Genomic DNA, 57,671 nt, shown 5'->3' on the forward strand with positions numbered 1-57,671 from the left:
TTTGCGGCAGAAACTCCTTGATGGCAGTGGCTGCATTATTAAGGGAGAATGAATTGTTATGTTTTGTGGGTAAGAGGACAACATCGGCAGCATAAACAGCCAGCCGGCTAGTAAATCGCCAATTGGGAGCTGCATCTATAAAAATGTAATCATATTCATATCTAGCTAAGTCTAATTTTCTATGGAGAGTGGATATTGTCATTTTAGCATTATACTCCAATTCCACATACCCTGCTATTTTAGGATCAGCAGGAACAACATCGAAGGTAATTTGTCCTTTTGGATTCTTAAAAATATAGGGAATAATCACTGATTTTAGATCAATATTGCGATCAGTTAAAGCCTTTTCTAGTAGTCCATCTTGTGGTTTTATATTTAGGAGAGAGCTAGTTAAATCTCGTTGATTAAAATCAAAGTCTAAAACTAAAACTTTTTTACCTAAAAGGGCAAGGAAAGCTGCAAGATTTACGGTTGTGGTGGTTTTGCCTATACCGCCTTTATTGTTGTAAACAGTAACCGTTAGTGCTTTGGGAGTGTTGTCAATTTTTGTCTTGATCAGAGCTATAGTATCATCAATGTTCTCAGGAGTTAGCTCTATGCAAGTAGTGGCAGGAAAAATGGTTTTACCATGTTTTCTAAATAACTGGATGTGTGAACTATTATTGATAATTCCCCATTGGGCTGCTTGACAGTTATTCCCTAATAACTGACGCTTTAACTGATTGACAGTTGCCTTATAACTTGGACTATTTTCAGTTAGGTTAATATCTCTACCCTTTAACTCTATCAGCAGAAAAGGATTACTCTTTGTCTGCAAAAAAATATCGTTTGCTAGGTTTCTCCGAGTGGCAAAGTCGGTAATCCCACCGCCTCCCGTGTCGTACTGTGGGATTATCTCCGTGGTTGAAAATCCTAAATATGATATCAGGTAACGTGCAAAGTTGGTGCTAACGATCGCTTCCGACGCATCTTGAGGCAAATGCTGAAGATAAGATTTGAGACTTTTTACTTTGGGGGTGTTATCTTTCATTTGAGTTCACAAACTATAGACTAAAGTTAATGAATTGCTGTTTTTTTGAGTATAACACCCCATTTCCTCAACCCCTAAACTATTATGGAAAAATTAACTAATCTCGATCGCATTGCTGAAGAAATTTTAGGTTTAATTCCAACAGAAACGGTTATCATTGCCGAATTTGACGGTGATAGTATTTATTATCGGGCGGGTGCGGGTAAAAACACCGGGGCAATTGTGGGCAAAAGGGGTGATATTGCCACGTCGGGATTGTGTACGGTGGTTTACCAGGGTAGTTGTCCGGTGGTGGTAGGACAAACCCTAGGAGATAATCGCATCCGTCAGGATATAGCGGTCGCTTTGGGGATAAAAACGGCTTTAGCTGTGCCAATTAGGGTTAATAATCGGTTATTTGGTGCAGTAATGCTTTTAAATCGTCTCGATGGTCAGGAATTGACCGATCGAGATAGTTTATTAGTGGAGGAATATCTGAACTCGCTATTCAGAAATGAGGGATAGAAGCGGTTGGGTAATCCAGTTGAATGCTACGGCGATTTGATGGTTAAGGGTGGGCAGACGGTAGAGATAGACTAAGCGACGGGTAAGATGGGCAAGGGGACCGGCTAATTCTAGTCCTAAACCGCTAATCGTAGCTTCATCGATGCCGAGGGTCAACATTTCGCCTAAAGGTTGATAACGGAAGGGTAAAGCCGGTTTATCGTGGAAACTCGCCCAAATATTCCAAGCGCAGTAGTCGGACTGTTGAAGGGCCACTTGGGCCGTGGCAGCGTATGGTTTATCCTCTTGGTCGCGACTATCGGCCGCATCACCGATCGCGTAGATGCTGGGGTTTTCGACAGTTTGTAAATATTGATTAACTTTTAGTAATTTGCGCTCACTATGTGCTATGGGCAAATTAGCGATCAGTGGGGAGGCGATCGGGCTAACGGTCCAGAGAATTAGATCAACGGGGATATTGTCGATCTGTCCTTTGTAGTCAAGGGAGAGGCGATCCGCTTGGATATCGGCGACGGTGGTTTCTAGGTCTAACCAAACCAGACGTTTTTCTAGGGCTTTTTTGGCGGTGTCGCGGTTAAATTGGGTTGAAGGGCCAAGTATATCGCTATTTCTTTCGATCAGACGAATTCTTCCCCTTTCTCCGAGACGATCGGCCAGCTTACAGGCTAATTCTACGCCGCTATAACCGCCCCCGATAATGGCGACCCGAATTTTATCGCGATCGGATTGTTCTAGGGTTTTGAGTCGATCCCGAAGACGATAGGCATCCTCTAGACTACGAAAGGGGATAGCGTGGGTTCTGGCCCCGGGTAGGAATTCAAGGGAGGATTGACCACCGAGGGCGATTACGAGGCGGTCATAGCATATATCGTTTTTATTGTCAAGGGTTATTTTATGATTATTAACATCGATCGCCGTGACGGTTCCCTGTTGGAAGTCAACGGGGGTATTAGCGAGCAATTCGCTGAAAGGGGGAGCAATTTCCCAGGATTGCAGTTCTGAGGTGACTAATTCGTAGAGAAGGGGAGAAAATAAAAAGTGATCGCTTTTATCAATTAAGGTAATTTGGGGGGGGTGTTGATCGGGCCAAGGCAATTGACTCAAACGTAAAGCAGTATAGAGTCCACCAAAACCACCACCGAGAATACAAATTTTTGGGTTTGAGTCAGTCATAAGTAGTCGTGCAAAATAAATTTCCTAGTGAAGATAGGCAAGAGGCAATAGGCAAGAGGCAAAAGCTTTATCGAAATGTGTAATTAATTTTGCTTAGGTACTTATCGATCGCTGAGGGTTTTGTTTCTTATTTTGACACTCCCTGCCATAAAATGGACGGGGAAACTTAAACCCAAATTTTCGGTAAACCAGGAAAGAAAAATAGTTTTTATTTATCTACCCAGCCAAATCGTCAGCAAAGCCAAAATTGTAGCCAGAAAAAGGATATGATTCATCCAATCATCGAAAGACCAATTTTTAAACATAATTTAGTTCCTTAAAATCGAGGCTTACTGCTCAACAGCTTACCTTAATTTCTAATAGAAGTGCTATCGGGTGCAGCCGGTTGACCCGGGCAATCTATTAAGATTAGTTAAGGGCAGTAAAGGAATCGTTAAATCAATCATAAATTGTCATAGTCCATTTCCTCCAGAGCCTAGCATAGAGGGGAAGCCTCCTTTATACCCAGGTAATTGCATGAATGGACTACAACAACAGATTATCAGTCTTGATCGGAAAGTCGATCATCTACAGGATATTGTCGAGAGCCTCAGCCGGCAAATTGCTATCCTAGCTGGGGATAAATCGAGTCGTTCTCCGCGTGAATCTTTGGAAATGGTCGGTTTTTCCGAGTTATCCGATAATAGCCTCTACGATCATAAAGATATTCTCCGAGATCACGGTGGCAAACAATCCCCGGCTGTCAATGGCGATAATTCTTTTTCCGATGAAATCCAAATTCGCCGATTAACGGCACAATTGACGGCGGCCTACAATCGCATTGCAGCTCTCGAAGAACAATTACTCAGCTATCGCATCCATTCCTAGTTAATTTCTGCCCAGAGGATTGGTTAAACCGGGTAAGGTGGGGTTAGTGGGTAAATTAGGCAAAGGATTGCCATTTTCTATTGTGGGATTGTTAGCTTCCCCCGATAGAGTGGCTAAGGCCACGCGATCGCCACCCACCTGTCGCAGTAGGTCTAAAACCCCAACCACTTCGTTATAACTGGCATTACGCGAAGCATTCAGTACCATCAGTCCATTGGGACTATATTGATGATAATTCTTGATTGCCTCGAATAACTGGGGGCGAGTCACCATCTGTTTTTCGACGTAGAGTTGTCCGAAATCATCGAGACTAACCACCAACATTTCCCGCATCGGGGTGGTAGCGGTACTAGCTTTCGGTAAATCAAGACTGATAGCCTGTTGGCGAGATAATCCCACTGCACCGAGAATAAAGAAGGTGAGAATACAGAAAATTACATCGATCAAGGGAATGATGTTAACCTGCACATCCTCTTGAATGCGGTGTTGATCATGCCATAATTTCAGGGGACGAGCCGTAATATGGCTACTTTTGGGCTTTTTGTGGTTAAGAGATTTAGTTTCGGCCATGGGTTATAGGGGGGAGACTTAGCGATCGAGGGGTTTTTCTAGGTTAGCACTGAGGGAGTATTGTTGGTCTTCTCCATCTAGCCAACGTTGACGGTAGATAATTTCTAAATCACTGCCGGCCTTGCGAAAAATTCTAGCTTGATTGAACCAGAGTCCCTGAAAAATACGATAGAAAGCGAGGCTAAAGATAGCGACAATTAAGCCGGTAGCGGTGGAAATTAAAGCTTCACTAATACCTAAAGTTACTCCGGCTGTGGAGGAAGTTCCCAGGTCACTCAGTTGAATATTGGCCAAAGAGGTAATTAAACCGAGTACCGTCCCTAATAATCCTAGCAGGGGAGAAAGGGCGATGACTGCCTCAAGGATTTTATCGCCCCGTTTCATTAGGGATAATTGTTCATCGGCAGCCGATTCGAGGGCAAAGTGAAAAACCTCTGGATCTGGATTTTCTAAGCGCAGGGGTGCGTAGAGATAGCTACCGATGGGGTGATTGCGGGAATCCCTAGCGACTTTTGCCGCTAAGTCCCAGTTACGGGTGGCCGATTCCATAATCCGATTTAAAATCTGGCCTTCACTGAGGAGGGTGCGACTCCAAAACCAAATTCGTTCGATAATAGTGCTAAGAGCTAAAATAGACAGAAAAAGCAGCGGCCACATGGCCACTCCGCCTTTTTGGATTAAATCAGTTATACTCACGAGTTGTTTTGTTCCTCCAATACCGGGCGATCGGGTAATGATTATAGTTTAAGGATTATAGTTTAATATCTAGCTTAATCGATTGACATTTATAGTTCTCACGCTGACTTACAATACAGGATGAGATGGGGCTTTTCAAGGGGCCAGAAGATATCAGAAAAGGGATTGCCCTGACTCTATTTGAACCTAATTCGGGGCAGAGAAGTCTAAACCACGGTTATCTAACCGTCCCTACTTTTTGCCGCAAGCCCTATATAAAAAAAGGAGTGAAAATAATCACTCCTACTGATAATCAAAAGAAAAACTGGCTTAAATCTAGAGAGCGTTTGCCCCCGCTACTACTTCTAACAATTCTTGGGTAATAGCTGCTTGACGCGCTTTGTTGTAGGTACGGCTTAAAGTGCCAATTAACTCGCTGGCGTTCTCGCTGGCGTTACTCATCGCCGTCATCCGGGCTGCTAATTCACTAGCTGCCGATTCCTGGAGGGCGCGCAGTAATTGGTTATTTAAGTACAAAGGTAGGAGAGAATCGAGGATTTGGACGGGATTCTGCTCAAAAATCATGTCTTGGGGAAAAACCTGCGCCGGTTGGCTGGCCATTTTTTCCCGTTGTACCTTAAATTTTCCCTCTTTAGTCACCAAACGGAAAATCTCGTCATCCTGTACCGCTAAACCTTGGGTAGTTAAAGGTAACAGGGTTTGAATCACCGGAGTGGCACTGATCAGGGAGATAAAACGAGTATAAACCAACTCGACGCGATCAACTGTTTCCGATAAAAATAAGGAAAGCAATTCATCCCCAATCGTGCCAGCTTCATCGGCAGTGGGAATCTGTTCGAGGTTAATAAATTTAGCGGCAATGGGAGCATTGCGGCGCTCGAAATACTGTGCCGCTTTCCGGCCGGCAATAACTAATTGATAGTTAATCCCTTGCTCTTTTAATTCATTCATCCGTTGTTCGGCACGACGGATGACGTTAGTATTATAACCGCCACAAAGACCTCGATCGCCTGTGACTACCAACAGAGCCACGGTTTTTACTTCCCGTTGGGCCAGCAGGGGTAAATTAACATCACTAAAGGCTAAACGACCTTGGAGATTATAAAGTACCTGAGCGAGGGCATCGGCAAAAGGACGGGTACAGAGAACTTGTTCTTGGGCGCGACGCACTTTTGCTGCCGCCACCAGACGCATGGCCTCAGTAATTTTTTTGGTATTTTTGACCGATTGAATTTGGTCGCGAATCGCTTTGAGATTAGGCATAATTCAGTTATCAGTTATCAGTTATCAGTTATCAGTCATCAGTCATCAGTTATCAGATTGGAGTTTTAAGTGAGCAGTATGTGTTAAGTGAGCAGTACTAAATAGCAGTTTCTGGCCATCTTTTCACTGTTTACTGATCACTGTTTACTGGTCACTGATAACTGAAAAGGCTGACAGCTTAAAGCTCACAGAAGTTTACTTGAAAGCCTGTTTGTACTCGTTGATGCCATCTTTGAGCAGGCCTTCTGCTTCGTCGTTGAGTTGTTTTTCAGTGCTGACGATCTCAACGTAGCGAGGTTTGCTGGTTTTCAGGTATTCCCGTAAACCGGTGCAGAAATCGATAACTTTATCGGTGGCGATATCGTCGAGATAACCGTTTAAACCGGCATAAACCACCGCGACCTGTTCCCAAACGGAGAGGGGGAAGTTTTGGGGCTGTTTGAGGATTTGACGCAGACGTTGACCGCGAGCGAGTTGTGCTTGGGTGGCCGCATCAAGGTCAGAAGCGAATTGAGCAAAAGCTTCTAATTCGTCAAACTGGGCTAATTCGAGTTTTAATTTACCAGCAACTTTCTTCATTGCTTTCGTTTGGGCCGCCGAACCGACGCGGGATACGGAAATACCAGCGTTAATCGCGGGACGGAAACCAGCGTTAAAGAGGTCGGTGGAGAGGAAGATCTGACCGTCAGTAATCGAAATTACATTGGTGGGAATGTAGGCAGAAACGTCACCGGCTTGGGTTTCGATAATCGGCAGGGCGGTCATGCTGCCACCACCGAGGGCATCGCTGAGTTTAGCGGCACGTTCTAGTAAACGGGAGTGGAGATAGAAAACGTCGCCGGGGTAAGCTTCCCGACCGGGAGGACGACGCATGAGCAGGGATAGCTGACGATAAGCTTGAGCCTGTTTGGTGAGGTCATCATAGATAACTAGGGTCGCTTTGCCTTTATACATGAAGTATTCGGCGATCGAAGCTCCGGTGTAGGGGGCGATATACTGGAGGGTGGCGGGGTCGTTAGCGTTAGCGGCCACCACCACGGTGTAATCCATGGCGCCTCTTTGGGTGAGGGTGTCGATTACTTGGGCGACGGTGGAGGCTTTTTGACCGATGGCGACATAGACACAGATCACGTCTTCGCTTTTCTGGTTAATGATCGTGTCAATGGCGATCGCTGTTTTACCAGTTTTTCTGTCACCGATAATTAACTCCCGTTGGCCACGACCGACGGGAATCATGGCATCGATAGCGGTGATGCCGGTTTGCATCGGTTCACAGACGGATTTGCGAGCGACAATACCGGGGGCGGGGGATTCCACCAGACGGGTTTCGCTGGCGAGGATGTCCCCTTTCCCGTCGATGGGACGACCGAGGGCATCAACCACGCGGCCGACTAAGGCGTCACCCACGGGAACCTGAGCGATTTTACCGGTAGCTTTCACCGTACCGCCTTCTTTAATCCCGAAACCGTCACCCATTAACACTGCACCGACGTTATCTTCTTCGAGGTTAAGGGCGATGCCGACGGTTCCATCTTCAAATTCTAATAGTTCTCCCGACATGGCTTGTTGTAGGCCGTAGATGCGGGCAGTACCGTCACCCACTTGCAGGACGGTTCCCACGTTGGAGACCTGTACTTCTTGGTTATAGGATTCGATCTGTTGACGAATAATCGTGCTAATTTCGTCGGGTCTGATAGCTACCATAGTTTAATCTGGGAAAAAGTAAAAAATTAAGAAGGTGAAAAAACGGCAAAAAAGAGAGATTAGATGACCTTAGCGCAGGGAGAGGCTGAGGCGTTGTAGTTGACCGCGAATGCTGGCATCAAAGACCTGAGAACCGACTTTGATCACCACACCACCGATTAGGCTGCCATCAACTTTGGTTTTCAGTTCGACCACGTTCGCCCCGGTCAGGGTTTTCACTTTGTCGATGACGATTTGTTTTTGGCTATCGTTCAATTCGGTGGCCGAGGAAACTTCCGCTAAAACGGTGTTAGTCAGCACTCTAGCCAGGGTGAGATATTGTTGACAAACGGGTTCTAAAAATTGAATCCGACGTTTATCGACTAATAACATCATGAAGTTAGTTAAATAGGGATTGGCATTGGTCCCCATTACTTGGGAAAGAACGGCTTTTTTAGCTTCTTCTTTGATGACGGGATTGCCGATAAAAGCTCTTAGATCGGGAGCATTTTCCAACAATTCTAAGAGGGATTTTATTTCGCCGCCGATCGCTTCTAATTGTCCGCTGCTTTGGGCGACGGAAAGTAATGCTTGGGCGTAGGGTTCGGCTATTTCTGAACTGATTAAACTTCCCTGCATCTATTTACCTCCTAGGTTGGCCAAACTGCGATCAATTAGGGTTTGTTGTACCGATTCTTCCAGGCCGGCGCTTAATTGGGATTCCACGTTAGCTAAGGCTAAAGCGGTAATTCTTTGGCGTAATTCTACTAAAACGCGATCCTGTTCTGCCGAGAGATCTTTAGCGGCACTTTCGCGCATTCTTTGAATATCGAGTTCGGCTTGGGCGGCGATGTCGGCGGTGACAGTTTTAGCTCTAGATCGAGCATTATTGATAATTTTTTCCGCCTCTTGTTTTGCTAGGGCGAGTTTTTTCTGTTCTTCGGCGAGGGCGGTAGCGGCAATATTTTTCCGGTCTTCAGCTTCGGCTAAAGCTTCAGCAATCTTCGACTGACGTTCTCCGAGGATTTGTCCGAGAACTTTGCGGCCGTAGAAGATGACTAAACCGAGCAGAATCGAGAGGTTAAATAGGTTAGTTCCTAGGATATCGGTGTTGATGCCGAATCCTTCTGCTGCCGCTTCCTTCGCCTCCGTGGCTAATAATAAAACTGTGTCGATGATCATGGTTATTGAGGGCGGGGAGTAGGTTATTCAGTTATCAGTTATCAGAGGTAAGTTATCAGTCTTCTAACTCCTGACGACTGACTTCTATCTTTTTACTGATCACTTTTATTAACCAAGGGCTGGGGTTTAGCGAACGAGTTCGGGGCCGAGGAGTTTTTCGAGAATTTGACGGGAAAGAGAGGCCACTTGTCCTTCTAGAGAACGAAAGGCTTCTTCTTTCTGTTGGGCAATTTCGGCGGCGACGGCTTCTTTACGGGCGATCGCTTCTTTTTGGGCTGCGGCAACTCGTTCGCTGGCTAGTTTTTGGGCCTCAGCTTGCGCTTGGGCGATAATCTCTTGGGATTGTTTACGAGCCGAAGTTAATTGCAATTCGTACTCTTGTACCAGCGCTTCGGTTTTGGCTAGTTGTTCTTTGGCTCCGCCTTCCGTTTGCCGAATATACTCCGCCCGTTCATCTAAAACTTTACTGAGGGGTTTATAAAAAACGGCGTTCAGGATCACTGCCAAAAGAATAAACTGTAGTGCCATCACTGGCAGGGTGGCATCGAAATCAAACATTGATTTATTCCTGATAAATAGAAGCTATAGACAGGTTCAAAAAAGGAAGATGATCCCCCTGCTTTAAGAATAAACAGTCAGGGGGAATCACTAAAATTCCCTTAATTAGCTATCAGCCTTCCGTCCCAAAAACCAGATTTTTTAGTGGGCTGCTTTGGCGTTTTTTGAGAGTTTTTAAAACTCTGCTGCCAAGCTGGGGACTGGGGGCTGATAGCCCACTGCTTTTTTAATTAGGCGAAGGGATTAGCGAACAGTAAAACGAGAGCGATAACCAAACCGTAGATGGTTAAGGATTCCATGAATGCCAAGCTGAGGAGAAGGGTACCACGAATTCTTCCTTCAGCTTCGGGTTGACGGGCGATACCGGAAACAGCTTCTCCAGAAGCAGTACCTTGACCAACACCGGGGCCGATAGCGGCTAAACCAACGGCGAGGGCGGCGGCGATAACGGAAGCGGCAGCTACTGTGGGGTTCATGGTGATTTTTTCCTCTATTTACTAATCAATTTCAATCTGTTGTTTACAGAGCGCGTTCTCAGCCGTAAAAAATGGCTGGTTTTCTGCTCAAAACTCCCGAAAGAGTTTTTGGGAAAGAACGATCCTGGAATTCAGTTGCTCATCCTGAATTCGACCAATAATTTCTTAGTTATTATCCTATTATTTGGACACTTTTCCCTAAGAAATTTTTCTGTTTTCGTCTCTCGCTTTTAAGCGTGTTCTTCTTCGTGTTCCGATTCCAGTGCCTCATGGATATAGGCCCCGGCAAGGGTGGCGAAGACAAGGGCCTGAATAGCGCTGGTAAATAAACCGAGAGCCATCAGGGGTAGGGGTACGACTAGGGGGACAAGGAAGACTAATACTGCTACTACCAACTCATCCGCGAGGATGTTTCCGAAAAGACGGAAGCTGAGGGAGAGGGGTTTGGTAAAGTCTTCTAAAATTTTGATCGGTAATAGCACGGGAATCGGCTCTAGGTAGTGAGCGAAGTAACCGAGTCCTTTTTTACTGATGCCTGCGTAGAAGTAAGCGAGGGAAGTCAGTAGGGCTAACGCCACCGTGGTATTGATGTCGTTAGTGGGGGCGGCTAATTCCCCTTCGGGCAGTTCGATTAACTTCCAAGGAATCAAGGCCCCTAACCAGTTAGAAACGAAAATAAATAAAAATAGGGTGCCGATGAAGGGCAACCAGGGTCGATATTCCTTTTCTCCTAGCTGGTTTTTGGCTAAATCGCGCAGAAATTCGAGAACGTACTCCATGAGGTTTTGAATACCGCTAGGGACTTTCTGGATTTTGCGGGTAGCGGCGATCGAGGCGATGATTAAGATAGCGAAGACGATCCAGGAGACCGCGATCACTTGCCCGTGAATTTTTAGTCCGCCGATGTGCCAGTACCAGTGTTGTCCCACTTCCAGGGAAGCGAGGCTATAAAAATTAAGCACACTTAAACTGTCTAACATTTCTACCTTGGGGAGATTCGGGTTCGCAAATCAGGGTTATTTTTAACGGTCAAAGGGTTTAGGAATCGCCTTTCTGCTCCAGCTTGAAGATGGTTTGCAGGGTATAGACGATGATCGCCCCTTTATAGGTCAAAAACCCCAAAAAAACTGGCACTATGTGCAGTTCTTGCCAACGACTGGCGATGATGATTAATCCGGCGAATAGGGCTAATCCTTTTTTTCCCACGCGATTTTTCGTTACCCCCAATTTTTCCACTTCCCCGGCCAGGAGTTTTAGGTAAACAACTCCCACCATTGCCCCTAATAGGTAATTAAGGGCGGTATTGAGGGAATAAAACAGCCACACGGGTATAAAGATCAGACCGCTTAAGATCAGGGTGGTGATCAATAAGGTGTTTTGTAGTTGATAGTATTCCCGCATCGGATCTGACGGCGGGTTTGTTTCTGGGGTTGGGGGAGATTCGATCGATGGGTCAGACAAGGTACACCTAAATCAGCGATAGACTAATCTCAATATCTGGATTGCTTTCCCAGCTATGACGCTCAGGTAAGCCACAAGACATATTATCACGGCAGCGGCAACAATTATTAAGCAATTGTAAATTGTCATGATTCCGTCGGTCGTCGGTCGTTAGGAGTCAGGAGACAGGAGATTACTTTTTTTTATTATCCCCATTTCCCCACTTCCCCACTTCCCCATTTCCCCATTTCCCCACTTCCCCATCTACCCATTTCGCCAGAATTAGTCTCAATCAGGTTTTTTTAAGAGTTTTGCGCCACAGTTTTTACAAAAGTTGGCATCTATATCGTGACGGGGTAAACCACAATCTGGACAAGGATAATCAATTTGAGTGCCAGATTTTAATATTTGTTTAGTCAGAGTGCTAATTTGCAAGGGAATTAACAAAACTCCCGTTAAAATCATTAAAACTGTCACCATTTTGCCCCCATCAGAAAGGGGAGTCACATCCCCAAATCCCACGGTAGTCATAGTCACAACGGCGAAGTAAAAAGCATCAAAAAATGTCCGATAGACTTGAGGATTAATCGGGTGTTCGATCTGATAAATTAAACCCGCATAAACAAAAATAATCGAAAATAGAGTTAGTAATATGCGAGTAAATACTATCTGATCGGAAGTTTTAATTTGAAAAATAGAAAGATCGGAACCAAAAAAACGAATCACTCGCAAAATTCTAAACCAGCGAAAAATTCTAAAAAACCTAATATCAAAAAAACCAAAAAATAGAGGCAGGATTGATAATAAATCTAGGATGGAAAAAATGTTAAAAACAAAGCCTAGTTTTGATTCCGCACACCAAAACCGAATTAAATACTCTAGGGAAAATAAGCTTAAAATTCCCCAATCAAGCTGACGTAACCACATTTGCCAAGTGGCGGATAAGGGATAGGTTTGAGCCACATAAATCCCCAACGAGAGTAAAATTAATGCTAGGATAAGCAGATTTACCGTCAGTCCGATCGCCGTGGTGACATCCTCTAAATAAAAAGCTATCTTGGCACGAAAAGAGAGCATAAATTCAGCTATCAGTAAACAGTAACTAGCAATCAATGAACTGAAAGCTCGCATCTGATAACTGATAACTGATAACTGATTAAGGTAATTCCACCGAAGTTGGTTTAGCAATATGAGGCAAACCCCAACCCAATTTTTCCCGAAGGATGCGGAAGAATTCCGTCGATTGCAGACGAATAAAATGGACTTGGTGGGGCGATTTCTGCACATTAATTCGATCTTCTGGCAAGATATAAGAACCGCCATTACCGTCCACTACCATCACCATCCGATTAGCAGTTGCTGGGAAAATATTTACAGTTTCCTTGTCAGAAAATACCAAGGATCTCGAAGCTAAAGAATGGGGACAAATGGGAGCTAATTGTAATACCGGCACATCGGGAGTTATTACCGGGCCACCGGCGCTGAGAGCATAGGCAGTAGAACCAGTAGGAGTGGAGAGAATAACCCCATCGGCAGCGATATCGACAGGTGCGTGTTCACCAATTTGAATCTCAAAATGACACATACTGGTGAGGGGTTCCCGGTGGACGACCACCTCATTGAGAGAAAGTGCCTCCCAGAGGAGGGTATCTTCGCGAAACAGTCGCACCGTGATCATCGAGCGATTTTCGATGGTGTATTTCCCCTCTAGAACCTGCTCTAAGGCGGGTTCAAGCTGATTTAGGTAAATTTCGGTCAAAAAGCCCATGTGTCCCGTATTGACCGTTAACAGGGGCAAATTAAGGGTGGCCAACTGCCGGGCTGCCGATAGGACTGTACCATCGCCCCCCAGCACGATCGCAAAACTTAAATCTTGCTCGAAGTGGGGGGGGACTAACTGATCGATCGGGGTAAAACAAACCGGACGAGAGGGTTTAGAATGGCCTAGCAGACCACCGCTGCCGGTAGCCATAAACACCTGGCAACCTAGGGAAAGTAGCTGATCTTGTATCTGATTGGCTGTTTTACAAGCGATAGGCTTAATATCGTTGTAAATAATGCCGATTTTGGGCATTGACAAATTTTCCTACTGCTGAATCACGCTTTCTTTTTGAAAGGAGTTTTCTTCTTCTTCTGAGCTTTTTGTTTCTCGAAGTCGATTTCCTTGAGCTTCTTGAGAATGCGGCTAAAGTATTCTTGTAAATAGGATTCTAAAGTAGTTGTTTGACTCGGATCAAGGCCAAATACTTGATAAACTTCTGCCATGGGGGCATCAAGGGCTTGATCACTAGCGAGAACTTCCGCAAAAGCTAGTCGGTCAGATATATTATAGGTCCATTGGAAACAACGGCTTATTCCTCGCATAAAACGCAGTAATCCCATGGGTAAACGCCAAATTTTCCCCTCTTTACCCGATAAGCGTTCGCAAACTTCGATAATTTCTTCAGCTTTCCAAGCTTTGCTGCCGACCACGGGATAGGACTGACCGACGGTTTCGGGGACTTCTAAAGCGCGAACGGCGAATTTAGCGATATCTTGGGTGTCCATGTAGGCGATCGCTGTACTTTCCCCCGTGATCCAGACGGTTTGATTATCTAACATCGGGATGGCGTATTGACCGATTAAACCCTGCATAAAGCCACAGGGACGCAGAATTGTATATTTTAAACCCGATTCTGCTAGAAATTTCTCGGTACAGCGTTTTATCTCCATTAAAGGCACGTTGGAATATCTTTCGGCATTGAGGATCGAAAAGAAAATAAAGCGATCAACTCCGGCGGTTTTAGCCGCTTGAATCAGATTAACTTTACCATCCCAATCCACCTGTTTAATGCTGGCTGAGTCCGTCGCCCGGGCTGTAGCGGCATCGATCACCGCGTCCATTCCCTCTAAAGCAGCAATAATGGTATTTTTATCCCGCAGGGTTCCCCCGACTAATTCCGCGCCCCATTCCTTCAAAAAAGCCGCTTTTCTCTGACTGCGTACCAAACAACGCACTTGATGTCCCTGATCGATGGCATGACGCACGATCTGTCGCCCTAGGGTTCCCGTCGCACCGACAACTAATACTTTCATCTATAATTAATTTTTTGTTACATTTGTTAACACTTCTCTAAGATAGTATCAAAAAAGTGGATCATTTAGGGATAGAAAAATTCTAAGATTCCCCGATCCCCGTCCAGTTCTACCATTGTTCCCACAGGTAAAGCGGCATTATCGCCATCATGACCGAAAGGTAACTCAGCAATAACCGCAATGCCTAAATCGCCCAAACGCTCTTTTAAGACTTCCTCCACGGTTTGACTATCACTACCGGGAGCTGCCAGACAACGGCTAAAACGACCGAGAGCAATGGCTTTAATTTGGGAGAAAATGCCCAGCATTCGCCACTGAGTTAACATTCGATCGATCCGGTAGGGGGCCTCGGTTACGTCCTCTAGGGCTAAAATTACCCCCTCTAGGGTGGGTTGAACCGAGGTTCCGAGGAGATGGGTGGCTACGGTTAGATTGGCTGGTAATAAGCGTCCCCGCACTTTGCCCCCACCCCAACCTTGACCGATAAGAGGGGCTAAAGGACGACCTTCCAGAAGAGAAAAGAGGCGATCGATTGATTGGGGACTTTCTTGGGCTAAGGTGGTTAAAACTGGCCCGTGAACGCTACAAATGCCCTGTTTCGCTAAACTCCATAAAATCCCCGTCACGTCGGAAAAACCGATTAACCATTTCGGGTTAGTTTTTGCCCATGTCCAATTTTCCAAGAGGCGAGCGCTACCGTAACCTCCCCTAGCGCAGAGAATTGCTTGACAATCGTCATCTTGCCATGTTTGGGCTAAAGCTTGACGACGTTGCTCGTCGCTACCGGCGAGATAACCGAGACGATTAGACCAATTCTCGCTAAATTCCACTTGATAACCCCTTGATCGCCAGATTTCTACGCCTTTTTCGAGGGCGGCTAATTCCTTGACGGCTCCACTGGTGGCCACCAGAGAAACTTTAGCACCGGGTTGCAGAAATGATGGGATGATCATAGGCGGATTAAGCTGAAATTACAGGCAATTTTGTGGCAGTATGAAAACTGACAGCATATTCTATCGAATGTTTCTCGATTTTCCCGATTCGTTCTTTGAATTAATCGCTCAACCCGATGCTAGGGTTAGCAATTATCGATTTACTTCCCAAGAAGTCAAACAACTAGCTTTCCGATTAGATGGTTTATTTTTGCCGCTCGATAATCTGGAAAATTTGCCTTTTTATCTGGTAGAAGTGCAGTTTCAAAAGGATGAAGACCTATATTATCGATTATTTTCGGAACTTTTCTTATATCTTAGACAGTATAAACCTTTGTCACCCTGGCAGATAGTTGTTATTTATCCTAGTCGAGAAATTGAGCGAGAACATCCCCAGCAATTTGCAGATTTGTTATCCTTGGACAGGATTAAAAGAATCTATCTGGATGAATTGCCAAATGACGAGACTCCTTCCTTAGCGATCGCTCTGATCAAATTGGTTACGGAAAGTGAGAGTCAAGCCGTTAATTCTGCTAAGATTTTAATTAAACAGGCTCAAAGAGAAGTCAGCGATCGCTTAGTGCAGAAAAATGTCATTGATTTAATCGAAACGATCATCATTTATAAGTTACCCCAAAAAAGTCGAGAGGAAATTGAAGCTATGTTGGAACTACAAGATCTAAAACAAACTCGTTTCTATCAAGAAGCTTTTGGAGATGGAATTGAACAGGGAATTGAACAGGGAATTGAACAGGGAATTGAACAGGGAATTGAACAGGGAATTGAACAGGGAATAAACTTGCAAAAATTGAAAACAATTTCTCTCCTGCAAGACCTCGGTTTAACCCCACAACAAATCTCGGAACGATTAGACTTAACTCTGGACACAGTGCTTAACTATTTGGCACAACAGCAACAATAATCACACCTGTTTCAAAAGTCTATAAAAACAGCAGTTGCTAAGTAGTGAACAAATGGATGGTAGCGAATCAGTGACCTTTAACCTATCAGTGATAACTCGATGAATAACGACTTATTGACTTTTCTCTTTGGTGTTACCCTTCTCATTCTCTATCTAGTTTTTTCAGCTTTAACCGAGATGGGAACAAAATGGCCTTGGACAAAAAAATAAGAGAAATACTTATAGATGTGAATAAACATAAAATCGGGTCAGGGATTCGGTCATTGGAAAAATTCTATTCGCTCTACTGATAAAATATGAAACTAATTGGTGATGTTTCCCCGAGCTTGGATTTATTCTTGTTGCTTTTTTTCTGGCATTGTCTCATCGGTGCCATTGCTACAGTCATCGCTATCAATAAAGGCTATCCAAGATTAAATTGGCTAATCTTCGGCCTTCTGGGAGGAACCTTTACCTTTTTTATCGCTCTTTTCCTGAAAAAAAGCCCGAAATTTAAGGGATGATATTGCTTGATTATCCTTTAATAGTTCCCATCAACACCTCTAAATCTTCTGCGTCTAACTCCTCTGGGATGCCATTACGAATTAATTCCGAAAAATCCTCATTGGGAACCATAAAACATAGTGCATAAAGTCTTCCGTCCCCCACATTTCTAATCTCGTGAATACCCGTGGGACGGACTAATAAACTATCCCCCGGCCCCAGGGGAATCGCTTTACCATCACAGATAGCCATTCCCTCCCCTTTGAGGATAAAAAACATTTCTACGGCAAAATGATGACGATGAGTAGGGGTGCGACCGTGGGGATCGAAAATTTCCACACAAACGGTCAAGGAATCCCCCGCTACGGTAGAATCAAAGACGATCGCTAAACGATTCGTATCCCCAGCGCTAATGCGAAAAACTTGATAGTCCCGGGGAGATCGAATCACGGGTAACATACAATAATCGCTGGTCAGTTGGCTATTCATCGCTAATTTCGATCAAACTGTGGATGATTCTAAGACTAGCAAAAATTTTCAACTTCGCTCGATTGCGTCCACCACTTTACTCACATCTACGATCGCATCCACATCATGGACGCGCAGGATATTGGCCCCCTTAGCGATCGCTATAGCACAGGCCGCCGCCGTTCCGAAAACTCGTTCTTTTGGGTCATCTTTGCCTGTAATCTCGCCAATAAAGCGTTTTCTCGACAATCCAATCAAAATAGGTAAATCTAAATCCCGAAATTGCTTTAATTCTCGCAATAACTCAAGATTTTGTGTCCCAGTTTTGGCGAAACCAATCCCCGGATCGATGATAATATTTTCCCTAGCAATACCCCACTGTAAAGCTTCCTTAACACGATTCTGTAAAAATTCTTTAATTTCCTTGACTAAATCATCATAATGTGTTAGAGATTGCATGGTTTGCGGATTGCCCCGCAGGTGCATGAGGATGATGGGAACGGCCAATTTAGCCACCGTCGGCAATAATAGGCGATCGAAGGTTCCCCCGGAAATATCATTGATCAAATCGGCCCCGGCGGCGATACCTTGGGCTGCTACAATCGCCCTAGTGGTATCGAGAGAGATAGGAATAGAACTTTGTTGTCGAATAGCGGTGATTACGGGGATAACTCGCGATAATTCTGCTTCTAGGCTAATTTCTTGCGCTCCCGGACGGGTGGATTGACCACCGATATCGATTATATCAGCCCCAGCCTCGATCATTTTCATCGCCTGTAGCAGGGCATTTTCAACATTGTCAAATTCTCCCCCATCACTAAAACTATCGGGAGTAACGTTCAAAACACCCATGATATAGGTGCGTTTTCCCCAAGCAAAAATATGTTCACGAATTACCGTTAAATTAGACATAATACTAAATCCTGCTGAAAAAGTAGATGAATTATGAATTATGAAGTGGGGAGAATAAATCAAAATAATCTCCTGATAACTGATTACTGACGGTGATAGTTAATTTTTAAGTAGAGAAGAATCTTTTAATTCAAAATAAGCTTGTACTTCTTCTTTCCAGAGTTGATATTTTTCTTGAATTAGTTGATATTGACTGGCAAAATCGAGGTTACAATCAACGAGATTGCTATCGATATCGCATTGCACTAATTCCCGTTCGATCAGGGTTTCTCGGATAAATTTTAAACATTCTTGTCTCAAAGTTTCCGCTTGATCGATAATTAGCTGGACTTGATTAATTGCTCGATCATACAATGGAGTTTGTGAATGAAAAATTTCGGAAGATGCGGCCAGATTTCGCAGTCTATGTAATTGATTTTTCTTTTCTACTAAACTGGCAATTTTGGGGTTAATTTCAAAAAGCAAGGTTTTCACCAGAGGAGCCAAGCGGCGAGTGTTAATATAATCGTAGTTATTAAGATCTGATTTAATCAGGTGTACCTGTTGTAAATCGACGGTAATATCGTGGAATTGGATCTCAGTTTCGGTGATGGTGGGATGAATTGTTTTAACTTTCCACGTGGTAACAGAAGTCAACTGCTGGCGATCAATATTAACCATTTGCTGCTCCATTTTCAGCACATCGAGGGGAATGCTATAAAGTTTTTTCTCAGGGATATAGATAACATCGCTACCGAGAATGCGATCAATTTTAGGACGACGATATAAATAATGATACAGGAATCGATAAAAGCTTTTACTACCTTGAAATATCTGGAGAAATAACCAAATTTTCCAGCTAAATAACCCGCTAAGAAAGCGTCCGAATAGATGGGAATTCGAGGAGGAGTTATTCATGAAATTCCGTTATCAGTTATCGGTGAGGAATCGGAGGTTTGGTTCTTTTCAGCGATCGGTAAATAGTAAAGAGTAATCAGGGATAAAGATAACTAACTAATTAACTTAAAACTTACATCTGATAACTGATAACTGATAACTGATAACTGATTAAGGACGTTCTCCGGGTAGATTTTTTGAAGATGTTGGTTTCGATCTTACCTGTTGACGACCGTTGCGGATAACTTGTAACATTTGCCCTAATTGTCGATCGAGATCTTCTAAAACCGCTTCAGCATAGTCGTCAGCGCCTTTTTGAATTTCATGACATTCAGCTTGGGTTTTTTGTCGTAACTGTTGTACTTCCTGCAAGGTGCTGTGACGCATCTGTTCGATTTCATCGAGGGTTTGTTGTTGCAAGGATTCGCATTCCTGTTGAACCCGTTGACGAATTTGGGCCGCTTGCCGTTCTGCTTGTTGAATAATACCGGACTCGTCGAGAATTTGGGCGGCTCTTTGTTGAGCGGAACGCAGGACTTGTTGAGCGTATTCCTCTGCTTTAGTGATAATTTCCTGTTCTTCCTGCAAAATTGCTAAAGCTTTCTGTACTGCCGGTGGCACGGTTTCATAGATAAGATCGATTTGTTCAGCTATCTGTCCCTCATCGATCATTGTCCAACGGGTGAGGGGGATATGGAAACTATCAAAAATCATCTCTTGCAGACGCGCCAAATCCTGATAGATATCGAAATCGACGGGTGGACTGGGAACCCCACTATTAGAAGTGTTAGGTACTGCTTTTCTGGGATCATTAGGTTCTCGGCGCGCCATAGGTTCAGATCGTCCTCATTACTGTATTTTAGTATGTTAACTGTAGTATGAGTAAATATCCCTAGAAACGTTTTCCGGGACTAGATGACTGACGGAGCCACCGAATTGAGCGATTTCTTTAACCACGCTACTACTTAAAAAACTATATTCTTTAGTGGTGGCCAAAAAAACCGTTTCGATTCCTTCCCAGAGAGTTTTATTGGTATGTGCCATTTGCAGTTCTTTTTCAAAGTCTGAGAGAACCCGCAACCCCCGCAACAGCACCTTAGCACCTTTCAATCTGGCATATTCAACCGTTAATCCTGAAAAACTGTCTATCTCAACGTTTTTCAGGTGTTTTGTACAGTAGCTGATCTGTTCTATGCGTTGTTCGACGCTAAACAGGGGGTTTTTATGGGGATTGCAGAGAACTGCCACGATTACTCGCTCGAATAGTGGCACACTGCGTTCGATAATATCTAAATGACCGAGTGTAACTGGATCGAAGCTGCCGGGGTAGATGGCGATCATTTCTCAACCTGCACACCTCGCCAAAAAGCGATATATCCTTTAATATTTTGGGCTTTTGGCTTAGGATCGGGATAATACCAAGCGGCATCTTTATTGTCTTGTCCATCTACCCTGAGAGTATAGTAACTAGCCTCTCCTTTCCAAGAACAAATGGTATGGGTGTTACTGGGTTGGAAATATTCAGCTTTGACGGTATCGGGGGGAAAATAGTAGTTTCCCTCGACAATTTCGCAGTTATCGCTTTCCGCTACCACTGCACCATTCCAAATCGCCTTTGCCATGACACTAACTCCTAGTTCTGTTTCAAAATTATCTTACAACAGAGTTTGTAAATGTTGAACCAGTTGGTTAACCTGCACCACTCCCTCAATTCGATCGATCGGTTGACCATTTTTAAAGACTACTAAAGTCGGTAAAGCTTGAATACCGTACTTAGTGGCTAAATTGGGATATTTGTCTGTATCAATTTTGACAATTTGTAGGCGATTTTTGAAATACATTCCCGTTTGTTCTAGAATCGGAGCCATCATTTGACAAGGACCACACCAAGTGGCATAGAAATCCACTAACACGGGAAGATTAGTGGTTTGCAACAGTTCCTCAAAACTGGAAAACTCTTTTTTGACTGCCATAAATTGTCACCTCGCCAGAAAAATAGCCTTTTTCCTACTATAGCTTTTCTACTGAAGGGGTGACAACGAGGTTGAAGTCTAGGCTGGGTGTGGGGTGTGGGGTGTGGGGTGTGGGGAAAATCTCCTCGCTGTCAGCCGTCAAATTCATTAACTTACTTAAGCTTAAACCTGATTCTCTCGTCCTCATTTCGGGGAAAGTCTCAAGGTTTTTCCCTACACCTTACCCCCACACCCTGTTTCACTTTCAATCTGCTTGTCACCCCTTGAGACTTTTCTTTTTCTATATGCTCCTTGATTTCTCCAGAGCAGTCATCGATCGCCGGGAAAATGCTAAGTTAGGTAAAGACTCGACAGCCAAATCTCCATGAACATCCTAACCAAGCTGCTTTTTCCCGAAACTAAAACCCCAGAGCAAGTAGGTTCACCGCGAGTACAGAAAAGCCGCCGGGGAATCGAAACCAAATCCGCCGCAGAAATCGTTATTATGCGACAAGCGGGTAAAATTGCCGCCACAGTCCTTAAGGAAATCGCCGAGATCGCTCAACCCGGGATGACGACGGCGGATCTGGATGTCTATGCGGAAAAACGTATCCGCGCAATGGGTGCTACTCCCAGTTTTAAAGGTTATTATGGCTTTCCTGCCTCGATTTGTGCCTCCGTCGATAACGAAGTCGTTCACGGTATCCCTAGCCCGAAAAAACGCCTCAAAGCCGGTTCTGTGTTAAAGGTAGATACGGGGGCCTACTACCAAGGTTATCATGGGGATTCCTGTATCACGATCGCGATCGGTTCCGTCTCTCCCAAAGCCGCAAAATTAATCCGCGTAGCGGAAGAAGCTTTATATAAAGGCATAAATCAGGTAAAAGCGGGCAATTATCTGCTCGATATCGCAGCAGCGATCGAAGATCACGTTCAAGCTAACGGTTTCCAGGTGGTAGAAGATTTTACCGGCCATGGAGTCGGCAGAAATCTCCACGAAGAACCTTCGGTATTTAATTTTCGCACTAATCAGTTACCCAATGTCAAACTCCGCGCCGGGATGACTCTGGCAATTGAACCAATTGTCAATGCGGGATCTAAACATACCAGAACTTTGCGCGATCGTTGGACGGTGGTGACGATGGATAATGCTCTCTCCGCTCAATTTGAGCATACTGTCTTAGTAACCGCCACAGGTTACGAAATCTTAACCGATCGCAATAACCTATAAAATTGTCTATAGATTTTTTGCTCCGGAATCTTAATTGAAAATTTATTTAGTGGCAGGATTTAGTCAAAATGTTTAAAAATATCGTTGTTGCCTTAGATTGTGGGGAATCATCCCATCGAGTCCTTCATGCTTTGAATTCCCTCTCGCTAACGGCAAATTCTTACATCATCATCACCCATATTCTTGGTAAGGAGGGAGATGAATCGGCAGTGGATCGCCCTCACCCCTCCCGTGAGATCATTGAAGATCAATTGCGCTGCTATCAATCCCAGATTGCTACCCCTAGTGAAATCGAGGTCATCTTTGGCGATCCAGCGGAGGAAATTATTCGTTTAGCTAATATCTATCAAGCTGATCTGATCGTGATCGGCAGCCGGGGATTAACGGGAGTTCAACGGGTGATCGAAGATTCTGTTAGTAGTCTCGTGGTGGCAGAAGCTACCTGTTCCGTATTGGTGGTGAAAGCATAGCAGCCAGCATTAAGCTAGAAAAGGTACTCTGGAAAGAGCGCCTAAGTAGGGTTTGCTGAATAAATCTAAAAACCTTGTTAGATAAGGCTTTTAGACTTTTTTGACCTCAAAAAGTGCTGACCATTGGAGTGATCGGGGGTAAAATTCCTGGACTTTTTCCCTGAAAATTAGGTAACTGACTACCTCAAAATCGGTAAAACCCCACACCCCACACCCCACACCCCACACCCTGTCCCCACGAAAAACTTTTTGCCGCAAACCCTAAGTAGTCTTGAGCAGCACTGCTGACTAAAATTTGCAAATCTTATTTTTCCCCGATGTTTTCCCCCATACATTCCCCGGTATTTCCCCACTCACTCCCCAGTTTTCCACAGTTTACCCGGACTTTTCCACAGGCAACAGCGATAGAATCGGCACTTGCTTCTAGAAAAAATTAATCTTGATTGTCAAAATCCCCATCGATAGATACTGAGTTAATGTTAAGTTAAGTAAATAAAATCTGGCTCTAACCCTTATTCCCTCGTAAATATTAAGTTTTTCTAAAGCATTCCTTTACATCTGGTAATATTGCAACTCCCTCCAACTTGGCTCACAATAGTCCTTACTGTCCACTGCACCAGTCAGGGATTTCCCCACTTCCGATCAGAGGTAAACGATATGAATACATCAGTCAGTATCTTGGCAGAAATCCCCGAAATTCTCCACCAATCCCTACAACAATACCTAGAAACTCACCCCGGTTGGGATCAAGATGGTGTGTTTACGGCGGCATTGTCATTTTTTCTGCTTAATTGTCAATCCCCCGAAAGGATGAATTTTGAGGAACAAAATAGCTGTGCCAAGGTTTATCTAGAAACTTTGTTCCAGCGCTCGGAGTGCTAATTCGGTGATAATAAGAGTCGGGTCCTGGTTAAAAACCCGATTTTCCCCTATGAATTCCGATAAAACCCCTAATTTAATCATTCCTCAGCTAATTATCGGTTTGGGTAATCCCGAACCCAAATATGATCGCACCCGTCATAATATCGGTTTTGAAGCTGTGGACTCATTAGCGCGGGATTGGGGGTTATCTTGGCGGGAAAACAAGCGATTTCAAGGTTTTATCGCCGAGGGTGACGGTCCTTTCCCAGGCAAAATTCGTCTCTTGAAACCCCAAACCTATATGAATCGCTCCGGGCAATCGGTGCGATCGGTGCTGGACTGGTATAAACTAGCTCCAGAGTCGATTTTAGTCATTTACGATGATATGGATCTGCCCCTAGGCCGGTTGAGAATCCGTCTATCGGGATCGGCGGGCGGACACAACGGTATTAAATCGATGATTGCCCACGTTGGCACGGAAAACTTCGCTCGTTTACGCATAGGAATCGGTAAATCAAGCGAAAAAGCGACTATTTCCCACGTTTTAGGCCGATTCACCCCCCAAGAAAACCAAGTAATCTTGAAAGTGTTAGACTTGTCCAGAAAAGCGATCGAACTTGGTCTCAAACAGGGGTTACAAAAGGCAATGAGTCTCTACAATAATCAAAGTGTAGAGATTGGCTCTAATCTATGCTGATAGCAAATAAGCCTGATTTTAGTAATGGTTATAATCGCCATTTTCGTCTATGCTCCTACAGAACCCTTGCTTAAATTTTGATCGCCCTTTGCTAGATTAGGTCAATTTTTATCCTCGATATTAGTAGTTTAAGTATGATTAATCGCCAAAGTTTGCGGAGATTCGTCCACAGGTTTAATCTCATTTTATTGATAATCGCTACAGTTTTTTGTCTTTGGAGTAATCCCGCTTTTGCCCATCGTCCCCATGATGTGATTAGTCAAGTGGAAGTTTCTCGTGATTTCCAGACAGATAATACGGTATATATATTAGTGCGAAATAACTTTTATAAGTCTAGGGATGGAGGTAGCAGCTGGACAAGATTAATTCAAGGTTTAGATTATACGGGGGAATTAAGTTCCTTATCCCTATCTCCCCTCAATAAAAATATTCTCTATCTAGCTTCAAGATCCAATGGTATTTATAAAAGTGAAGATGCGGGGGAATCTTGGCAGAAAGTTAATCAGGGTTTAGAAACTAACTTTATTAACTTCCTAGAAATTGCCCCTTCCGATCCCAATATAGCAGCAGCAGTGGGATTAGAAAAAGGGGTTTATTTAACCGAAGATGGTGGTAAAAATTGGTCAAATATTTTCCCCACCACGGCACTGATAACCTCTCTAGCTATTACTCCCAGCAATCCTGATCAGATTTTTTTCGGGGATGAACAGGGTAAATTATACACTTCCTCCGATGGGGGAAAAACTTGGCAGAATCTCCCCTTACCTGCTAATATGGGGGCAGTAGATACAATTGCTTTTTCTCCTAATTTAGACAGGGATAAAACCTTTTTTGTCGGCACAAAAGAAGCGGGTATTTTTAAAACCGTTGATGATGGTAAAACCTTCCAAGCTGTTAACGAAGGAATTAAAGATAAAATCATCGAAGACATCGTTATTTCTCCCGACTATGCTCAAAACTCCACTCTTTATGCCATTACTTGGCATGACGGAATGTATGTTTCTCAGGATGGGGGCAAAAGTTGGAAAAAAATGAGCGAGGGTTTAACCAAAGATAAACAGGCTGATGATTATAAAGTTCCCCACTTTATGGATTTAAAAATAGTTCAAGATACGATGTTTTTGGGGGGATTTAATGGCTTATTTAAAACCACAGATAGCGGCAAACAATGGCAGGAAATAGAAACTTTAGCCCGGGCAACAGTTATAGCTATGGCGGTTTCTCCTAATTATGCCCAGGATGGTACTGTCGTCATTGCTAATTATATAGGCAATATCTTCATCAGTCGGGATAAAGGGGAAACTTGGACACCAATTAATCGCGGTTTAGAGGTTTATCGACTTGGTAAAGATCCCGAAGAATCAGGACAAGATCCCCGGCGTTTCTTTGACATTGCCTTTTCTCCTAACTATGGAGAAGATAGAACTATTTTTGCGGGGTTTTTACGCAATAAATTTGCCAAATCCGATAACAGTGGTGATTTATGGAAAATTATCGAAATCGATCAGAAAGTCCGCGGTCCGAGGATAGTTCCTTCCCCAGATTTTGCCAAGGATAAAACTCTTTTTCTCACCAATCAGGAGGGCAGAATATTTCGTTCTACCGATGGAGGAAATACGGTTAAAAATATTAGTGAAGTGGGCAGAATTTTCGGTAATTATGCCCCTGCTATGGTAGCTTCCCCCGATTTTGCTAAGGATAAAACTTTGTTTGTCACGGGAAAAGAGGGTATTTATCAAAGTGTTGATGGTGGACTAACTTGGAAAAATGTCAGCCAAGGAACACCTCTATCAAAAACCCCTAATGTACAGTTGGCAATGTCTCCCAATTATCCCAAGGATGGAACTATTTTTGCTGGGACAGTTTCTGGTTTGTTTGTCAGCAAAGATGGGGCTAAAAGTTGGACAAAATTAGAGAAACCGGGGTTTAATCCCAATACTTCGGTAGAAACCATTGCTATCTCTCCTGATTATGCTAATGATCGCACGGTAATGGTTAGTTTACAGGGAGATGGTTTGTTTAAATCTACCGATGGTGGGGAAACTTTTAGATCAATTGGTGATCCTAAAATACCCCTAGTGAAAATTCATAGTATCCCTTCCTCTGGTATCTCCGTCCAGTTTTCTCCTAATTATGCTCAAGATAAAACTTTATTCGGTTTTGGTGGCGCTAAAACTACAGTTTTTCGTTCCACCGATGGGGGAGAAACTTGGACAAGTGTAACTATTTCTCCTCACGAGGAAGAAGATACACCCCGCTATAAAATCGGTGAGTTTTTCTTTAGTCCCCTTGGCGCAATCTTGCGCTTAGTTGTACCGATTCTCCTAGCAATCGTCGCTTATTTTCTGGTGGGTTTCCTGAAACTGGAGAAAATTATTAATCTTCCTAAATCCTTCTTCCGCATGACAGGAGCATTGATGATTTTTCTGTTTGTTTTCTTCGTTATCATTACCCAAGTTTAGGAGAAATTTTGACCGGCGGGGCTTGACAAATCCCGCCGCTTGCCATATACTTATATGTACAATGGGAATCCGTGCCTGCCTGCGACCTCTGATTTTTGTGGCAGTTATCCCCTCACAGAATTAACCATCGGCAACGTAGGGATTGACCATCTTAGCGGGGTCAACAATGCGATCAAAATCCTCTTCCTCGATGTATCCTAGTTGCAAGGCTGCCACTTTCAGTGTTAAATCCTTTTTTAGGGCATAATGAGCGACGTAGGCAGCCTTTTGGTAGCCAATCACGGGACTTAGAGCAGTCACCAGCATCAAGGATTGATTTAAAAAAGTCTCAATTTGTTTTTGATTAGCAGTCATCCCCTTAACCAAAAACTGACAGAAATTAGCGCAACCATCCGTGAGCAAACGGATAGACTGCATGAGATTATGAATCAACAGCGGTTTATAAACATTCATCTCCAGATGTCCCCCAGCGCCTCCCATCGTCACCGCTAAATCATTAGCCATCACCTGCACTGCTATCATCGATAAAGCTTCGCATTGGGTGGGATTAACTTTCCCCGGCATAATTGAAGAACCCGGTTCATTTTCCGGCAGCTGTAATTCTCCGATTCCACAACGGGGACCACAGCTAAGTAAACGGATATCATTAGCAATTTTATAGAGGGAACTAGCGATAGTTTTCAATCCCCCGCTCAAGAAAACTAGAGCATCGTGGGAACCTTGCACGGTAAACTTATTAGGAGCGGTAATAAAGGGTAATTTGGTCAGATTAGCGATTTCGGCAGCCACATCTCGATCAAAATCTGGAGGAGCATTAATTCCCGTACCCACTGCTGTTCCTCCCAAGGATAAACGATAGACTTTTTCTAGACATTTTTCTAGCCAATCGCTGCCATCATCTAATAAACCCACATAACCGGAGAATTCTTGTCCGAGGGTTAAAGGGGTGGCATCCTGTAGGTGAGTGCGACCAATTTTAACTATATTTGCCCATAATTGCGCCTTTTCATCGAGACTATTCCGTAATAGTTGCAGACTGGGAATTAATTTTTCCTTGACTGCCAAGGCAACGGCAATATACATGGCCGAGGGAAAGGAATCATTAGTCGATTGGGACATATTAACATGATCGTTAGGATCCACGGGCGTTTTGCTACCCAGAGGATTCCCCGTCAGTTGACTGCAACGATTGGAGATGACTTCGTTGATGTTCATGTTAAACTGGGTGCCACTTCCCGTCATCCAAACGTAGAGGGGAAAGTTATCTGCGTGTTGTCCGGCTAAAATTTCATCGCAGACTTGACAGATAAGGTTTTTTCTCTCCTGACTGAGACGATTTTTTTGCTGATTGACAATTGCACAGGCTTTTTTGAGAATGGCATAGGACGCGATCATCTCCCGGGGCATGAGATTATCACCGATACTAAAGTATTGTAGAGATCTTTGGGTCTGCGCTCCCCAAAGTTTATCGGCAGGTACGGGGATTTCTCCCATGCTGTCTTTCTCGATGCGAAATTCTGTCATCTTTAAGTTACTTCTGCATCTGGCCTGAAAAGAGAGGGTCTCCAGGACGACACGGATTCCCACTATAAGAAAAGTATAAGTCAAGTCTGGCTGGTTTGTCAAGCCCTATGGGGACTTTTTCTGTCGGCATTTTTATCCAGGAGGTTGACAAGAATAACTGGCAGGGTGCTGCAGTGATTATGAGACAAAAACTGTTATATTTTAGGGAAGATAATCAGTAAAAAAGACGGGATTGGAGACTATGGACACAGCGATCGCATTAAGTTGGACATTGGGAATTATCTTAGGGTTGATGACCCTTTTGTTTATCTTACGGATCGTGCTGACTTGGAATCCACAGGTAGATTTAAATAGCTTCCCCTTTAATATTATTGCCTGGCCAACAGAACCTTTTTTAATCCCCGTGCGTAAACTCATACCCCCCTTAGGAGGAGTTGACATTTCTCCGATTATTTGGGTGGGAATTTGTACGCTGCTGCGGGAAATTCTTCTCGGTCAACAGGGTTTAATTACCATGGCCTTAAAATAATTAGACCTCTTGGATATTGGGTGAAAAAGGTTGACAATGCCCCCAGAACAGTTAAGCTTATTTTAATCTCTGTAATTGCGTTTATGGCTCATTTAAGTTATGAAAAACTCAATTTAACCACAAAAATCGCCTATGGTGCTGGCGATTTGGGACCAGCTATCACTGCCAATATCTCAGTATTTTACCTGCTATTTTTCCTCACTGATGTGGCAGGATTATCGGCAGGATTAGCCGGTAGTGTGCTGATGGTGGTGAGAATTTTCGACGCTATTAACGATCCGATTATTGGTATGTGGAGCGATCGAACTCGTACTATCTGGGGTCGTCGCTTACCATGGATGTTATTGGGGTCGATTCCCTTCGGAATTAGCTATTTTTTACTGTGGTTAATCCCGACCAATAACCAATTATGGTTATTTTTATATTATATTTTTATCGGCATTATTTTTAATTTAACCTACACGGTAGTCAATCTTCCCTACCAGGCCCTCACCCCTGAATTAACTTATGATTATAATGAGAGAACCCGCTTAAATAGTTTTCGTTTTGCCTTTTCGATCGGGGGTAGCATTCTCTCATTAATTCTCTATATTCTCGTCTCATCGTCCTATGCCAATGATCTCCATAAAGCTTTTTTATTGTTAGGTGTAGTTTGTGCTTTAATCTCAATTATAGCAGTTATTTGGTGCGCTTTAGTTTTACAAGAACGAGGAGCAAAAGCGATTCTCAATCCCGCTCAGAAAAAAGTTTTGGCAATTGCTTTTATAGTTATCGGTGCGCTTTCCTTGGTCTATGGAGTAGGAAAAATGGGGGGAAATCCCAGAGACTTTATCGCTATTTCCACAATTTTATTAGGAATAGAAGGGATAGTTTCTGGTTTAACTATTTACTATGGTAAAACTGAAAATCATCTCAGGGATGGTGCGGCAATTAAACAGAGAGAAGCTGCTGATAATACCGAAACTATTCCCCTGAAAGAACAATTAAAAATAGTTTTTGGTAATCGTCCCTTTTTATACGTTATTGGCATCTATCTTTGTGCTTGGTTAGGAGTACAATTAACCGCCTCGATTTTGGTTTACTATGTCGTCAGCTACATGAGACTATCGGAAGCAGAATCGGGTTTAGTCGCTTTAGCAGTACAGGGGACAGCTTTAGTGATGTTATTTTTTTGGCAAGCAGTTAGTCAAAAATTAGACAAAAAGATAGTCTATTTTTTAGGGATGATATTCTGGATTATTGCCCAAATTGGTTTATTTTTGCTCCAACCGGGAGAAATAACTTTAATGTATATTTTGGCAGTTTTGGCGGGATTTGGCGTATCTGTGGCCTATTTAATTCCTTGGTCAATGGTTCCTGATGTGATTGAATTAGACGAATTAGAAACAGGAAAACGTCGAGAAGGTATTTTTTATGCTTTTATGGTACTTTTGCAAAAAATTGGTTTAGCTTTGGGGTTATTTCTTGTCGGTATTGCTCTAGAAACATCGGGGTTTAAACCGAGAATACCAGGAGAAGCAATTCCCCTGCAGCCGGATAGTGCTTTAATAGCAATTCGCCTAGCAATTGCACCTTTACCGGCATTTTTTCTGATCATTAGTTTAATTCTTGCCTATTTTTATCCAATTACTCGCCAAGTTCACGCCGAAATTTTAGACCAATTAGCAGCAAGAAGACCAGAGGAAAAGTAAACATCAATTGTCGGCCGTCAGGAGACAGGAAATTATTTTTTTATTCCCGAACTTCCTGTCCAAAAAAATCAGCAAACCCTTACCCTAAAGCATTTGTATTGACTTTTGAACTACTGATTACTGGGTACAATCGACCCGGCAGCATAATGTCTTCAATGAGTATAATGTTATCGATAGCTAAATTGTACAAAAAATGAAATCCTATCCAGTAGAGTTCCGTCAGAAAATCCTAGACTGTTATTATAACGAACCCATCTCTCAAAGACAATTAGCGAAAAGATTCTGTGTAACCTTAAGTTTCGTACAAAAGCTTTTGAAGCAATCTCGAGAAACGGGAGATATTCGACCGAAGACTTATCGATGTGGCCGTCATTTAAAACTTACGCCAGAACAGATGATCGCCCTCGGTGATTTGATTGAGGAAAATAATGACGCAACTCTAGCCGAACTATCGAAACTATTCCTAGAAAGAACCGGTATATTGTTAAGTGTGACTACAGTGGCAAGAATAGCCGAACGCTTGAGAATCACCCGCAAAAAAAACTCTACACCCGACCGAAAAAGAGATAGAAAGAGTACAAAAACTTAGACAAGAATACAAAGGATAAAATTCGGGATATATAAGATTAAACCCTAATCTAGTTATGACCAAAATCCAAGCTCGATCGCTTAAAGTAACTAGAGCGCACGAGACTAGACCTCTTAAAAAAAACCAAAATTTTGCAACTATTACGGAGATTACTAATTATGACCACAAACAATGCCGAGAATAACTCAATCTATCCCGTGCGTTGGCAAGATAACAAAGTCTGGCTGATCGATCAAACCCGTTTACCCATGGAGTATGGGGAAGTTGAGATCACCAGCAGTGAAGCCATGGCCCGGGCGATCGAAACGATGATTGTGCGCGGCGCCCCGGCGATCGGGGTAGCGGCTGCATACGGTATGGTTTTAGGAGCGCAGGAAATTAAAACTGACCAGAAAGAGCAGTTTCTGGCCGATTTAACTAGAATAGCCGATCGATTAGCCCAAACCCGGCCCACGGCGGTGAATTTATTCTGGGCGATCGAGCGAATGTTAAAAGTGGCCAGGGAAAGTGGCCCAGAAGTGGCAATAATTAGCAAAAATCTCCTGGAAACTGCCCACAATATCCAAAAAGAAGACGTGGAAACCTGTCGGGCGATCGGTCATCATGGTTTATTGGCGCTGCCGGAGCAACCGGAAAAACTGACAATTTTAACCCACTGTAATACTGGGTCTCTAGCCACGGCCAGTTATGGCACTGCTTTAGGGGTAATTCGTTCCGCTTGGACGGCGGGTAGATTAATACAAGTGTATGCAGATGAAACCCGGCCAAGGTTGCAAGGAGCAAAATTAACCGCCTGGGAATGTGCGCGGGAGGGAATTCCCGTCACCGTGATCACCGATAGCATGGCGGCCCACTGTATGCAGCAAAAACTGATCGATGCGGTGATCGTTGGAGCCGATCGCATTGCGGCCAATGGGGACACGGCCAACAAAATCGGCACCTATTCCCTCGCGGTGGTGGCAAAAGCTCATAATCTGCCTTTTTATGTGGCCGCGCCGCTATCGACGGTGGATTTTTCCCTTAAGGATGGTACGGGGATACCGATCGAACAGCGCGATAGTGCCGAAATTTATCAGGTGGGGACGACAACCCTTTGCCCTAGAAATGTTAATTTTTATAACCCTGCCTTCGATGTTACTCCCGCCGCTTTAATCACCGCTATCATTACCGAAAAAGGAGCGGTAACGCCGGCTGAATTAATTTTTTTACAGGAATCCTAGGGGGTGAGCTTTTTCCCCACTGATACCATTTTTATCTGGATTGGGGACTTGCGCTTTGATAATGTACCTTTTGGGCGAACGCAGTTCGCCCCTACATTGTGGACAAAATCCGTTACTGTAGGGGCGCAAAGCTTGCGCCCTCCGATCGATTGGGATATTATTCCCACGCAAGTCCCTTGGCACAGTGGGGAAAAATTCCGCCTCAATCCAATTGGAGGTGACGGCCAAGGGAAAAATGGGTAAGATCACTATTGACAAATAAACTAAAATAGCGTATGGGAATAACATCAAGGAAGACAATGATTAGGATTTGCTTTTATCTATAGTTAAATGCTATTATTCAGCTTAATTAATCTTAGTTAATCCCCAGATATATCTTTTTGTTTACTTAAAAGATTTGTGTTGAGATAGTCTAAAAAAATTAAATGAACCAGAGCTTGGTTTTATTCTCTTAAAACCCAAGCATCTCGAAAATTTATTCCTGTTAAATCTTTACCTCATCGAGATTTACACGATGTTATAGTACAAGAGTAAAGACCAAGATCGGAGTAGTAAAGTCTAGATTTGGGTAGATTTGAGTAGATTTTAGGGGAGGCTAAGTATATTTGCCATCTCTGCTTTTAGTAAGTATCAATAAAATCAACTGGAAACAGGTGATTGCCGAATGAAGATAAGAAAGTGGAATTCAATTCAAGGAAGGGAGTGAAGTAAATGTTTAGGAACGGCTCTAATAATCCAAAAGCCAAAATTATTGAATCATCGCCTAGTTCAGCACAACCGGGAAAAAATATGGATAAAGTGCGGGTTATCGTCATAGAGGATCACGATTTAACCCGCATGGGGTTAGTGGCGGCTCTCCAGCATCGAGAGGGTATTCAATTGGTGGGAGAAGCCATCAGTGGATTACAGGGACTGAAACTGCTAGAGGAGACTAAACCCGATGTAGCGATCATCGATATAGCTTTGCCCATGATCGATGGGATTGAGTTAATGCGACGCTTCCAACAAAATTGCGGCGAAGACAGCTTGGCTACGAAGATCCTCATGCTAACCATGTACAACACCCAAGAACAGGTTTTAGCGGCTTTTAGTGCTGGGGCTGATTCCTACTGTATGAAGGATATTAGCATTGATAAGTTAATCGAGGTGATTTATTCCACCCACGAAGGCAATCCTTGGATCGATCCCGTGATCGTCGGCGTTATTCGGCAACAAGTGCGCCAAAATTTTGCCACCAGTAGCCGCACCGACGGCAAAACAGTGATAATTCAAGGCGTTGACCCAGAACATCGCCAATTGCTGGAAAATGTGCCCCTAACAGAACGAGAGCTAGAAATTCTCACTCTGATTGTCGGGGGTTTTAGTAATGCTCAGATTGGCAACCGACTCTATATCACTATCGGCACGGTGAAAACCCATGTCCGCAATATCTTAAATAAACTCTCTGTGGATGATCGCACTCAAGCGGCAGTGTTGGCCCTGCGATCGGGATTAGTGGACTAAAAAAACCGGCATCCTCTAGGGTTAGGATGCCGGTTCGGTAAAAACTAAAAACTAGACTGACGCTGCCACTTTTGCTTCGGCTGCCATTAGTTTTTCGTAGGTTTCACGCATTTTGAGACCGACTAAGACTTGGAATAAACCCGTACCATTGGTGGAACCGGGATAATCTTTGTGTTTGAGCAGTAATTCCGTCATTTCACCGTAGTATTTAGTGCCAGTTTTGCTCAAATGGCTTTCGATGTAGATCATTTCTTCGAGGTTATCGAATTGACCATCTAGTTCCAGAATCGACACTTCATTCCCCAAGAAGCCATCTGGACCGTAGTAGAGTTTAATACCGGGATAAGTGCAGGTCAATTTACGACCACAGGGCCGCCAATCGATGGTGGAACCTTCATCAAACAGATAAGCGGGTTCAAAGTTTTCCACCCCTTCTTTCTGGATTAAACGAACCCGCAGTAACTTACTTTCGTGATCTTCAAGTAATTTGGTGGGCAGCACTTGAATCACCACGTCAGCGTACTGTCTTTGGGGATCGATATAGGCACTGAAATCCGGTTTTCTAGAATTAATGGCCGCCATCACATCATCATAGGTGTGACCGCGCTCGGCCATATCTCGTTGAATTTTCCAGTTAACTTTGACTTCATCGCTAATATCGAGATAAACGCTGAAATCTAATAGGGACCGGACTCGTTCATCATATAAGGGGTGTAGTCCCTCAATCACGATTACCTTATTCGGTTCGATGATTTCGGGGGGATCGATCATCCCCGTTTCATGATTATAAATAGGTTTATTAATGGCTTGACCTCCCTTAAGAGCTTTAATCTGCTCATACATCAGGTCAAAGTTATTCGCTTTCGGATTGAGTGCGGTGACACCCACCTCTTTTCTCTGTTTGCGATCGAGGCAATGGTAGTCATCTAAACAGATCACTGTCATAAACTCGGCCCCGAATAAATCGGTCAAACGACGTAAAAAAGTAGATTTCCCACAACCGGAGTCCCCAGCTACACCGATTAGAACCACGCGCTCTGGCTTATTGGCCATAGTTTCCCTCTAAATACACAACTAATTGTTAACCCTATAGTATGTAATTAAACCAGACTCTGGATCGAGCAGTACCCCGCCGCCACAAATTTCTGCTGCTGACAGGTTCGGCAAGAGCCTCACGCTAGAATGAGTAGGTATTTGATACTAGATAATCTGTTCAGATCATACCGGAATCAGTGACCAAAATCAGTTATCAGTTATCAGTTATCAGTTATCAGTTATCAGTTATCAGTTATCAGTGGAAAGTCGCAAGTGGGGAGAATACACAAAAGCTGCCTCCTGTCTCCTGACTGGAAAGAGGGTGTGGGGAAAGAAACCTCTTTCATCTGTGCTGGTGAAAATTTTTTCATCGGGACTAACTCCTAATTCCCAACTGAGAGGGTGCGGTGGGTGTGGAGAAATGTCGTCATTTCCTCCACAGCTAGAGGGGAACTGATGCGATTGCCTTGCATTCTCTCACAACCTAATTCTTGCAGGATTTCTAATTGTTGTTGGGTTTCTACTCCCTTGGCGATCGCTATTAAGTTAAAACTTTTCGCTACCGCCAGCAATGACGAGATAAAACGGGTATCTTGGGGAGTATCAGTGAGTTTTTTTGTTAAAGATTGCTCTATTTTCAGTTTTTTCACGGGAAATTGACCGAGATAGGCGATCGAAGCGTAACCGCTGCCAAAATCATCGAGGGTAATACTAATACCCAATTTCTGCAAATCCCCAAGAATTCGACCGGTTTCGCGGCTATTTTCCAGTAAACTTGTCTCAGTTATTTCTACCTCCAGAAAGAAAGGCCCGATTTGGGTTTCAGTCAAGACTTCTTTGAGGTTGGTGAGCAACTGGGGATCACGCAATTGGTGTGGGGACAAATTGATCGAGATGGGGGTGTATAATAATCCCCGCTGCTGCCATATTTGTGCCTGTTGACAGGCATTTTTTAGTACCCAACGATTAAGCTCAAGGATTAAGTCGCTTTCTTCGACTAAGGGTAAAAAACGATTAGGGGGGATTAATCCGAATTGAGGGTGTAACCAGCACAATAATGCCTCCAATCCTTCCACTTGCCCCTGAATGATATTAACTTGCGGTTGATAGTAAAGAGCTAATTCATTATTTCTCATTGCCTGATAGAGAAAATATTCAACTTTAGAACTACGAGTATTTTTGGGGTGAACATTAACCGACTCTATCTGGGAGTTATCATTTATATTATTCTTAACTGCTACTAAATTTTCCTCCAGTTTCTGTAATATTACTTTCCTGTCTGTGCCGTCGGGGGGATAGATAACTGAACCTAAACTTAATCGCACGACTAGGGAGTGATTTTCGATTTCATTATTACTTTCTAGGGTTTTAATAATTCTTTGACCAACCTTTTCTAGATCATTAGCATCATTAATTTGTGACAGCAGGATAATAAATTCGTACCCTCTCCAATGGGCGACTATATCCTCTGATCGCAAACTTTTTCTTAAACGTTCAATTAAGATTTTTAATAGTTTGTTCCCCAGTCGATAACCTAGTTGATTGTTGACATTTCTTAGCTGCCCTACATCCAATAATAATAGCCCGATCAGTTGATTATTTTTCTGGGCATTATTAATAGCACTTGAGAGGTGTTCATTAAAGAGGGAACGGTTAGGTAAATCCTTGAGAACAACCGAAGAATATTCCTCTTGAATCTTGCTATTAAAACTTATGATTTGCGATGGAGCTTGACGGAGAATTAAGGTACTTTTTGCATGGGGGTCATTATGGCTAGAATTGGTTTCATTTTCCGTAGGTTTCCCTTGTAACTGTTTTATATTTTCAACTGATTCTCGCTCTATTTTTGCTTGACTAGCTATTAAATGAAAACTGGCATTTATATCACAGCCAAAGTTAATTAAATCACCATCTTTTAATTCATGAATTAAGCATTTAGACCCATTGACGTAAATGCCATTATGACTTTTATTTCCCTCTAAATCACCATCAAGAATCCAATAGGAAAATTTTTGGCGATCAATACTCTTTTTAATTAAAGTCGCATGATAGCGAGACGCGTGTTTAGAGCGAAGAACAATTTGATTATCAGACTTACGACCCAGAGAATATTTCATGTTCTCTAGGGTAATTGTTCTTCTACCTTGAGGATCTTCCACAATCAGGAGATAACGGGAATTGGATGAACCATTAATCATTTTTTCAGCACCTCGACAAAAGTGAAAATATAAGTTAATTTATTCTCTCAAAAGCTACGGCTTATTCGTCTTTAAGTTAATTTATTTTCTCAATAAAGTGTTGGGGGTAATTCGGAACAGTTACTTAACAGCAAATGTGTCACATCTTCGGGGTTCAAAGTCCGAGTCAACCAAAATCATTGTACTTCTTCACAGTGGAGACGTGGGCAAGTGTCCAACTGTTGTAAACTTTCTCCCCCAACGGCAATAACTCGTAAATTCAAATTCTGCTCTAGGCTGATCATAGTCGATAACATGGCTAAATGCTTGGTTTTTGATGGTAAAGATTGGATAAAGGTTTGATCGATCGATCTTCAAACTGTCGAAGGTGTATTTATAAATATAACTTAATCAGGAATAGCCGGCATCAAAATTATCTAAAACCAACTGCATCCCTAATTCCCGCAAGTCCCTTAAAGCTGAGTTGGCAAAGCTCTCATCCTGCATGATGCAGTTTTCATTAATTTAGACCTGCTGCATCTCACATTTGCAGAAATACCGACTATCAGCAACAAACCAATACAAATGTACGGGCAACCGTCTATAAGCATACCACTTGCAAAGCTAATGCTTTCTGAACTTTGGGAGAGGTGCTTCCTCCACGGACATCTAAAACCACACACGCGGGTTGCGAATTCCTGTCCTCCCTAACGGGTTTCGGGGAGTAGAAACCCTCAAGGTCCCAGATTGAGTGATAAAATCAGAAATAAAGCCCGATTTTAGCAGAGATTTTCCCTTTAAAAATCTCAACTTAGTAAATTTACAAAAATGAGATGTACCACCGAGGAGTTCTCCCTATGGATAGCAACCGATTAATCGAAGAATTAAAAAATCCCGACTTTTATCCTCATTCTGTCAAAATTCCCGTTGAAATTATCCAAACCCATGCTTCAATTATCTTCTTGACAGGAGATTATGCCTATAAAGTCAAGAAACCAGTTAATTATAATTTTTTGAATTTCTCCACTTTAGAAAAGAGAAAATATTATCTAGAACAGGAACTAGAGTTAAATAAAAAAGTTGCCGACAATATCTATCTGGAAGTTTTGTCAATTAATGAAGAACAGGGTAGCATAAGTTTAAATGGAGAAGGAAAAGTGATAGAATATATTTTAAAAATGAATCAGTTTCCCCAAGAATGTTTACTCAGTAAAATTTTTGAACGGGGAGAACTAACGGAAAAAGCGATCGAGTCTTTGGCTGAAAAAGTGGCACAATTTCATCGGCAAGCTGTGAGTAATTCCTATATTATTCAGTTTGGTGATTTAGAAGTTATTAAACAAGCTTTTGATGAAAACTACCAACAAACCGAGAAATATATTAATTTTGTCCAAACCCAAAAACAATACGATGAAACAAAAGCTTATACAGATAAATTTTTCGCAGAACACCGAGATTGGTTAGAGGAAAGACAAATAAAAGGGATGATTCGCGAATGTCATGGAGACCTACATTTAAATAATATCTGTCAGTGGCAGGGAGAAATACAATTATTTGATCGCATAGAATTTAATGAATCTTTTCGCTTCGTTGATGTCATGTATGATCTTGCTTTTACAGCCATGGATTTAACCGCTAGGGGGAGAGAAGATTTCGCTAATTTATTTGTCAATACTTATTTAGAACAAACCGCTGACTGGGAGGGTTTAAAAGTCTTGCCTCTCTACCTGACTAGACAAGCGTATGTGAGGGCAAAAGTCAATAGTTTTCTGCTTGATGGTGACACTTTTTCTGAGAAAATTAAAGCAGATGCACAGGATTATTATCAATTAGCTTGGCAGTACACACAACCGCAGAAACCGAGATTAATTCTGATGTCGGGATTTTCTGCATCGGGTAAGAGTACCATAGGGAAAGTAATTGCTAAAAATCTTAATGCTATTCAGATTCGTTCCGATGCAGTTCGCAAACATTTGGCTGGAATTGACTTAAATCAAACAGGAAGTCTAGATATATATAGTCTCGAAATGAGTCAAAAAACCTTCACTAGACTAGCGGAATTAGCCCGAATTTTAATAACTTTAGGTTATCCAGTTATTCTCGATGCACGCTACGATAAATATGCTTGGCGAGAACCCTTATTAACCTATGCCCAAAATTTAAAGATTCCTTTTCATATCGTCCATTGTCACGCACCTATAGAAGTTTTAAAACAACGGATTGCCGCTAGAAAAGGCGATATTTCTGACGCTACTATCGAGGTGTTAAATGCCCAAATTGAGAAAACAGAACCTTTTAATGAAAAAGAACAACCCTATCTAATTTCCCTAGACACTACTAATCCCGATTGGCGAGAATTTTTAGAGAGTCAATTAGGTAAATAGGTTGATATGAATCAATGATATAAAGTAGCAAAAAGGAGAAGCGATTATGAAAACTGTAGTGTTAAATCTAGAGACAGTTAATCTGACCGATGAACAATTTTATCATCTCTGTCAGGCTAATCAAACATGGAATTTAGAACGTAATCAAAAAGGAGAATTATTAATTATGCCTCCCGTGGGTGGAAATAGTGGTAATCGAGAAGCTGATTTAATTGCTGATGTAACGATTTGGAATCGTCAAAGTAATTCTGGTAAAGTCTTTAGTTCTTCGACAATTTTTCGTTTACCAAAAGGAGGATATCGTTCTCCTGATGTTGCTTGGATAAAACGGGAAAGATGGGAAGCTTTGAGCGCAGAAGAGCGAGAAAAGTTCCCACCTTTGTGTCCTGATTTTGTGATTGAATTACGTTCTCGTAGCGATTCCTTAACCTCTTTACGCGAAAAGATGCGCGAATATTTAGCCAGTGGTTTACGTTTGGGTTGGTTGATTAATCCTCAACAGCAGCAGGTGGAAATCTACCGACTAAATAGCGGTGTGGAAATTATTAATTTGCCTGCGATTTTATCCGGGGAAGATGTCTTACCTGGGTTTGTTTTGAATTTAACTTAGCAAGGATGACAGGGAATAACAAAGGGAATGACACCGAATCAGGATATCTTTGTCAAAACATTTCCAGAAAAGCGATCGATTGTCAGATTGAAGGTGTATAATCTCTTAAAGGCCAGCATCAAGCTACAAAGTTCTCAATATATCCCAAAAAAAACAATCAGGATTTCAGGAACAGATGCTCTGGCTACTTCTTCAAAGAAAGAAGAAACTCTCAGCCACAACATTGATATTTGTCAATAATGTCCCCTAAAATTTTCAATCATCACTTTACTCCTCTTAAATCCCTCTCTCTGGGATTATTTCTCCTACAAGCTTTCACTCCCCTCACCCTAGCAGCCCCCCCGCGAGAACCGGATCAAACCGTCGGCTGTGATATTCTGGTGGTGGGTGGTGGTTTAGCCGGTGCCGGTGCGGCCTACGAAGCCTTATTATTAGGAAAAACCGTCTGTTTAACCGAGATTACCGACTGGGTGGGGGGACAGATATCTTCTCAGGGAACCTCCGCATTAGATGAAAGACGGACACAAAGAGAAAAATTATTTTTCCCGAAAGGTTATCTAGAATTTAGGGAAAGAATTAGAAAGCATTACAGCAAACAAAACCCCGGGGAATGTTGGGTAAGTGGGTCTTGTTTTTTCCCTTTTGATGGACATAAATTATTATTTCAACAGTTAGAAGACGCTGCCAAAAAAGGTAAAGGAACCCTGAAATGGTTTCCCTCCACGGTAGTCAAAGAATTAAATATTGAAACTTTACCCAATCGCGGCACTGGTCAACAGATTACCAGTGTAATTGCTATTCAACATAGTCCCGCAAAAGGTACTCCTCCCCTAAATACCGAGTTTTTATCGCAAAAAATGGCGGATATCTATCGCTACGAAAATTCTCCCCGTTTTGATAAAAAAATCCTCCGTTTTGTCTCCAAATCCTCCCAACCGAATCAATTAGCAGATTGGTATGTGATTGAAGCGACCGAAACCGGAGAAATCATCGGATTATCAGATATTCCCTACCGTTTAGGGGTCGATAAGCGCAGTTATCTCGAACCTTCTTCCTCTAGCGTCACTGGCGACCCCTACTGTACCCAAGGCTTTACCTATACCTTCGCCATGGAGGAAACAGAAAAACCACAAACCCACGAGAAACCCGTTTATTATGAACGCTATGCCCCCTATTTTAGCTATGAATTGCCGCGATTAGCCGATTTTGACCTAGTTTTCACCTATCGTCGTATCTGGAGTCCGCAACTGGGTAAAGAGAAAACCTTTGGGGGAATTACTTTTACCGAACCCGTCCCGGGGGATATTTCCATGCAGAATTGGACCTGGGGAAATGATTACCGTCCGGGGACTGCGAAGGATAACTTTATCTACACCCGTGAACAGTTGCAAGAGTTAGGACAGTTATCTCCGGGGGGATGGATGGGAGGATTACGCACAGAAACCCTCGCAAGGGGCGAAGAACACGCCATTTCCTACTATTATTGGTTAGTAGAAGGAACCACCGATTCCCAGTTAGGGGACGGGGTAAAAGTTCCCCATTTGAATAACCGTTATCTGTCTGGTTTTGATTCTCCCATGGGAACTGCCCACGGTTTGTCAAAATATCCCTATATTCGGGAAGCAAGACGGATTATCGGTCGTCCTTCCCTGACTTTCCCCACTGGTTTTACCGTCACAGAAATCGATATTTCCCGACAAAATTTTCAAAGCGATTTCTATCGTCAAAATCTTTCCCCGGCAGAATATCGGCGCTTAATTGCCACCTTGGCAAGATTAGAGGGATTTTCCGTACTTGATGGCACATTATCCCCCGATCAGGCCGTTAAACGCAAGCGATCGACTATTTACCCCGATTCCGTCGGTATCGGTCACTATGCGATTGATTTTCATCCCTGCATGACGGAACATCCCCCCGAAAAACCGGGTAATACAGAAAAAGCAGGAGAAAGACAGGGACAGGGCCAAGCTTACCCCTTCGAGATCCCTTTAAGGGCTATAATTCCCCAAAAAATCGATAATTTACTGATAGCGGGTAAAAGTATCGCTCTCAGTCATATTGCCGCGGCCGCCTATCGTGTCCATTCCTTCGAGTGGTCCTCTGGGGTAGCTGCTGGCATCACGGCAGTGTATGCTTTAAATAATAATGTACTGCCCTATCAATTAGTAGAAAGTGATTTTCTCATCGGGAATAAACAACTGCGAGAATTACGGCAAAAAATCGACGCTAGTGGTAATCCCACTGTGTTCCCCGATGCCTCAATTTTCCGGTCGATGGATAATTGGTATTAATTAGGGTCTGCTGAAAAAGTTTGTTGGTGGGGTTAGGGTGCAGGGTCTGGGGTTTTAAGCTAAGACGCATTTTAACCCCCCTATCCTTAGATTGGCTGAATCTCCCCCAATCCCTTTACTGTTGCAAGAGTGCCTCATCTCAACAAGTAATTTAAGTGGGTGGGCAGCTTACACTTTGTCGCCGCGAAGTATTTTGAATATATCAGTGACAATTCTGTTTCTAATTTCCTCTAAAGAACCTGATTTGCCAGAATTTTTCTGACTTTCCAAGTAACTTTTAACCCCTTTAAATTGTTGTTCTAGATGACCACTATAGCGATTTTGTCCCAAAGAATAATCAGGATTATTCGATCTTATAATAGTTTGAGCATCGTGTAAATCATTCAAAAGATAGGCGACCTCTGGCCAATAGCTACTATATTTTTCGTAGTTATACAAAAAGAGAATTACTCGACAGGTTGCCGCAAAAATTTTCCCTTTAGCGGTAAACTGAGTTAACCGGTGAGGATATAAGCCTCTAATTTGAAAATCTTCGGGCATTTTTTGATCTTTATTTGGCTTTTGCTCGGTAAATATTCGCTGAAGATAGGTTTTTTCTCCTCTTTTTTCATCCACTGTTCCCTCAGATGCAATTGCCGCTCCTAAAGTAAACCTTTTCATCGCCATACGAATACGTTCTTCTAATCCTTCTTCCTGATTATCTTTACAAAGTTCCACCAGTCCCAACCCAAATAAAAGAAGACTAGCGTGAATACCAAATAAATAAACTTTATTATCTGAATTTGAGTCAAGGTAAGTTAATGCTGACATGGGTAGCTGTATAATTTTTTCTTGAATACCAAATATTTCTTCAATACTAAATGAAGAAGCTTTATTGTCTGGATTGTCTGGCATAGTTGGCTGTGTAATTTCTTCTTGAGATTGACTAGATTCATTAAATGTTTTTTGAATTTTTTGATAAAACTCGTCTAAGTTTCTGCTGCCCTTTCCGATTTCAATAGTTTTTTGATAAAACTCGTCTAAGTGGCTGCTGCCCTTTCCGATTTCAATAATTGGGGGAATGGTTTGCACATAAATATCATTGTATTGCTCATAAAATATAATAGTCGAATCCGGTTTTAATCCACTAAACTCTGTTTTCTGTTTACCACTATAATTTTTTATCTGTTGATAAGATTTTCTGCCTCGCTCTCCATAACAATCAAGAGCATTTTTAATTAAACGTTCGGCCCATTCTAGACAATTTTGGCGGCTAAATTTTCCCTTTAATAGCTTGGTGTCTCCGACATAGGCGGTGATTAAATAAGACCAAATTTGATACACTGTCCAGTAAGCATAGTAATTAGCATCACCGTCTCTAGCCGCATAAATACGAGCTTTTTCTAAGAGACGAAGAGGTTCAATTAATAAATGAGTTTTGGGATTGGGTAATTGAGCAATGTAAGGGAAAAAGATATAAATTTTAGCGCGGTGAGAATAGATACGAGATAGATAATAGAAAAAAGGATGAGCATTAGTTTGAGAGTATTCACCAATGATTGCGTATTCTTTCAAATATTCCTGCAAATATTCTTCAGCAGTGTTCAAACATTCTTCAGCTTTACGAATTGCAGAACCCCTTTCTTGATGGTCACGCTCCTCATCTTCAAGGTCTGTATAAAAATGATAATCAAATAGACAGATATAGTAGAGACTAACTAATAGTTTATCGTCTAGTCGTCCCTTTTCGATATGGGGTTTAATAACCTCAAGATATTTTTGGGCAATACGATAGAGACCCTCTTGAAGATATACTTGAATAATTGCCAAATGTGCTTCATAGGCCACCATACTCCAAGCTTGATTATTATTAACTTCCTTGAAATTTCTCTCATCCCAATTGCGATATTTATCCTTAAACAGCTTTTTTTCTAAATAATCTTGCATAGCCCTGAGAGAGAAAGGGTAGAATTTTATCCATTTTTCTGCTTTTTCTAGTATGTATTTTTCCTCAATTCTCTGACAAAGTTGTTGTAGATATTGCTGAGAATCAATTGCCGTTTTTTCAATGGCTCTCAGTCGAGCATGAAGGGCAGACTTAGCGGCAGATTCTAGAAGATCAAATCCATAAAATTCTCCTGTTGCTAATTCTTGATCGGCGACAATTTGATTATAATTAATTTCACCTTCTAGAGATTTTTTCACATCTTCCTGTTTGCATAACTTAACCAGAGAATAAGACCAAACAGCACTATTTCTTGTATTGCCAATCACTTTATCTTCACTGACTATTTTTTGGGTGACAGGTAGATATCCTTGCTTTTTCAAAATATCTATCCCCTCAAACAAAAATCGATTAATTGCGGTGGTGATATGAGCGATAGGACTGCCTACACCTACCACTTCTTCACAAAATTCTAATCGACTGTTTGATTCTTCTTGCTTGAAAAATTGGCTGATTTCTTTTTCTTCTAAGGTTGGTTTTGGTTTCCAGTTCTCTGGGGGATAGACATAAAAATACACTCGCACCCTATAGGCTATCTGTTTTTCTAATCCTTGAGCATAATACTCATTTTCGTCTTCAGGATCATCGAGAAAATCGGTATTGATTAAACCTGTTTTGCCTCGGTATAATTTTAGGGGCAGAGGTTTGACCTTCTCAATTTCTAAATAGTCGATATAAACGGGAAATTTATCTCCTAATAAATTATTTTTAATAATTGAATTGCTCAGGCTTTCCAAAAAGAGATTGGATATGGAATCGCTAGTTAAATTATTCTGAACAAAATCTGGACATTGCCCGACAACAGTTTTAATTTGTCTGAGTCCAGCTTGAAATTCTGTCCGGCTCACTTCTCTTAAAATCTTATCAACCAAATCCTTGATAATTTCCTGCTCCGAGCCTGTTGATAAATGCTGATAATATTTTTTTAATCGGGGTTGAATATACTCTATAATCTGATTAACTAGGTTTAAAGATTCATCTAGATTTTGATTATCATTTGGGCCAAGGGATTTTAGGTAACTGTGTTGTTGTTTTTGGGAACTGTATAGATTAATGGCCTGTTTATAAAAGCTAACAACGTCTAGGGAATCCTGCTGTATTTCATCGGTAATGATCTCTTTTAACTGCTCAAGTAAACCAGCTTCGGGATGAACAAGTAATTTCAATTTATCCCTTTCATCCAGAGATAACTGTGCATATTTTTTGAGAACTCGTTGTTTTTCTTGTTGGGTAAACTTATTGATCATTTTCTGGGCTAAACTATCCTTATTTTTGGCTGACTCTCCTTGCCAATAAGCCTCCAGTGAGCTAAGAATAGTAACTAATTTCCCCAAGCTTAAACTGGGTACCCGCTCCTCGCGTTCCTTTTCTTGGTAACGCTCTCCCATCACCGAACGCAGCACTCGCCGGACAAAAATGCGATTTTGTCCCCATTGTTTGGCTATTTTGTACTCATTCGGTTTGGGACTATCCTCACTAATGTCCAAATCGGTCAAATTGTTGAGGAGATGCAAATACACCGCAGCATCTCTTTTTCGGTCTTCATCGCTTTGTCTTTGATTTTCTGTGTCCAGATCGCTCATAGGTTTAGATGTTACTCTGATGATTTAGCCCTAGATGCCCGTTTTGATCAATAGTTATGTTCATATAATACAGGCTAATCTGGGGGATGTGCATAAAAAATCTGCATTAATTTTTGTAAACCTTGTTAAAATTATCGGTAATTGGTTTGTTAGCCTTCGTAGTGAAACCCTGTAGATGTAGGAAAGAGGTTGCTGATGACGGAAGAGACCGATAGGGTATCCATCACTGAACTGGTGAGGGCGGCTTTTTATATGTGCATTTTCTACGCTAATACATGAAGAGTATGTACATCTTGACCATTGTTCAGTTTTTTGACAACATAGTTGGACGACGTGATATATTTTATACCGTTTTTGTAACACTTTGTAACACCTTTGCTCAGACCAAACTAGATTTGGTTGAATTTGCACTTAATGTATGAAGGGTAGATGTTGCGGAAAATAATTCAATGGATTATCTTTGGGGTTGTATTAGCAATTGTTCCACTTGTAGTAGCACTTTTAATTAGAGCTACTCGGGGACAATCCACTGAACTTGTTGATTTGTTGAGAAACGGTGAACTGTTTCTCGTAACGGCCGGTATTGTGGGTGCTGCTATTGGGGATCTTTTAGGAGGCAATAGAACTCAACCTATCTTTGAGCTATTCTCTGGAGGTGCGTGCGTTTTAATCTTGGTTGTTTCTTCCATATTATATGCCGATGTTTCCGCTGCTCATGCGTCCCAACAAACAGTGAATATTGCTGTAATTGAAAGATCTTCACTATGGCTATTTTCTGGGGGTGTTGTTTCGAGTTTCTTCTGTGTCGTTTTTTCGGAGCTATAGTTTTATGGAGACGATCGCAATAGTAACATCCTTATTAGCTATTTGCAGTTCAGCGATTTCCTTAATTGCAAAATATAGATTCCAGAGGCGAGAACGAAATAATCCAAAAATGCTCAATAAAAAGTCAGCAGAAGGGCAGCGGCAGCAACAATTGAGGCAAATGGAAGAGAAAATAGAGTTAATGCGCTCATTTTCTAGTTCTAAGAGTGGTGACATGAGTGAGTATAAAAAACTCGCGCTCGACATAAGCGATTCTGCTTCTCGAATTGTAGATGAGTTAGAATCAGACAAGTTTTAGCAACACAATTCCTAACCCGTAGTAATCTGCACCCAACAAGTTGTTGAGGAGATGCAAATACACCGCAGCATCTCTTTGTCTTTGATTTTCTGTGTCCAGATCGCTCATAGGTTTAGATGTTACTCTGATGATTCAGCCCTAGATGCCCGTTTTGATCGATAGTTATGTTCATATAATACAGGCTAATCTGGGGGATGTGCATAAAAAATCTGCATTAATTTTTGTAAACCTTGTTAAAATTATCGGTAATTGGTTTGTTAGCATTTGTAGTGCAACCCTGTAGATGATTGTAGGAAAGAGGTTGCTGATGACCGAAGAGACCGATAGGGTATCGATCACTGAACTGGTGAGGGCGGTTTTTATATGTACGTTTTGTACTCTAATACATGAAAAATTTTTAACTTTGTCACTGTATGTACACACTGAAAAAATATTCTGTACATAATGTACATATTCGACAATTTTCGTCAGAATAAATGGACAAGGTTATTTTATCTCGTTTTTGTAACACAATGCCAAAACAGTTAGAAAAGAAAAAAACAACTGAATTAGAAGATATAGCCATTAGGTTGTCCGGCTCAGACTCGCCCGGTGGCGCAGGAGAGGAGCTTCGCAGCTTCACTAGCTCTCCGTCCAAAAGCCTTCAGCCCAAACCCGAGCCGGGGGACACTCAGCGAGTCCAATTGCCCACGGATTTGCCAGTTCAATTTGAACTTGTAGATAAGTATCAATCGAAATTTACTCAAGCATCCAAATTCAAATATCGCCTCCGACACCAAGGTATCCCTTTATACGGCTCCTCGATCATTGTTGATTTAGACGAAGACAATAAATTTTTGTTTGCAAACTCGTCTGAAGTTGCTCAAGATGAAGCTGTAAAAAAAGGATTTCCTGACAAAAATCCGAAAGTTCCTGAAGAAGATTTAAAAGATTCGATCTACAAATATTGTCTTAAGAAGGGTGAGCCTATTTCCCGAGAAGCCCTAAAGGATTGTGATATTAATCCCCAGCTTTACTATTATTTCAAACACTTTTCTAATGGCTCCAGTCACAAGCTATGGAGACTTGTTTATGTTACGAACATTAAAGTTATGGCTCCAACCAGTGGCGGAAAATCTGTTGGAACATCACTGGAATTAACTGATTATATGATAGATGCCCACACAGGTGAGATAATCCTCGAACTCTCAAATTTGAGAACCTTCTGCTAAAAGAGTTCTGTCCATAACCTACTGCCAAACTGTCTATCGTTTGGAGATATTTACCCAAATATCCCTAACTATTGGGCTGGTTTTGGTAAACTTTTTTTGCATTATTCAAATATAACTCACTTTTTAACAGGAAATAAGTAGGTAGGTGTTAAAAACTTTCAGACACCACCCTTATTAAGGGGGGATCGACTTTCTGTGGCTTTGCTTTGCCTAAATTCTGGCAATTTTGCCATCTTGACACATTGGGCGACTTTCTAACAAGATTAATTACTTAACCACTGACTGGAACTTATAAATTTATCGGGGGCAAAAACTCATGTTCTGCACAGAATGCCATGGCGCACCATCTAATGGTAACTGCGGGCTTCCACAAACTTATAATTTGAGATATAGAGATTATTCCTCTAATATCACTCTCACTGACCACTCATTAGTCGATGATCCTTGTCACGATTCTTGCCAACAAGCTCGCAATAATGTTGAAACCGTTGCCCAGTTTATCAACAGTCCCACCAGTAAATTCAAGCCACTAGATAGATATGAAGCTATCATTAATGTTGCCAGCATAAAGCATCGCTTTTGCCCTGCCGCATGGTACACAAAACGAGCCTTATTTGCACAAAGACTAATTGATGGCAGAAACCGTTCCTATGGAACCGATATCACAGTAGTAGCGCATGAATTTTGTCATGGTTTAATTCAGCAAATTGAGGAAGGAGATAATGAGTTTACAGAAAAAAAAGCACTTGAAGAATCTTTTTGTGATATATTTGCGGTTTTAGTGCGTAACTATCATAGGGATGATGGTTGTTATCGGAATAATCCTCATAATTGGCTGTGGGATGTGGGAGAAAACTTTCAAGAAGGAACTGGATCCCTGAGACGATTAGATACATTACTTTCTTTAAGGTTTACAGATGCAGGGTCTGTCTATGGACAAATTGATTGGAATACGGCCGAGAATTATCATGAACTTTCCTTGATTCTATAGTCATGCTTTTTATCGATTGATGACAATTCATAACACTGTCATCAATGGACAGCCTCTTTTTAATGGCGAATTTGCTCTTAATCTATTCGGCGCTGTTCTAGAAGATATTTCCGAGCTCGATAGTTTCTCTGAGAGTCGTAGAGTATTTGAAAAAAGAGCCGAAGTATCACTTAACGCTTCTCCTCACCAATTAGATGCTATTGATCAAGCATTTATTGATGTAGGAATTAAGTAAATATTAGCTAACTAAATTGACTGTTAAGCAATCGCTTGGCACTTTTTTAATGTCAGTTTTAAAAAGCCATTTAACCAAGGGATTACCATTTTGTTCCAAGCGGGCAGTTAAATTTAACTTAGTCCTCACCAATTGCATATTCTTAGGGACTTTGACAATCATGTGCATAAATTTACTTCCTTGAACTCCTTTTCCCTGTGCTTTTCGATATTCCCAATCAGCCTTATATTCCCCAACTCCTGTGGCTATAATTGTTGGTTGTAATTCGGGGTATTCTAGGGCAAAATCTGTTCCTCCTAAACTTGCCTGAGCTTCCTTAAACTTGATATTGGGGGACAGACTAACTTTACAGTTACGCTTGATTTCCTGATTGATTTCCAACGGATATAGATCAAAAGCAATAGCCCGGTTTTGTTGATTATCGGGCAGTAAATCAACAGAAAATTTAGCTTGAGTAATTTGAAATTTATCTTCTCCACTATTACGAAGAGAACAGGCAAAACGGACTAAAAAAAACTTTGCCTCATTCTGTTTTACCTTTAACCAAGAGGGAATTGCACCAGAATAAAGTTTAGCTAATGGCCAAACTTCTGGTTGTCCGATGCTAACAATTGGTACATAGCTGGGCTGTGAGGGAGGTGAGATAAATCTAAAATTTTCTTCCGCAAGAGGTGACATAAATCCAAAATTTTCTTCCGCAAGAGGTGACATAAATCTAAATTTTTCTTCCGCAAGAGGTGACATAAATCTAAATTTTTCTTCCGCAATTTGTTCGTTGTCCAATTCTAGTGGCCCTTGCCAAAGAATATGCTGAATTGTTTCAGGAGTAGATAATAACATATCAATTCAATCCGTTAACTTGTTCAATTATCAACAGTATATCGCCAAAATAGAGAAAATAAACCCAATCCTTTGGCGAGAAAATAGGATTGAGTTAACAGGATCAAAAATGGGATAGGTTAAAAACAGATCCCACAGTTCCAATTAAGTCAGAACTACTGACGAATTTGTACCGGCATCACCAAATAGGTCATCTTTAAACCTCCCAAGGGGGTAAAAATAACCGGTTGGGTACTAGCATTTAACTGCATTTGGATATCATTATTGGGTAAAGCCTTCAAACCGTCCATCAAATATTTAACATTAAAGGCAATATCGCCACTTTCTCCCTGAATTTCCGCCGCCATGGACTCTTTGGCGCTACCTAAATCGGGAGATTCCACCGCTAGGGATAAACGGTCATTTTCGCTATCGAGACTAAACTTGACTAAATTATTCTTTTGGTCTGATAAAACCGCCACTAATTCCAAACAACGGATTAACTGTTTGCGGTCTAAAACCAAAGAACGCTCGAAGGATTTAGGAATTAACTGATTATAAGTGGGATAGGCCCCTTCTAACTTACGACTGGTTAACCTCTGTTCCCCCATTTCAAAGATGACTTGAGAATCATCCACATGCAGAGTAATAGTCTCGATATTTTGTTTTGTTGCCATCATTCTTTCCAATTCTCGCAGGGCCCGGGCCGGAATGGTGACATTAAAGCCACCAGAGGCACTTTCCACCTCCTCTAGGGGAGTTTGTACCACCGCTAAACGATGACCGTCCGTAGCGGCAAATTCTAGACAATCGACGGTTTTAGTTAAATGTACCCCCGTCAACACCTGTTTAGTTTCATCGCCACTAGCGGCAAACAATGCACCTTTTAGTCCCTCTGTCAAGGCAACTATAGGTAAATTAACAATTTCTCCATCGGCCACCGTGGGCAATTCTGGGAACTCATCGGCTTTCATGCCGCGAATTTGGAACTGTGCCGAGGCAGTTTTCAGGAAAGCGAGACTATGCTCCTCATCATTCTCGCTTTCTTCCACAGAGATAGTGATTTCCCCTTCTCCCAAACGAGAGACAATATCGTTAAGTAATTTTGCCGGCAGGGTAATTTTGCCCCCTTCCACCACCTCGGCCCGAAAACTGGTGCGAATCCCTAAACTCAAATCAAAAGCAGTCAGGCTAATTTCGCCCTTTTCCTCATCGGCACAAAAGAGAACATTGCCCAACACCGGATGGGTAGGACGACTGGCAACGGCCCGACTAACTAGGGATAAATTGCTGTTGAGTTCGCTTTGACTACTGGTAAATTTCATCGAAAATTTTGGGTCTGAAACCCCGTCGTTCTACGACGGCTTTACTGTTAAATATTAGCACATTTACGAAATATATGCTAAAATGTGAGGTATGGAAAAAGCCTATTCGTTTCGATTTTACCCCACACCAACACAAGAGTCGCTATTGCGGCGCACATTGGGCTGTGTAAGATTAGTTTACAACAAAGCTCTCCACGAACGAACACAAGCTTGGTACGAAAAGCAAGAAAGAGTAGGCTACGCTCAAACTTCTTCAATGCTAACCGAGTGGAAAAAACAAGAAGAATTAAACTTTCTCAATCAAGTAAGCTGTGTACCTTTACAACAAGGGTTAAGACACCTACAAACAGCTTTTACTAACTTCTTTGCTGGTCGTACTAAGTATCCTAACTTTAAGAAAAAACATCAAGGAGGAAGTGCCGAATTTACTAAGTCTGCTTTTAAATTTAAAGACAAACAAATCTATTTAGCCAAATGCACAGAACCCTTACCTATTCGATGGTCAAGACAAATCCCAGAAAGCTGTGAACCAAGCACAGTAACAGTCAGATTACATCCTTCTGGACGTTGGCATATCTCAATTAGATTTGATGACCCAACAATTAAGCCTTTACCAGTAACAGATAAAGCCATCGGAATTGACTTAGGAATTAGTAGCCTCGTGATTACCAGCGATGGTGATAAAGTATCTAATCCTAAGCACTTTAAAAAGCATTATCAGAGACTGCGAAAGGCACAAAAAAGCCTTTCTAGAAAACAGAAAGGCTCAAAAAATCGGGAAAAAGCGAGAATCGAAGTAGCCAGAATTCACGCCCAAATTACTGATAGCAGAAAAGACCATTTACATAAGCTAACCACTCAATTAGTTCGGGAAAACCAAACGATTGTGGTTGAGAATTTAGCCGTCAAGAATATGGTCAAAAACCCCAAGTTATCTCAGGCAATATCTGACGTTAGTTGGGGAGAAATCACTCGACAATTAGCCTATAAATGCCGTTGGTACGGCAGAAATTACATCGAAATAGATAGATGGTTTCCTAGCTCTAAAAGGTGTAGTAATTGCGGGCATATTGTCGAAAAGATGCCGTTAAATGTTCGAGAATGGGATTGTCCAGACTGTGGGACACACCATGACCGAGATGTTAACGCTAGTAAAAATATTTTGGCCGCAGGGCTTGCGGTGTCAGTCTGTAGAGCGACCATAAGACCAGAACAGAGTAAATCTGTTAAGGCAGGTGCGGAACCCCGCAAGGGAAAGAAGCAGAAACCTAAATCGTGAGGTTTGGGAATCGCCGTCCGTTTTACGGCGGCGAGGATGTCAAAGCAGGAATAGTTTTTTTGTACGCTAAGAAATAATAGCAAGAATTCCCCTGTGGAAAATCTGTGGAAAACCGGAGCTTTTTTTGATCGCTCTTTCCGGTCTAAAATCTATCAATAGCAATAACTTCGCCCATTGCTAGGTTTTTCTGGCAATTCTGAAAAGATTGTGGAAAAATTGTCAAAGTGGAAGGAACCACTCCAGACACAGAGGACACAAAGATTGATCGATCATATAGTAAGTTAAACTTATCACACAGAACCCAGAAGAGCCGAGACTTGAGCCGACCAGCGCCTTTCTTAGGGAAAAAATTGCGTAAAATGTAGGCTGGTGATCTTTAAAATGGAACAAGCAGCAGGAAATTAACAAAACAAAACTCCGGGCATTCCCCGGAATCGATAGACTCAAATAGACAAGGAGACAGGATTGGTTAGCACATCTTCGTATCAAACAACAAAATCGAAAGAAATCTTTACAGCCGCTCAAAAATTAATGCCGGGGGGTGTAAGTTCCCCCGTGCGGGCCTTTAAATCCGTCGGTGGTCAACCCATCGTTTTTGAAGGCGTCAAAGGGGCCTATATTCGCGACGTGGACGGTAACGAATACATCGACTATGTGGGAACTTGGGGACCGGCTATCTGTGGTCATGCCCATCCCGAAGTGATTGCCGCCCTGCACCAGGCCCTAGACAAAGGGACCAGTTTTGGCGCTCCCTGTGTCCAGGAAAATATTCTCGCTGAAATGGTGATTGATGCCGTTCCCAGCATTGAAATGGTGCGTTTTGTCAATTCCGGCACCGAAGCCTGTATGTCCGTCCTGCGCTTAATGCGGGCTTTTACCGGCCGGGATAAAATCATCAAATTCGAGGGCTGTTACCACGGTCATGCCGATATGTTCCTGGTTAAAGCCGGCTCTGGTGTAGCCACCCTGGGTTTACCCGACTCGCCGGGGGTTCCCAAAACCACCACTAACAACACTTTAACCGCCCCCTACAATGACCTGGAAGCGGTAAAAGCCCTCTTTGTCGAAAATCCCGACTCGATTGCCGGGGTGATTTTAGAGCCAGTGGTGGGTAATGCCGGCTTTATCGTGCCGGATGCTGGCTTTTTAGAGGGATTGCGGGAATTAACCAAGGAATACGGGGCCCTGTTAATGTTTGATGAGGTAATGACCGGATTTCGCATCGCCTACGGTGGCGCTCAGGAAAAATTCGGCATTACCCCCGATTTAACCACCCTCGGCAAAGTTATCGGCGGTGGGCTGCCAGTGGGGGCCTACGGCGGTCGGGCCGATATTATGGCGATGGTGGCTCCGGCCGGCCCGATGTACCAAGCGGGAACCTTATCCGGCAACCCTTTGGCCATGACAGCAGGAATTAAAACCCTCGAGTTACTCCAGCGCCCCGGCACCTACGAATATCTCAATAAAGTGACCAAATCCTTAACTGAAGGGCTGCTGAAAGTGGCCAGAGAGGCTGGTCACAGCGTTTCTGGAGGTTATATTAGTGCCATGTTCGGAATGTTTTTCACTGGCTCCCCCGTGCATAACTATGAAGATGCCAAAAAGGCCGATGTGGCTAAATTCGGTCGTTTTCACCGGGGAATGTTAGAAAGAGGCGTTTATCTAGCTCCTTCCCAGTTTGAAGCTGGTTTTACTTCCTTAGCTCACACAGAGGCCGATATCGAACGGACTTTGGCCGCCGCTAAAGAGGTTTTAGCAAGTTTATAGTTAATGCCGCTTCGACTGGGAAAATCGATTGATAGAGTCCCAAGTATTGATGAGTTGACATTTCCCCGCTTGCAAAAGACGGGGATTCTTATCGGTGAGATCGAGGGCGGTTTTAACCCTACTCGATCTCGGTAACAATCTATTTTAGAAGGCCTGTCTAGTAGGTTTTCTGACTGCTATTTTTCAATTTTATTGGTGAGAGTTCCCACCACATCAATACCGAGGGTTTGATGGACACTGGCGAGGAATTGATTGACGATTTCGGGATAGACTTTGATCAGGGCAGCCAGGGATTTACCATCACCATTATCAACGATATTAACTCGCTCGAGGTGTAATCGTTTAGGAATTTTAATCGCCTCCTCCAGGATAGTTTCTAGCTGTTGAATCAAGAAAATTGCTTCTGCTTCGCTGCCGGTGTTTTGCCAGACTTCTGCAAATAATTCGTTAACCAAGGCTTCAGCTTTGGCATTTTCTTCAAAAATTGCCGCTTCTCCTCTAGCGCGGAAAGTTTCAGCTTCCTGCTGCGCTTCTGCGGGTAAAACTTGATCTGCTTGGAGACGTAATCTTTCCAATTCTGCCCTAACCTGTTGCAATTTTTCCTCAACTATAGCACGTTTTTCCTTAGCGGCAGCAATAGTTATTTCTTCTTCCGATTTTGCCTGTTGTTCCAGTTTTGCTTTTAACTTTCTCAACTCGTTTTCTTGCTCTAAAATGATAATTTGATCGCGGGTTTTAGCCACGGTTGCCTGTTCCTCACATTCCGCAACTATTTGTTCAGCTTCATTGAGGGCATTTGATTCAGCAATTTCAGCATCACGCATGACTAAAGCGATTCTTTCCCGTCCGAGGGAGTTAAGATAATCCACGTCATCGGCAACATTTTGAATTTTGAGAGTATCAATTTCTAAACCGAGTTTAAACAGATCTTGACTGACGTTACTGGTAATACTTTCGGCAAATTTTAGGCGATCTTCGTTCACTTGTTCGGGGGTCATTGTTGCGACTACACCCCGCAAGTTTCCTTCTAAAGTTTCCTTAGCTACGCGAATAATTTCTTCTCGATCTCGATCTAAAAAACGTTCGATCGCATTGCCGACTATTTCAGGTTTAGAACTAACTTTCACGTTAGCAATTGCCACTATATTCAGGGGAATATTGCCCTTAGAATAGGCATTTTTAATCTCAATTCTGATCGGGGTTGTGGTGACATCCATGCGTTTAACGGTTTCTAAAATTGGAATACGAATCGCCCGACCCCCCGATACCACTCGATACCCCACATCCTGTCTATCTTTTGATTTGCGTTTCATCCCACTCAGAATTACCACTTCATTGGGTTTACAAATACACAGAAAAGAATTGATAAACCAAACCGCACCGATCCCCAGAAATATAAATAAAGCGACGGGAACACTATTCAATAATAAATTGCCAGCACTGTTATTGTTATTGTTGTCGTATTGGTTGGGATTAATTTGGATGAGATAGGAATTATTTTGACTATTCATAGTTAGTTACCCTTTGGTTTAGAAGAAATTAGAAATCGCCCCTGATATACTTTTCCGCAATGACTAAAACTTTATTATCCTGGAAATTGAGGATAAATGCTTGATCCCCGACATTAAATTGTTCTTCCCCTTCCGTTATCGCTACTATATCGATCAGACTATCTCCGACATTAACTCGTACTTTCCCCTTGCTATTTTTGTCGAAGGGGATTTGAACAACTCCAATTAAACCGATGAGAGAGTGATGATCGACAATACTATTTACCTGTTGGTTGCAGCGTCTTAACTTGACTAAAATTAGGAGTAGAATAGCCAAACTAATACCTACCCCTAAGGAAATTAAAACGATTGTGAGCAGTTGAGCATTCATAAGTTTAGTTATTTACCGTTATAGTTGCCCCCAATCTAATTACCGTTAACTAATTCGAGACTTCGGCCATTTCAATCACGCGATCAGCATTATCTTTGACCAAAAAATTTAAAGGTTTATTGCGACGAACTTTATACTTTAAGCGTCGTGATTCCACCCGCATCAGAATTTGTTCTAAACAATCGTGATCAAAACAAACGTGACGATGACGATCCTTATAACCTGCGGTTGCTCCACCAACGATGTGCAGTTGGGTATTTTTCTTCAACTGATACCATAAACCCTGGGGTTGATCTCCCAAAGAAGGGTTGGCAGTAGTCACAGCCGGATTACTAGACATATAAAATGGGTCAATCATATTATTGCCCATCGTCTGCTCATAATTGTAATAGTAATGGAGGGGGACATCGGCCGTGGGTAAACTTAAAAGTCCTTCATAAAACTGTCGGGCTGTCTCCAAATCTGTCACCATGATTGTATGAACTTTTGGGGCGCTAGTTAGAAACATCCACATGGCTAAGGCATAAGCGGCCAGAAGCATAACCATAATCCCCTGGGTGGACAGGAGAGTATCAAGGGGTAGAAAAGCGCCGAAGAAAAGATGATTTATCAACACTGATGTGATCCTATTGTCTAAGAATTTCTATCATTCCCTAATTATAATCACGACGCTGAAACTTAAGTTAACAGGGTGGGGAGTGACCAAGTTCCGTACATTTGTATTAAAATGCTCCCCCTGGGATGAATAAATGATGAGATGATGACATTGGCTACGGAAATATGAGGAATGAGCAGAGATGAAAGCGTATATTGGAAATAGAGCCGTCCCTAGAAAGTGAGCTACTGTTATGAATTCTTTTGCGCTTCCCGTCTTTCTGCAATCAGGTTTAACCCTACTGGCATTTTTAGTGCTGATTATCCTGATGGCTTAAATCTTAATCCGTCTGTGACTTCGATCGAGTAGGAGCCGATCGACAGCTCAGACTAGATTTTGATAGACAGTTAGCATCTGTTCAGCGATCGCTGACCAACTATATTGATTTAAGACTAAATCCCTGGCATTTTTCCCCCTTTGTTGGCGAATTTCAGGATTAGTGATAGCCGTTGCCAAAGTATTAGTTAAATCCTCAAGCTGAC

58 protein-coding genes (2 of these 58 running past the window's edge) are annotated in these 57,671 nt (G+C 42.4%); 24 read left to right on the forward strand and 34 right to left on the reverse strand.

What is annotated here, in order from left to right; translation table 11 throughout:
- A protein-coding gene (locus H6G40_RS00540) for an AAA family ATPase (protein WP_190537120.1) crosses the window boundary here: on the reverse strand, window positions 1-1,030 show its 5' portion. It extends 305 nt beyond the left edge of the window; the window shows 1,030 of its 1,335 coding nt (coding positions 1-1,030); it begins with the start codon at window positions 1,028-1,030; the stop codon falls past the left edge of the window.
- A gap of 84 nt (window positions 1,031-1,114) precedes the next feature.
- Between H6G40_RS00540 and H6G40_RS00545 the strand changes: the two genes are divergently transcribed.
- Window positions 1,115-1,534, forward strand: coding sequence for a GAF domain-containing protein (locus tag H6G40_RS00545; protein ID WP_002776488.1), 420 nt, complete (start codon window positions 1,115-1,117; stop codon window positions 1,532-1,534).
- On the opposite strand, the gene H6G40_RS00550 is transcribed toward H6G40_RS00545, so the two are convergent.
- A complete protein-coding gene (locus H6G40_RS00550) occupies window positions 1,514-2,707 on the reverse strand; it encodes an NAD(P)/FAD-dependent oxidoreductase (protein WP_004157353.1) in 1,194 nt (397 codons plus the stop codon). The two genes, H6G40_RS00545 and H6G40_RS00550, sit on opposite strands and share 21 nt — an antisense overlap.
- A gap of 516 nt (window positions 2,708-3,223) precedes the next feature.
- Between H6G40_RS00550 and H6G40_RS00555 the strand changes: the two genes are divergently transcribed.
- Window positions 3,224-3,574, forward strand: a complete 351-nt coding sequence (locus tag H6G40_RS00555) for a hypothetical protein (RefSeq protein WP_002740189.1) — start codon at window positions 3,224-3,226, stop codon at window positions 3,572-3,574.
- Here the strand turns inward: H6G40_RS00555 and H6G40_RS00560 are convergent, their stop codons facing one another.
- The 14 genes from H6G40_RS00560 to H6G40_RS00625 form a co-directional block, all read right to left on the reverse strand.
- The gene (locus tag H6G40_RS00560; RefSeq protein WP_002739744.1) at window positions 3,575-4,144 is read right to left on the reverse strand and encodes an ExbD/TolR family protein; all 570 of its coding nucleotides are present in this window, start codon (window positions 4,142-4,144) and stop codon (window positions 3,575-3,577) included.
- A gap of 18 nt (window positions 4,145-4,162) precedes the next feature.
- Window positions 4,163-4,801, reverse strand: coding sequence for a MotA/TolQ/ExbB proton channel family protein (locus H6G40_RS00565; protein WP_002750075.1), 639 nt, complete (start codon window positions 4,799-4,801; stop codon window positions 4,163-4,165).
- Window positions 4,802-5,155: 354 nt separating this feature from the next.
- The gene (locus H6G40_RS00570) at window positions 5,156-6,103 is read right to left on the reverse strand and encodes a F0F1 ATP synthase subunit gamma (RefSeq protein ID WP_002739849.1); all 948 of its coding nucleotides are present in this window, start codon (window positions 6,101-6,103) and stop codon (window positions 5,156-5,158) included.
- Between the two features lie 195 nt (window positions 6,104-6,298).
- Entirely contained in the window at window positions 6,299-7,807 is a 1,509-nt protein-coding gene (atpA, locus tag H6G40_RS00575) for a F0F1 ATP synthase subunit alpha (protein ID WP_002776476.1), read from the reverse strand.
- Between the two features lie 69 nt (window positions 7,808-7,876).
- On the reverse strand, window positions 7,877-8,425 hold the full coding sequence (atpH, locus tag H6G40_RS00580; RefSeq protein ID WP_002739761.1) for an ATP synthase F1 subunit delta: 549 nt from the start codon (window positions 8,423-8,425) through the stop codon (window positions 7,877-7,879).
- Window positions 8,426-8,968 (reverse strand): F0F1 ATP synthase subunit B, encoded by a 543-nt coding sequence (locus H6G40_RS00585; protein ID WP_002740013.1) that lies wholly within the window; start codon window positions 8,966-8,968, stop codon window positions 8,426-8,428. It lies immediately after the preceding gene.
- Window positions 8,969-9,094: 126 nt separating this feature from the next.
- Complete coding sequence (locus H6G40_RS00590) at window positions 9,095-9,526, reverse strand: F0F1 ATP synthase subunit B' (RefSeq protein ID WP_002740070.1); 432 nt, start codon at window positions 9,524-9,526, stop codon at window positions 9,095-9,097.
- A 230-nt stretch (window positions 9,527-9,756) separates the two neighbouring features.
- Window positions 9,757-10,002: an ATP synthase F0 subunit C gene (gene atpE, locus H6G40_RS00595; protein WP_002740068.1), complete on the reverse strand. Its 246-nt coding sequence runs from the start codon at window positions 10,000-10,002 to the stop codon at window positions 9,757-9,759.
- 230 nt (window positions 10,003-10,232) lie between these two features.
- Entirely contained in the window at window positions 10,233-10,982 is a 750-nt protein-coding gene (gene atpB / locus H6G40_RS00600) for a F0F1 ATP synthase subunit A (RefSeq protein WP_002739857.1), read from the reverse strand.
- A 58-nt stretch (window positions 10,983-11,040) separates the two neighbouring features.
- Window positions 11,041-11,403 (reverse strand): ATP synthase I, encoded by a 363-nt coding sequence (locus tag H6G40_RS00605; RefSeq protein WP_002784830.1) that lies wholly within the window; start codon window positions 11,401-11,403, stop codon window positions 11,041-11,043.
- 327 nt (window positions 11,404-11,730) lie between these two features.
- Entirely contained in the window at window positions 11,731-12,519 is a 789-nt protein-coding gene (locus H6G40_RS00610; RefSeq protein ID WP_002740271.1) for an ion transporter, read from the reverse strand.
- 79 nt (window positions 12,520-12,598) lie between these two features.
- Window positions 12,599-13,516, reverse strand: a complete 918-nt coding sequence (locus H6G40_RS00615) for an NAD(+) kinase (RefSeq protein WP_002740094.1) — start codon at window positions 13,514-13,516, stop codon at window positions 12,599-12,601.
- A gap of 23 nt (window positions 13,517-13,539) precedes the next feature.
- Window positions 13,540-14,517: an SDR family oxidoreductase gene (locus tag H6G40_RS00620; protein ID WP_002739521.1), complete on the reverse strand. Its 978-nt coding sequence runs from the start codon at window positions 14,515-14,517 to the stop codon at window positions 13,540-13,542.
- A gap of 65 nt (window positions 14,518-14,582) precedes the next feature.
- The gene (locus H6G40_RS00625) at window positions 14,583-15,470 is read right to left on the reverse strand and encodes a S66 peptidase family protein (protein ID WP_002739736.1); all 888 of its coding nucleotides are present in this window, start codon (window positions 15,468-15,470) and stop codon (window positions 14,583-14,585) included.
- A gap of 40 nt (window positions 15,471-15,510) precedes the next feature.
- Between H6G40_RS00625 and H6G40_RS00630 the strand changes: the two genes are divergently transcribed.
- Together H6G40_RS00630 and H6G40_RS00635 are read left to right on the forward strand one after the other, a co-directional pair.
- The gene (locus H6G40_RS00630; protein WP_190537122.1) at window positions 15,511-16,371 is read left to right on the forward strand and encodes an Rpn family recombination-promoting nuclease/putative transposase; all 861 of its coding nucleotides are present in this window, start codon (window positions 15,511-15,513) and stop codon (window positions 16,369-16,371) included.
- Window positions 16,372-16,667: 296 nt separating this feature from the next.
- Complete coding sequence (locus H6G40_RS00635; RefSeq protein ID WP_043997365.1) at window positions 16,668-16,874, forward strand: hypothetical protein; 207 nt, start codon at window positions 16,668-16,670, stop codon at window positions 16,872-16,874.
- Between the two features lie 10 nt (window positions 16,875-16,884).
- On the opposite strand, the gene H6G40_RS00640 is transcribed toward H6G40_RS00635, so the two are convergent.
- From H6G40_RS00640 to trxA, 7 genes are all read right to left on the reverse strand, one after another.
- Entirely contained in the window at window positions 16,885-17,343 is a 459-nt protein-coding gene (locus H6G40_RS00640; RefSeq protein ID WP_002739902.1) for a cupin domain-containing protein, read from the reverse strand.
- Window positions 17,344-17,391: 48 nt separating this feature from the next.
- Entirely contained in the window at window positions 17,392-18,234 is an 843-nt protein-coding gene (gene folP, locus H6G40_RS00645) for a dihydropteroate synthase (RefSeq protein ID WP_002739568.1), read from the reverse strand.
- A gap of 99 nt (window positions 18,235-18,333) precedes the next feature.
- Window positions 18,334-19,131, reverse strand: coding sequence for a hypothetical protein (locus H6G40_RS00650; RefSeq protein WP_002793197.1), 798 nt, complete (start codon window positions 19,129-19,131; stop codon window positions 18,334-18,336).
- A gap of 150 nt (window positions 19,132-19,281) precedes the next feature.
- Entirely contained in the window at window positions 19,282-19,941 is a 660-nt protein-coding gene (locus H6G40_RS00655) for an ATP synthase subunit B family protein (RefSeq protein ID WP_002739760.1), read from the reverse strand.
- Window positions 19,942-19,977: 36 nt separating this feature from the next.
- On the reverse strand, window positions 19,978-20,451 hold the full coding sequence (gene coaD / locus H6G40_RS00660; RefSeq protein ID WP_002739695.1) for a pantetheine-phosphate adenylyltransferase: 474 nt from the start codon (window positions 20,449-20,451) through the stop codon (window positions 19,978-19,980).
- Window positions 20,448-20,732, reverse strand: coding sequence for a DUF427 domain-containing protein (locus H6G40_RS00665; protein WP_002739527.1), 285 nt, complete (start codon window positions 20,730-20,732; stop codon window positions 20,448-20,450). The genes coaD and H6G40_RS00665 overlap by 4 nt, the downstream gene beginning before the upstream one ends.
- Window positions 20,733-20,765: 33 nt before the next feature.
- Entirely contained in the window at window positions 20,766-21,083 is a 318-nt protein-coding gene (gene trxA, locus H6G40_RS00670; RefSeq protein ID WP_002739627.1) for a thioredoxin, read from the reverse strand.
- A 364-nt stretch (window positions 21,084-21,447) separates the two neighbouring features.
- On the opposite strand from trxA, the gene map reads away from it, so the two are divergent.
- The 5 genes from map to H6G40_RS00695 all read left to right on the forward strand — a co-directional run bounded on the left by map (window position 21,448) and on the right by H6G40_RS00695 (window position 26,783).
- Window positions 21,448-22,293, forward strand: a complete 846-nt coding sequence (gene map / locus H6G40_RS00675) for a type I methionyl aminopeptidase (protein WP_123230999.1) — start codon at window positions 21,448-21,450, stop codon at window positions 22,291-22,293.
- Between the two features lie 68 nt (window positions 22,294-22,361).
- Window positions 22,362-22,763: a universal stress protein gene (locus H6G40_RS00680; RefSeq protein ID WP_069474818.1), complete on the forward strand. Its 402-nt coding sequence runs from the start codon at window positions 22,362-22,364 to the stop codon at window positions 22,761-22,763.
- 657 nt (window positions 22,764-23,420) lie between these two features.
- A complete protein-coding gene (locus H6G40_RS00685) occupies window positions 23,421-23,645 on the forward strand; it encodes a DUF2811 domain-containing protein (RefSeq protein ID WP_002739844.1) in 225 nt (74 codons plus the stop codon).
- 49 nt (window positions 23,646-23,694) lie between these two features.
- Complete coding sequence (gene pth / locus H6G40_RS00690; protein WP_002776462.1) at window positions 23,695-24,321, forward strand: aminoacyl-tRNA hydrolase; 627 nt, start codon at window positions 23,695-23,697, stop codon at window positions 24,319-24,321.
- 134 nt (window positions 24,322-24,455) lie between these two features.
- Window positions 24,456-26,783, forward strand: a complete 2,328-nt coding sequence (locus H6G40_RS00695) for a VPS10 domain-containing protein (RefSeq protein WP_190537124.1) — start codon at window positions 24,456-24,458, stop codon at window positions 26,781-26,783.
- Window positions 26,784-26,903: 120 nt separating this feature from the next.
- Here the strand turns inward: H6G40_RS00695 and fumC are convergent, their stop codons facing one another.
- Entirely contained in the window at window positions 26,904-28,307 is a 1,404-nt protein-coding gene (gene fumC, locus H6G40_RS00700) for a class II fumarate hydratase (protein WP_190537126.1), read from the reverse strand.
- A 241-nt stretch (window positions 28,308-28,548) separates the two neighbouring features.
- Here fumC and H6G40_RS00705 point away from each other — a divergent pair, with 241 nt between their 5' ends.
- From H6G40_RS00705 to H6G40_RS00725, 5 genes are all read left to right on the forward strand, one after another.
- Window positions 28,549-28,836 (forward strand): YggT family protein, encoded by a 288-nt coding sequence (locus H6G40_RS00705; protein ID WP_002750032.1) that lies wholly within the window; start codon window positions 28,549-28,551, stop codon window positions 28,834-28,836.
- Window positions 28,837-28,919: 83 nt separating this feature from the next.
- Window positions 28,920-30,527: an MFS transporter gene (locus H6G40_RS00710; RefSeq protein ID WP_002739918.1), complete on the forward strand. Its 1,608-nt coding sequence runs from the start codon at window positions 28,920-28,922 to the stop codon at window positions 30,525-30,527.
- Window positions 30,528-30,720: 193 nt separating this feature from the next.
- Window positions 30,721-31,116 (forward strand): helix-turn-helix domain-containing protein, encoded by a 396-nt coding sequence (locus H6G40_RS00715; protein WP_002743536.1) that lies wholly within the window; start codon window positions 30,721-30,723, stop codon window positions 31,114-31,116.
- Between the two features lie 158 nt (window positions 31,117-31,274).
- Entirely contained in the window at window positions 31,275-32,336 is a 1,062-nt protein-coding gene (gene mtnA / locus H6G40_RS00720; protein ID WP_069474821.1) for an S-methyl-5-thioribose-1-phosphate isomerase, read from the forward strand.
- Between the two features lie 789 nt (window positions 32,337-33,125).
- Window positions 33,126-33,839, forward strand: coding sequence for a response regulator (locus H6G40_RS00725; protein WP_069474848.1), 714 nt, complete (start codon window positions 33,126-33,128; stop codon window positions 33,837-33,839).
- A 51-nt stretch (window positions 33,840-33,890) separates the two neighbouring features.
- On the opposite strand, the gene H6G40_RS00730 is transcribed toward H6G40_RS00725, so the two are convergent.
- On the reverse strand, window positions 33,891-34,892 hold the full coding sequence (locus tag H6G40_RS00730; protein ID WP_002740086.1) for a phosphoribulokinase: 1,002 nt from the start codon (window positions 34,890-34,892) through the stop codon (window positions 33,891-33,893).
- Window positions 34,893-35,257: 365 nt separating this feature from the next.
- Complete coding sequence (locus tag H6G40_RS00735; protein ID WP_190537128.1) at window positions 35,258-37,072, reverse strand: EAL domain-containing protein; 1,815 nt, start codon at window positions 37,070-37,072, stop codon at window positions 35,258-35,260.
- Window positions 37,073-37,908: 836 nt separating this feature from the next.
- Here H6G40_RS00735 and H6G40_RS00740 point away from each other — a divergent pair.
- The 3 genes from H6G40_RS00740 (at window position 37,909) to H6G40_RS00750 (ending at window position 42,336) form a co-directional block, all read left to right on the forward strand.
- The gene (locus H6G40_RS00740; RefSeq protein ID WP_069474822.1) at window positions 37,909-39,435 is read left to right on the forward strand and encodes a bifunctional aminoglycoside phosphotransferase/ATP-binding protein; all 1,527 of its coding nucleotides are present in this window, start codon (window positions 37,909-37,911) and stop codon (window positions 39,433-39,435) included.
- Between the two features lie 46 nt (window positions 39,436-39,481).
- A complete protein-coding gene (locus H6G40_RS00745) occupies window positions 39,482-40,045 on the forward strand; it encodes a Uma2 family endonuclease (protein ID WP_002740192.1) in 564 nt (187 codons plus the stop codon).
- A gap of 239 nt (window positions 40,046-40,284) precedes the next feature.
- A complete protein-coding gene (locus H6G40_RS00750) occupies window positions 40,285-42,336 on the forward strand; it encodes an FAD-dependent oxidoreductase (RefSeq protein ID WP_069474823.1) in 2,052 nt (683 codons plus the stop codon).
- 168 nt (window positions 42,337-42,504) lie between these two features.
- Here H6G40_RS00750 and H6G40_RS00755 read toward each other — a convergent pair whose 3' ends face one another.
- The gene (locus H6G40_RS00755) at window positions 42,505-45,903 is read right to left on the reverse strand and encodes a HypX (modular protein) (RefSeq protein ID WP_069474824.1); all 3,399 of its coding nucleotides are present in this window, start codon (window positions 45,901-45,903) and stop codon (window positions 42,505-42,507) included.
- Window positions 45,904-46,332: 429 nt separating this feature from the next.
- Here H6G40_RS00755 and H6G40_RS00760 point away from each other — a divergent pair, with 429 nt between their 5' ends.
- A complete protein-coding gene (locus tag H6G40_RS00760; protein WP_069474825.1) occupies window positions 46,333-46,728 on the forward strand; it encodes a hypothetical protein in 396 nt (131 codons plus the stop codon).
- A 4-nt stretch (window positions 46,729-46,732) separates the two neighbouring features.
- Complete coding sequence (locus H6G40_RS00765) at window positions 46,733-47,026, forward strand: hypothetical protein (protein ID WP_130756818.1); 294 nt, start codon at window positions 46,733-46,735, stop codon at window positions 47,024-47,026.
- On the opposite strand, the gene H6G40_RS23595 is transcribed toward H6G40_RS00765, so the two are convergent.
- Window positions 47,012-47,134: a hypothetical protein gene (locus H6G40_RS23595; RefSeq protein WP_002750010.1), complete on the reverse strand. Its 123-nt coding sequence runs from the start codon at window positions 47,132-47,134 to the stop codon at window positions 47,012-47,014. The genes H6G40_RS00765 and H6G40_RS23595 overlap by 15 nt on opposite strands.
- A gap of 368 nt (window positions 47,135-47,502) precedes the next feature.
- Here H6G40_RS23595 and H6G40_RS00770 point away from each other — a divergent pair, with 368 nt between their 5' ends.
- The 3 genes from H6G40_RS00770 to H6G40_RS22955 all read left to right on the forward strand — a co-directional run bounded on the left by H6G40_RS00770 (window position 47,503) and on the right by H6G40_RS22955 (window position 49,463).
- A complete protein-coding gene (locus tag H6G40_RS00770) occupies window positions 47,503-48,237 on the forward strand; it encodes a hypothetical protein (RefSeq protein ID WP_242028686.1) in 735 nt (244 codons plus the stop codon).
- Window positions 48,238-48,553: 316 nt separating this feature from the next.
- Complete coding sequence (locus H6G40_RS00775; RefSeq protein WP_242028687.1) at window positions 48,554-49,228, forward strand: gluzincin family metallopeptidase; 675 nt, start codon at window positions 48,554-48,556, stop codon at window positions 49,226-49,228.
- Between the two features lie 19 nt (window positions 49,229-49,247).
- Window positions 49,248-49,463, forward strand: a complete 216-nt coding sequence (locus tag H6G40_RS22955) for a hypothetical protein (protein WP_242028688.1) — start codon at window positions 49,248-49,250, stop codon at window positions 49,461-49,463.
- A 3-nt stretch (window positions 49,464-49,466) separates the two neighbouring features.
- Here H6G40_RS22955 and H6G40_RS00780 read toward each other — a convergent pair whose 3' ends face one another.
- Complete coding sequence (locus H6G40_RS00780) at window positions 49,467-50,303, reverse strand: hypothetical protein (protein WP_069474827.1); 837 nt, start codon at window positions 50,301-50,303, stop codon at window positions 49,467-49,469.
- A gap of 155 nt (window positions 50,304-50,458) precedes the next feature.
- On the reverse strand, window positions 50,459-51,607 hold the full coding sequence (gene dnaN / locus H6G40_RS00785; protein ID WP_069474828.1) for a DNA polymerase III subunit beta: 1,149 nt from the start codon (window positions 51,605-51,607) through the stop codon (window positions 50,459-50,461).
- Between the two features lie 91 nt (window positions 51,608-51,698).
- On the opposite strand from dnaN, the gene H6G40_RS00790 reads away from it, so the two are divergent.
- Together H6G40_RS00790 and hemL are read left to right on the forward strand one after the other, a co-directional pair.
- Window positions 51,699-52,886 (forward strand): RNA-guided endonuclease InsQ/TnpB family protein, encoded by a 1,188-nt coding sequence (locus H6G40_RS00790; RefSeq protein WP_123231366.1) that lies wholly within the window; start codon window positions 51,699-51,701, stop codon window positions 52,884-52,886.
- A gap of 465 nt (window positions 52,887-53,351) precedes the next feature.
- A complete protein-coding gene (gene hemL, locus H6G40_RS00795) occupies window positions 53,352-54,653 on the forward strand; it encodes a glutamate-1-semialdehyde 2,1-aminomutase (protein WP_043997360.1) in 1,302 nt (433 codons plus the stop codon).
- Window positions 54,654-54,829: 176 nt separating this feature from the next.
- On the opposite strand, the gene H6G40_RS00800 is transcribed toward hemL, so the two are convergent.
- The 4 genes from H6G40_RS00800 to hpsP all read right to left on the reverse strand — a co-directional run.
- Complete coding sequence (locus H6G40_RS00800; RefSeq protein WP_002740234.1) at window positions 54,830-56,164, reverse strand: flotillin family protein; 1,335 nt, start codon at window positions 56,162-56,164, stop codon at window positions 54,830-54,832.
- Between the two features lie 28 nt (window positions 56,165-56,192).
- Window positions 56,193-56,534: a hypothetical protein gene (locus tag H6G40_RS00805; RefSeq protein WP_002739659.1), complete on the reverse strand. Its 342-nt coding sequence runs from the start codon at window positions 56,532-56,534 to the stop codon at window positions 56,193-56,195.
- A gap of 49 nt (window positions 56,535-56,583) precedes the next feature.
- On the reverse strand, window positions 56,584-57,150 hold the full coding sequence (locus H6G40_RS00810; RefSeq protein WP_069474831.1) for a glyoxalase-like domain protein: 567 nt from the start codon (window positions 57,148-57,150) through the stop codon (window positions 56,584-56,586).
- A gap of 363 nt (window positions 57,151-57,513) precedes the next feature.
- On the reverse strand, window positions 57,514-57,671 hold the 3' portion of the coding sequence (hpsP, locus tag H6G40_RS00815) for a hormogonium polysaccharide biosynthesis glycosyltransferase HpsP (RefSeq protein WP_069474832.1). The gene runs 1,003 nt beyond the window's last position; 158 of the gene's 1,161 nt are visible here — the last part of the coding sequence; its start codon lies off the right edge, out of view; it ends in the stop codon at window positions 57,514-57,516.

Origin of the sequence: Microcystis viridis FACHB-1342, from assembly GCF_014698335.1 — a bacterium.
GTDB classification, from domain to species: Bacteria; Cyanobacteriota; Cyanobacteriia; order Cyanobacteriales; family Microcystaceae; genus Microcystis; species Microcystis ichthyoblabe_A.

Bases quoted from the DNA above. Each gene is read 5' to 3' on its own strand.
- H6G40_RS00640 (WP_002739902.1), bottom strand. From the start codon at position 17,343: ATGAATAGCCAACTGACCAGCGATTATTGTATGTTACCCGTGATTCGA.
- mtnA (WP_069474821.1), top strand. From the start codon at position 31,275: ATGACCACAAACAATGCCGAGAATAACTCAATCTATCCCGTGCGTTGG.
- H6G40_RS00560 (WP_002739744.1), bottom strand. From the start codon at position 4,144: ATGGCCGAAACTAAATCTCTTAACCACAAAAAGCCCAAAAGTAGCCAT.
- atpE (WP_002740068.1), bottom strand. From the start codon at position 10,002: ATGAACCCCACAGTAGCTGCCGCTTCCGTTATCGCCGCCGCCCTCGCC.
- H6G40_RS00715 (WP_002743536.1), top strand. From the start codon at position 30,721: ATGAAATCCTATCCAGTAGAGTTCCGTCAGAAAATCCTAGACTGTTAT.
- atpA (WP_002776476.1), bottom strand. From the start codon at position 7,807: ATGGTAGCTATCAGACCCGACGAAATTAGCACGATTATTCGTCAACAG.
- H6G40_RS00725 (WP_069474848.1), top strand. From the start codon at position 33,126: ATGGATAAAGTGCGGGTTATCGTCATAGAGGATCACGATTTAACCCGC.
- H6G40_RS00745 (WP_002740192.1), top strand. From the start codon at position 39,482: ATGAAAACTGTAGTGTTAAATCTAGAGACAGTTAATCTGACCGATGAA.
- H6G40_RS00710 (WP_002739918.1), top strand. From the start codon at position 28,920: ATGGCTCATTTAAGTTATGAAAAACTCAATTTAACCACAAAAATCGCC.
- H6G40_RS00685 (WP_002739844.1), top strand. From the start codon at position 23,421: ATGAATACATCAGTCAGTATCTTGGCAGAAATCCCCGAAATTCTCCAC.
- H6G40_RS00585 (WP_002740013.1), bottom strand. From the start codon at position 8,968: ATGATCATCGACACAGTTTTATTATTAGCCACGGAGGCGAAGGAAGCG.
- H6G40_RS00730 (WP_002740086.1), bottom strand. From the start codon at position 34,892: ATGGCCAATAAGCCAGAGCGCGTGGTTCTAATCGGTGTAGCTGGGGAC.
- H6G40_RS00705 (WP_002750032.1), top strand. From the start codon at position 28,549: ATGGACACAGCGATCGCATTAAGTTGGACATTGGGAATTATCTTAGGG.
- H6G40_RS00650 (WP_002793197.1), bottom strand. From the start codon at position 19,131: ATGAATAACTCCTCCTCGAATTCCCATCTATTCGGACGCTTTCTTAGC.
- H6G40_RS23595 (WP_002750010.1), bottom strand. From the start codon at position 47,134: ATGAGCGATCTGGACACAGAAAATCAAAGACAAAGAGATGCTGCGGTG.
- H6G40_RS00570 (WP_002739849.1), bottom strand. From the start codon at position 6,103: ATGCCTAATCTCAAAGCGATTCGCGACCAAATTCAATCGGTCAAAAAT.
- H6G40_RS00695 (WP_190537124.1), top strand. From the start codon at position 24,456: ATGATTAATCGCCAAAGTTTGCGGAGATTCGTCCACAGGTTTAATCTC.
- pth (WP_002776462.1), top strand. From the start codon at position 23,695: ATGAATTCCGATAAAACCCCTAATTTAATCATTCCTCAGCTAATTATC.
- H6G40_RS00615 (WP_002740094.1), bottom strand. From the start codon at position 13,516: ATGCCCAAAATCGGCATTATTTACAACGATATTAAGCCTATCGCTTGT.
- H6G40_RS00550 (WP_004157353.1), bottom strand. From the start codon at position 2,707: ATGACTGACTCAAACCCAAAAATTTGTATTCTCGGTGGTGGTTTTGGT.
- H6G40_RS00755 (WP_069474824.1), bottom strand. From the start codon at position 45,903: ATGAGCGATCTGGACACAGAAAATCAAAGACAAAGCGATGAAGACCGA.
- H6G40_RS00605 (WP_002784830.1), bottom strand. From the start codon at position 11,403: ATGCGGGAATACTATCAACTACAAAACACCTTATTGATCACCACCCTG.
- H6G40_RS00805 (WP_002739659.1), bottom strand. From the start codon at position 56,534: ATGAATGCTCAACTGCTCACAATCGTTTTAATTTCCTTAGGGGTAGGT.
- H6G40_RS00735 (WP_190537128.1), bottom strand. From the start codon at position 37,072: ATGATTAATGGTTCATCCAATTCCCGTTATCTCCTGATTGTGGAAGAT.
- coaD (WP_002739695.1), bottom strand. From the start codon at position 20,451: ATGATCGCCATCTACCCCGGCAGCTTCGATCCAGTTACACTCGGTCAT.
- H6G40_RS00750 (WP_069474823.1), top strand. From the start codon at position 40,285: ATGTCCCCTAAAATTTTCAATCATCACTTTACTCCTCTTAAATCCCTC.
- H6G40_RS00765 (WP_130756818.1), top strand. From the start codon at position 46,733: ATGGAGACGATCGCAATAGTAACATCCTTATTAGCTATTTGCAGTTCA.
- H6G40_RS00680 (WP_069474818.1), top strand. From the start codon at position 22,362: ATGTTTAAAAATATCGTTGTTGCCTTAGATTGTGGGGAATCATCCCAT.
- H6G40_RS00665 (WP_002739527.1), bottom strand. From the start codon at position 20,732: ATGGCAAAGGCGATTTGGAATGGTGCAGTGGTAGCGGAAAGCGATAAC.
- H6G40_RS00760 (WP_069474825.1), top strand. From the start codon at position 46,333: ATGTTGCGGAAAATAATTCAATGGATTATCTTTGGGGTTGTATTAGCA.
- H6G40_RS00740 (WP_069474822.1), top strand. From the start codon at position 37,909: ATGGATAGCAACCGATTAATCGAAGAATTAAAAAATCCCGACTTTTAT.
- H6G40_RS00555 (WP_002740189.1), top strand. From the start codon at position 3,224: ATGAATGGACTACAACAACAGATTATCAGTCTTGATCGGAAAGTCGAT.
- H6G40_RS22955 (WP_242028688.1), top strand. From the start codon at position 49,248: ATGACAATTCATAACACTGTCATCAATGGACAGCCTCTTTTTAATGGC.
- H6G40_RS00780 (WP_069474827.1), bottom strand. From the start codon at position 50,303: ATGTTATTATCTACTCCTGAAACAATTCAGCATATTCTTTGGCAAGGG.
- H6G40_RS00565 (WP_002750075.1), bottom strand. From the start codon at position 4,801: ATGTGGCCGCTGCTTTTTCTGTCTATTTTAGCTCTTAGCACTATTATC.
- map (WP_123230999.1), top strand. From the start codon at position 21,448: ATGAACATCCTAACCAAGCTGCTTTTTCCCGAAACTAAAACCCCAGAG.
- atpH (WP_002739761.1), bottom strand. From the start codon at position 8,425: ATGCAGGGAAGTTTAATCAGTTCAGAAATAGCCGAACCCTACGCCCAA.
- dnaN (WP_069474828.1), bottom strand. From the start codon at position 51,607: ATGAAATTTACCAGTAGTCAAAGCGAACTCAACAGCAATTTATCCCTA.
- H6G40_RS00545 (WP_002776488.1), top strand. From the start codon at position 1,115: ATGGAAAAATTAACTAATCTCGATCGCATTGCTGAAGAAATTTTAGGT.
- trxA (WP_002739627.1), bottom strand. From the start codon at position 21,083: ATGGCAGTCAAAAAAGAGTTTTCCAGTTTTGAGGAACTGTTGCAAACC.
- H6G40_RS00635 (WP_043997365.1), top strand. From the start codon at position 16,668: ATGAAACTAATTGGTGATGTTTCCCCGAGCTTGGATTTATTCTTGTTG.
- H6G40_RS00770 (WP_242028686.1), top strand. From the start codon at position 47,503: ATGGACAAGGTTATTTTATCTCGTTTTTGTAACACAATGCCAAAACAG.
- H6G40_RS00655 (WP_002739760.1), bottom strand. From the start codon at position 19,941: ATGGCGCGCCGAGAACCTAATGATCCCAGAAAAGCAGTACCTAACACT.
- H6G40_RS00610 (WP_002740271.1), bottom strand. From the start codon at position 12,519: ATGCTCTCTTTTCGTGCCAAGATAGCTTTTTATTTAGAGGATGTCACC.
- atpB (WP_002739857.1), bottom strand. From the start codon at position 10,982: ATGTTAGACAGTTTAAGTGTGCTTAATTTTTATAGCCTCGCTTCCCTG.
- H6G40_RS00620 (WP_002739521.1), bottom strand. From the start codon at position 14,517: ATGAAAGTATTAGTTGTCGGTGCGACGGGAACCCTAGGGCGACAGATC.
- H6G40_RS00790 (WP_123231366.1), top strand. From the start codon at position 51,699: ATGGAAAAAGCCTATTCGTTTCGATTTTACCCCACACCAACACAAGAG.
- folP (WP_002739568.1), bottom strand. From the start codon at position 18,234: ATGTCTAATTTAACGGTAATTCGTGAACATATTTTTGCTTGGGGAAAA.
- fumC (WP_190537126.1), bottom strand. From the start codon at position 28,307: ATGACAGAATTTCGCATCGAGAAAGACAGCATGGGAGAAATCCCCGTA.
- H6G40_RS00625 (WP_002739736.1), bottom strand. From the start codon at position 15,470: ATGATCATCCCATCATTTCTGCAACCCGGTGCTAAAGTTTCTCTGGTG.
- H6G40_RS00800 (WP_002740234.1), bottom strand. From the start codon at position 56,164: ATGAATAGTCAAAATAATTCCTATCTCATCCAAATTAATCCCAACCAA.
- H6G40_RS00775 (WP_242028687.1), top strand. From the start codon at position 48,554: ATGTTCTGCACAGAATGCCATGGCGCACCATCTAATGGTAACTGCGGG.
- H6G40_RS00630 (WP_190537122.1), top strand. From the start codon at position 15,511: ATGAAAACTGACAGCATATTCTATCGAATGTTTCTCGATTTTCCCGAT.
- H6G40_RS00590 (WP_002740070.1), bottom strand. From the start codon at position 9,526: ATGTTTGATTTCGATGCCACCCTGCCAGTGATGGCACTACAGTTTATT.